The organism is Rhizobium sp. BK650 (genome assembly GCF_014195325.1).
In the GTDB taxonomy this organism is placed as follows: Bacteria; Pseudomonadota; Alphaproteobacteria; order Rhizobiales; family Rhizobiaceae; genus Rhizobium.
Map to the genome: position 1 here is coordinate 730554 of NZ_JACIBK010000001.1, position 55588 is coordinate 786141.

Here is a 55588-nt window from a genome sequence, read left to right on the forward strand (position 1 = left end):
GCGAGGCGTTGAAGAAGCTCGATGCCTATCTCTGCGATCTCAAGGAAATGCAGATCCGTGACGGGCTGCATGTGTTCGGGGTGTCGCCCGGGGGGCGGTTGCTGACGGATCTCACCGTGGCGCTGGCGCGGGTGCCGCGTGGGTTGGGTGAGGGTGGGGATGCCAGTTTGCAGCGGGCGATTGCGGGGGATGCGTTGAAAAACCCCTCCCCAACCCCTCCCCACAAGGGGGAGGGACTTAGCCTCGCACTCGCGGCAAGTTCAGTGGTCTTAGACGAGGTGGAGGCGGTGCGTCCAGCAAGCCCCTCCCACCTGTGGGGAGGGGTTGGGGAGGGGGCTTCTTTCGACCCTCTCGACTGCGATACAGCCGCCATCTGGACTGGCCTCAAACCACCAATCCTCGCCGATGTCACCGACGCCCCCTGGCGCACCAACGGCGACACGGTCGAGCGCATCGAGCTGCTCGCCGCCAAGCTCGTTTCCGGCGAAATGAACTGCCCACCCTTCTGGTCGCAAACCAGAGTCGTGCTCGACGAAATCAAATCCCGCCTGAAGCCCTCCATCCTCGCCTGCGGTCCCGCCGAAATCGCCAGCCTGCTGCGCGGCCTCGATGGCCGTTTTGTGCCTCCCGGGCCATCCGGCGCACCGACGCGCGGGCGGCCGGATGTGCTGCCGACGGGGCGGAATTTCTACTCGGTGGATAGCCGGGCGGTGCCGACACCGGCCGCCTACGAGCTCGGCAAGAAATCGGCCGAACTGCTGATCCGCCGCTACGCGCAGGATCACGGCGACTGGCCCGTCTGCTTCGGGCTGACGGCCTGGGGCACCTCCAATATGCGCACCGGCGGCGATGATATCGCTCAGGCGTTGGCGCTGATCGGCGTCAAGCCGGTCTGGGACATGGCTTCGCGGCGCGTCACCGGCTACGAAATCATTCCGCCGGCCATGCTGCGGCGGCCGCGGGTGGATGTGACGTTGCGCATCTCCGGCTTCTTCCGCGACGCCTTTCCAGAGCAGATCGCGCTTTTCGACAAGGCGATCCGTGCGGTTGGGGCGCTGGAAGAAGATGCCGCCGATAATCCGATTGCCGAGCGCATGCGGGGCGAGGCGGCGCGGCTGACGGCTGCCGGGCTCGATGAGAAGGCGGCGGCGAAGCGGGCAGGGTATCGCATCTTTGGCTCGAAGCCGGGCGCCTACGGTGCCGGGCTGCAGGCGCTGATCGACGAGAAGGGCTGGGAGAGGAGGGCGGATCTCGCCGAAGCCTATCTCGTCTGGGGCAGCTATGCCTATGGTGCGGGTGACGAAGGCAAGGCCGAGCGCGGCGTCTTCGAGGAGCGGCTGCGGTCCATCCAGGCTGTCGTGCAGAACCAGGACAATCGGGAGCACGACCTGCTCGACAGCGACGATTACTACCAGTTCGAAGGCGGCATGGCGGCGGCGGCCGAGGCGTTGGGCGGGGCGCGGCCAGCGATCTATCACAATGACCATTCGCGGCCGGAGAAGCCGGTCATCCGCTCGCTGGAAGAAGAGATCGGGCGGGTGGTGCGCGGGCGCGTCGTCAATCCGAAATGGATCGAGGGCGTCATGCGCCACGGCTATAAGGGCGCTTTCGAGATTGCGGCGACGGTCGATTATCTCTTCGCCTTTGCGGCGACGACGGGCGCCGTCGGCAACCATCATTTCGAGGCTGTCTATCAGGCCTTCGTCGCCGATCCTAAGGTGCGCGATTTCATGGCCGAGAAGAACCCGGCTGCGCTTTCCGAGATGAAGGAGCGGCTCATGGAGGCGATCGAGCGCAAGCTCTGGACGCCGCGCAGCAACTCGGCGCGATTCGATCTCACAGACATCAACGAAACTAAGAAGAAAGCAGGCAGCCATCATGAGCGAAGAGCCAGTCGTACCAGCCGAAAAGGACGATGCCCGTCACGCCGAGAAAATGGCAAAGAAGAAGGCCGCCCGCGACAAGATCATGGCGACCAAGACGGATGAGAAAGGCCTGATCATCGTTCATACCGGCAAGGGCAAGGGCAAGTCGTCGGCCGCCTTCGGTATGATCTTCCGCCATATCGCCCACGGCAAGCCTTCGGCGGTCGTGCAGTTCATCAAGGGCGCGATGTGGACGGGCGAGCGCGACCTGATCGAGAAGCATTTTTCCGATCTCTGCCAGTTCCATACGATGGGCGAGGGTTTTACATGGGAAACGCAGGACCGGGCGCGCGATGTGGCGGCTGCCCGTGCTGCCTGGGAAAAGGCCAAGGAGCTGATCCGCGACGAGCGCAATTCCATGGTGCTGCTCGACGAGATCAATATCGCGCTGCGCTACGACTATCTCGATATCAACGAGGTGGTGGAATTCCTGAAGAACGAGAAGCCTTACATGACGCATGTCGTGCTGACGGGGCGCAATGCCAAGGAGGAACTGATCGAGATCGCCGATCTCGTGACCGAGATGGAACTCGTCAAACATCCCTTCCGCTCCGGCATCAAGGGGCAACCGGGCGTCGAATTTTGATCCTTAATTGGCGAGATGGCCACGCAGGATCGCGGCCGTTTCCTCATCGGCCGGGAAGAGGGTTTCGATCGCCAGTTCCGACAGCGTGATATCGACAGGCGTGCCGAAGACGGTCGTTGTCGAGATGAAGGAGAGCAGGCCGGCTTTGGTCGAAAGCTGTAAGGGCACAGCGATGCCTGCGAGGTCGGCATGGGCTTCGCCGGTGGCTTCCGGAGCGGGGTAGCACAGAAGCTCTCTCAACAGCCTTTCCAGAACGGGATCGCCCGAGACCGGTATCTGCTGGCGCAGGCGGTCGAGAAGGTGGGCGCGCCATTCGGAGAGATTTGCGATCCGGGGCGCGAGGCCAGCCGGATGCAGGCTGAGCCGCAGAATGTTGACGGGCGGTTCCAGCAAGGATCGATCGGCGACGGCTTCGAGCAGCGGTGCGATTGCGGCGTTACCGGCAACGAGCGTCCAATGGCGGTCGATGGCTATCGCCGGGAAGGGTTCGTGACCTTTCAGAACCATGTCGATTGCCCTGCGGGCCGGTTCAAGGGCGGGATCATCCAGCTTGCGTTCGGCGAAAACAGGGGCGAAACCCGCGGCGAGGAGCAGCGGATTCCGGTCGCGCAGCGGCACGCCCAGGCGTTCGGCCAGATGCAGCAGCATCTCACGGCTCGGGGTCGAGCGCCCGCTCTCGATAAAGCTCAGATGCCGTTGGGAAATATCGGCCTCCAGCGCGAGGTCCAGCTGGCTCATACGGCGGCGCCGGCGCCATTCGCGCAGCTGGTCTCCAAGAGAGCGGGCGGTCGGCGTCATCAAGCGGCTTCCGGCAATTGATCAATGAAGCCGCGGACGGATTTCAGCTTGCCGCCTTCGAGTTCGGCAAAATCCGTGCCCTTGATCATCGCTTCGCCATTTTCCGGGCCGAGGCCCCAGGAGAAGCGCAAGACATCGCCATAGCCGTCGGGCGAGCCGATCAGCTCGAAGCGGAAGCCGGGGAAGCGGCTCTGCACGGCCTCGACAAGCGAGTTAATCTGCTCATGGCCTTCGCCACGCATCAGCGGATCGACATAGGTTGCGGAATCCGCCCAGCTCTCGGCGATGAGAGCGCGGCGGCGGGTGGCATCCGTCTCGTTCCAGATGGCGAGGTAGCGCTGGGCGTTGGTGGTTGCGTCGTTCATCGGGTCATCTCCTTTTGATCGCCCGTCAATTCCAGGCAGGGCGATCATCAGCGAAGCGGTGCACCCTATCAATTACGCGGGAGGTAAAGGAAGCGGGATTAGCGCGAGGTCGCGGTGCTGAATACGGCCGCCTATGCGGGCCAGAAAGGCATCAACATCATCTTTCCGGTCGACGGCATCTCATCGACCGATCCCTACGCCGAGCAATATGTCGCCTGGCACTTTGCGCGCCAGGTGTTTCGGCCAAGACGGTGCTGACGACCATTGACGAGATCAAATTCTAGACGCCAAGCCAGACGCGCAACGGGTTTGCAGGGTTGGAGAGCAGCTTCATCGCAAAGGCGATGCAGACGATAACGAGCAGCGGCTTGATGAGCTTTGCGCCGATGCGCATGGCAAGCCGCGAGCCGAGCTGCGCGCCGAGGAACTGGCAGACGCCCATCAGCAGGCCGATCTTCCAGAGAGTTGCGCCGAAGCTTGCGAAGATAACGAGAGCGCCGAAATTCGAGCCGAGATTGAGAAGCTTGGTATGGGCGGTCGCCTTCAGCATACCGAAGCCGGCAAGGGTTACGAATGCCAGCATGAAGAAGGAGCCGGTGCCGGGGCCGAAGACGCCATCGTAGAAGCCGATCACGGGCACCAGCGTCAGGCCGAAGAGGAAGGGCGTCATTCGGCGGTGCGTGTCTGAATCGTTGAGGTTCGGCTTGACGGCGAAGAAGATGGCGATCGCGACCAGCAGCACCGGCATGATCGCCTGCAGCACCTGGCCGGGAACGAGTGTGGCAAGGGCTGCGCCCAGCGATCCTCCCATGACGGCCATCAGCGCCATGGGCAATTGGTCCGAGAGCTGCACATGGCCCTTGCGGGCATAGGCAATGGTGGCCGAGGCTGCGCCGAAAAGCGACTGCACCTTGTTGGTGCCGAGCGTCTGCAGCGGCGGGATGCCTGCGATCAGCATGGCGGGAACGGTGATGAGGCCGCCGCCGCCGGCAATGGAATCGACGAAACCGGCAAAGAAGGCAGCCGCGCAGAGCAGCAGAAGCAGATGGAAGGCAATGTCAGGCAACAGGGTATTCCGGGAAGGGCATTCGGAGCGGGAGCTTTCGGGCCAGCCTTGTTGCATTTCCGGCCCCAAGCTGCAATGGCTCCTGTGACACAGCAGGGCGTAATCGGCTGATGGGAATAAGCGACATCACCATTGATGAGACGAAGCGGCATGTGCTTGGCCTAGGTTGCGAGCGCGGGACGCCTGATAGCGAGGTGATGGCGCTTGCCGTCGAGGCGTTGAAGGCAGTCGGTATCAGCGGGGCGGAGCTTGCGGCTGTTGCCTCGATCGACAGCCGGAGCAAAGAGGCGGCGATCCTTGCCGTTGCCGCGCATTTTTCCGTGCCTGCCGCGTACTTCGATGCGGCGCGGCTGGAAGAGGAGACGCCGCGGCTCAAAAATCCCTCCACGGTCGTCTTTGCCCGTGTCGGCTGCCACGGGGTGGCGGAAGCGGCAGCGCTCGCGGCTCTAGGCGCGGATGCGGAGCTGCTGCTCGGCAAGATCAAATCTCGACATGCGACAGCGGCCGTCGCCCGCATCGGGTTGCAGAAAGCCTGACGGGCGTTATGGTGGCGCATCTCGCGGCGCCTTCCGGCTGCCGGCGATTCGAATCCGGAGCATTTTCGTTTCTTGAATCACGAATATGCTCTATCCCTTTGTTTTCACGCAATTCCTGGCGCTGTGCGGTTGCGTGCTTTTGCCGGAATTGCTCTGGAGGATACATATGCACAAGGTCATTTATGACACCGACCCGGGCGTCGATGACGCGATGGCGCTGCTTTTCCTGCACCGCCATCCGGAGATCGATCTTATCGGCATCACCACCGTCTTCGGCAATGCGTCGGTCGAGACGACGACGCGCAACGCGCTGTTCCTGAAGCGGGAATGGGATATTGCGGCTCCGGTCGCCAAGGGCGCCAGTGTCACCGTCGATCCCAACCGCCACGAACGTCCGTGGCCGACCATGGTGCATGGCGAAAACGGTCTCGGCGATATGCCGGTGCCCGATCTTATCGACCTGCCGCTCGATCCGCGTCCGGCGCATCGCTTCATCATCGAGACGGTGCGCGCCAATCCTGGCGAGGTGACGTTAGTCGCCGTCGGGCGCATGACGAACCTGGCGCTGGTGCTGAAGGAAGATCCCGAAATAGCTGGTCTCGTGAAGGGCGTCGTCATCATGGGCGGCAATTTCTACGTTCCGGGCAATGTCTCGCCGGTGGCCGAAGCCAATATTCATGGCGATCCGGAAGCGGCCGATATCGTGCTGACCGCGCCGTGGAAGGTCGTCGTCATCGGTCTCGATGTCACCGCGGTCACCACGATGAGCCGTACTTATTTGCGCGGAATGGCGGACAAGGGCGACAAGGCAGTCAAGCAGCTCGACGAGCTCTCGCAGTCCTATATCGACTTCTACAAGCACGCTGTTGAAGACGGCATGATGGTGCATGACAGCTGCGCCGCCGTCTATGTCGTGGCCCCCGAATTGTTCACCACGATCACGGGTGCGGTGCGCGTCGTCTGCGGTGGCATCGCGGACGGCCAGACGATCGTCAAGCCGGATGGCCGCCGCTTCCCGGCCGGTGACTGGGATGGGTTGCCGAGCCAGGTCGTTGCCACGGGCATCGAGTCGGAAAAGGTGATCAATCTGATCCGCGATACGCTTCTGCGCGCCTGATTGTGTGAAACGGGCCGGCCGCATGATTTGCGGTCGGCCTGTCTTTCATTTTGGAATTAAATCAATCTGTTAAATACTTTTCCTTTGAATTAGATTCCGCTTCTTTCGGAGTTGATTCAGCTCCGTTTCGTCAACTTGCAGTGCGCGACTGTTGACGCCGTTGACCTCGTCATCTGGCGGGCCTAGATCAGCGGGATGATCGATCACGCATTCTCACATCTGCCGGCGCTGGAGCCGGGCAGCGTTTGGCTCGTTGGAGCGGGTCCCGGCGATCCCGGCCTGCTGACGCTCTTGGCTGCCAAGGGGCTCGCGGAAGCCGATGTGATCGTCCATGATGCGCTGGTCAACGAGGACTGTCTGAAGCTCGCGCACTCCGGCGCGGAGCTCGAATATGCCGGGAAACGCGGCGGCAAGCCATCCGCAAAGCAGCGGGATATTTCGCTCCGGCTGGTAGAGCTGGCGCGGGCGGGCAAACGCGTGCTGCGGCTGAAGGGAGGCGATCCCTTCGTCTTCGGGCGGGGCGGGGAAGAGGCACTGACGCTGGTCGAGCACAATATTCCCTTCCGCATCGTGCCGGGCATTACCGCCGGGATCGGCGGGCTTGCCTATGCCGGCATTCCGGTGACGCATCGCGAGATCAATCATGCCGTGACTTTCCTGACCGGCCATGATTCCTCCGGCATCGTGCCCGATGCGATCAACTGGGAAGCGATCGGCAAAGGGTCGCCGGTGATCGTCATGTATATGGCGATGAAACATATCGCCCAGATCAGCGCCAATCTCATCGCGTCGGGCCGTTCGGCATCCGAACCAGTGGCCTTCGTCTGCAATGCGGCGACCGGCGCGCAGCAGGTGCTGGAGACGACGCTTGGCGAGGCGACCGAAGCCGTTGCGGCTTCCGGGCTGGAGCCGCCGGCGATCGTCGTGGTCGGCGAGGTGGTGCGGCTGCGCGCCTCCCTCGATTGGTTGGGGGCGCTTGGCGGGCGGCGGCTGCAGCCCGATCCTTTCAGGCATGCCAATGGCCAAAGGAAGGAGACGGCATGAGCGGGTTGCTGATCGCTGCACCATCCTCCGGCTCCGGCAAGACGACGGTCACACTCGGGCTGTTGAGGGCGCTGCGCCGGCGCGGCGTAGCCGTTGCACCCGGAAAGGCCGGCCCTGACTATATCGACCCCGCTTTCCATGCGGCGGCAAGCGGTACTCTCTGCCTCAATTTCGATCCCTGGGGCATGCGGCCGGAGCTTATTTCGGCCAACGCAACCCTGCACCGCTCGGGCGACCGTGTCCTGCTGATCGAGGGCATGATGGGCCTGTTCGACGGGGCGGCGGACGGGCGCGGCACGGCGGCGGAACTCGCCGCCCAACTCGGGCTTTCCGTCGTGCTCGTCGTCGATGCCTCGCGCTTGTCGCAATCGGTCGCCCCGCTCGTCAGCGGTTTTGCCGGTTTTCGAGCCGATGTGCGCATTGCCGGCGTGATCCTGAACAAGGTCGGCAGCGATCGGCATGAGGCGATGTTGCGCCAGGCGCTGGAGGCGATCCGCATGCCTGTCGTCGCCGTCATCCGCAAGGATGCGATGCTAGCGCTGCCGGAGCGGCATCTCGGCCTTGTGCAGGCGGGCGAACATGCAGCACTCGAGGAGTTCATCGATTATGCCGCGGATGCCGTTTCCGAAGAGTGCAATTTCGAATTCCTGATGCGCATCGCGCGGCAGGGCATGAACCGGCCGTCCGCCGCCAATATCGCCCGGCTGATGCCCTTCGGCAGCCGCATTGCCGTTGCCCGCGATATCGCCTTTGCCTTCTGCTACGAGCATATGCTGCTCGGCTGGCGGCGGCGCGGGGCGGAGATTTCGTTCTTTTCGCCGCTGGCGGATGAAGCGCCGGCAGCGGACGCCGATGCAATCTATATGCCGGGCGGTTATCCCGAGCTCCATGCCGGCAGGCTTTCGGCCGCGCAGAATTTTGCTGCAGCGATGAAGGCTGCGGCGGCACGCGGCGCGCGCATCTATGGCGAATGCGGCGGCTATATGGTGCTCGGCGACGGGCTGATCGACGGGGGAGGCGTGCGCCATGAAATGCTCGGCCTGCTGCCGGTCGTCACCAGCTACCAGGTGCGGGAGCGGCATCTCGGCTATCGCCGTGTGACGCCGCTCGAAGGTGCCTTCTTCGACAAGGTAATGACCGCGCATGAATTTCACTATTCCACCATCGTTTCCGAGGGGGAGGCCGACCGGCTTTTCGCCACGCAGGATGCACTTGGAATTGATCTCGGCCCCGCGGGTCTGCGGCGCGGGCAGGTGGCAGGCTCCTACATGCACCTGATCGACCTTGCGGGGACAGCATCGTGAATGCGCCGATCGTTCATGGCGGCGGCATTACTGCCGCGGCGGCCGCTTTCGGCGGGCGCGTGGAAGATTGGCTCGACCTTTCCACAGGTATCAATCCCAACCCGGTTCCGCTGCCGGAAATCCCCGCAGCGGTCTGGCATCGGCTGCCGGACCGGCACCTTGTCGAGACGGCGCGATATGCTGCGCGTGATCATTACTGCAGCGCGCCAATCCTGCCGCTTCCGGTTCCCGGTACGCAATCGGTGATCCAGCTTCTGCCGCGGCTCCTGCAACCGGGCAAGCGGGTGGCGATCCTGTCGCCCACCTATGGGGAATATGCGCGGGCTTTCAGCCTTGCCGGTTTTGTCGTCGACGCGGTCAGCGATATCGATGATATCAGCGCGGAGCATGGGCTGGCAGTTGTCGTCAATCCGAACAACCCTGATGGCCGCGTTTATAACCCCGACAGGCTGGAGGCGCTGCATGAGCGTCTCAAGGAAAGTGGCAGCTTTCTTGTCGTGGACGAGGCTTTCGGCGATACCAGCCCGGAAACGAGCCTTGTGCCGCGAGCGGCCGGGCTTTCGAACCTCATCATCTTCCGCTCCTTCGGCAAATTCTTCGGCCTTGCTGGGCTGAGGCTCGGCTTTGCCATTGCCCGCAGCGATATTCTCGCGCGCTTCGACGACTGGCTCGGCCCCTGGGCGGTGTCCGGGCCGGCGCTTTTTCTGGCCGGTTCGCTGCTCATTACGGATATCTCGGGCATTGTCAGCTCGATTGCGGAAAGGCAGGCGGCGCTTCATGCCGTGCTTGCCGGCGCGGGGCTCGATATCGCCGGCGGGACGGCACTTTTCACGCTCGTTGCCGACGCCAGAGCCGGCGATATTTACACTGACCTTTGCCGCCATCATATTCTCGTCCGCCGGTTCGATTACGCGCCGGACTGGCTGCGCTTCGGACTTGCGCCTGGCGCTGCCGACGATGCGAGACTGGCTGCAGCCCTGCGGAGCTTTGACCGATGAGTTTGGACGAACATTTTCTCGTGCTGGTTCTGGCACTGCTGCTCGATCGCATCATCGGCGATCCGCAATGGCTGTGGGTGCGCGTGCCGCATCCGGTTGCGATTTTCGGTCGGGCGATCGGCTATTTCGATCAGCATTTCAACCGCGAGAGCCTGAGCAAGGCGCAGCGCAAACAGAATGGCGTGGTAGCAATCCTGGCGCTGTCGGTGCTCGCCATCATCACCGGGCTGGTGCTGCACTGGTTTTTCAAGCTCCTGGGGCCTGTCGGCATCCTGCTCGAAGTTTTCTGCGTGGCGATCTTCCTGGCACAGAAGAGCCTGTCGGATCATGTCGCGGCGGTTGCCACGGCGCTGCGGGCCGAAGGTCTCGTCGGTGGCCGCAAGGCAGTCTCGCGCATCGTCGGGCGCGATCCGGAAACGCTGGATGAGCCGGGTGTATGCCGCGCGGCAATCGAGAGCCTCGCCGAGAATTTCTCCGATGGCGTCGTCGCACCGGCGCTCTGGTATGCGATCTTCGGGCTGCCGGGCCTGTTCTTCTATAAGATGCTGAATACGGCGGATTCGATGATCGGGCACCGGTCCGATAAATATGTCGATTTCGGCTGGGCCTCGGCCCGGCTCGACGATATCGCCAACTGGCCGGCCGCACGCCTGTCGATCCTACTGATCGCCGTCGGCGCCGGCATCCGCCGCGGCACGTCGGCCTTCAGCGATTCCTTCCGTGTGGGCCTGCGCGACGGCAAGCTGCACCGCTCGCCGAATTCCGGCCGTCCGGAAGCAGCCATGGCCGGCGCGCTCGATCTTCAGCTGGCCGGCCCACGCGTCTATTCGGGTGTGGTCGTGCGCGAACCGATGATCAACGGCACCGGCCGGGATGTGGCGACGGCGGGCGATGTCGAGGACGGGATTTCGGTTTTCCAGGCAAGCTGCATGTCGCTGACGCTGCTCGCTTTCGTGGCTTTCGTCTGCCTGTTGTGACGATGTCCTATCCGGAAGAAAAACTGTGGGACAAGATCAATCACGGCTGGACGCGCATGTCTTTCCGGCAGCGGCGTTTCTGGGATGTGATCCGGCGGCCGCCCGAGGAATGGGAATTGCGCGGCTATGATCGATGCTGGGTCGTGGCACTGATCGGCTCGACGGTGATCTATTACAATCAATTCGAATATGGCTTCAATCGATCGGCATGGACGCAATATGGTGTGATCGATCACTTCCAATCCCTGCAGGATGAACTGGATGAAGCCGTTCAGCGGCAACTCGACGTTCTGGATACCGGAAATGATGTGGGTCCCTGGGCGAGTCCGCCGATATCAGGCGAATATTCCAAGGACTAGCCCAGAGGATCATCATGTGGGGAGATAAGAAACTGTGATCGTCGGAAGCAGCAGCGTTTTCGCCCTTGAAAGCGAGATCACGCAAGCGGTGCCGAATACAGGGCAACGCGCGCTAGGTTTCTTCCTAATTCACATCGCGAGCCGGGCTTTTGGCGTCAAAGAACCCGACGCAGCGATGTTGGGATGCTCGTTCGGAGAGGTCAATAACCGTTTGCAGCGCCGCGGCACGCATTCTTTCGCCGTTGCGGACTATGCTGATGCCGCCCAGATTGCTCAAGCCTATCTAGATGCCATTTATCGCGATACGTCGCGAACCGATTATTTTGGGCTTTCGCAGCAGGGATTTGTCGATGCGTTTCATTCCAGCGCCGTAAGATGGGCGCCGGATGGCGACGAGGCATTTGATGATGGGAGCCATGTTCTGCAGTTTGATGTAGGCAACAGAGTTCGGCTTATCGGCTTCATCAATACGGACTCTCCCGAGGACGTATCTGCCACCATCAAGGAGATATGGCTGGACGCCGATATCTTCTACGATGTTCTGTCACGCTGGAAAGATCTGTTTGCCTCAGCGTGGGAAAATCGGTTGCTGGCATAGTGCTTATCCGCACGTCATCTCTTCACCATCAACACCACCACCAGTGCACCGCTCAGCAGGCCAAGCGATAGTGGCAGGCCGTGGTGCCCGATGATCTGCATCGCCATGCCCGTCGCCGGCGAGCCAAGGATCCCGCCGAGGCCCCAGACGAGGGCGAAGGCGGCGTTGCCGGCGATGAGGGACGAGCCTGTGAAGCGTTCGCCGAGCTGGATCAGCGACAGGGTGTACAGGCCGAAGGAGACTCCGCCCCAGAGGAAGACGAGTGGCCAGATCAGCCATGTGTCGAAGCTTGGCGAAAGCAGCAGGCAGGCAGCGAGGCAGATGAGGACGCAGAAGAGCAGGGTTCGTCGCGAGCCGAACCGTTCGGCCAGACGCCCGAGCAGGATCTGCAGGACGGCATTCCCTGTGATGAAACAGGTAATGAGGGAGGCGATCCGCTGTTCATCGCTGCCGAATGCTGTGCCATATACCGCAAACAGCGAGAGCAGGACCTGCTCGAAGGCGGCAGCGGTAAAGACCGCAAACAGGAGAAGCGGCGCAAGCGCGAAGAAGCTGGCGACCGAGATGGCTTCACCCTCTTGCGGCATGGCGGGCAGACGCGCGACGACTGCGTGCACGATCAGGCCGCAGAGGAGGAAGGCGGCGATGCCGATCAGGAAGGGCGGCAAGCCTTCAGTACCGGCGAGGCCGAGAGACAGCGGGCCGAGCGCGAAGCCTCCCGAAACGATCGAGGAATAGAGGCCCATGATGCGGCCCCGGTACGACGCTGGCGTGAGCGAGACCAACCAGGTTTCGCTGATCACGTAAAGCGGATTGGCGAAGAAGCCGAGCAGGAAGCGCAGCGGCATCCAGGCCCAGACATTCTGCATCGAGGCGATGGCGGCAAGGGTGAGGGCGGCAAGCACAGAGCAGAGGATCGCCAGCCGCTCTGCGGGGATGCGCCGCGAGAGTGCGGGAACGAGGGGCGCCGAGACGATGAAGCCGAGCGGTGTCATCGCCGCCGACAGGCCGATGAGGCCCGATGTCGTGTCCTGCCGTTCAAGGATGAAGCTCAGCAGCGGATAGGTCAGCCCCTGCGCCACGGCAAAAACGGTAACGGTCGCGATGATGCCCGCCATAGCGGCCCAAGGGATGGAGGCGTCTCTTAGCGATGTCGCGCTATTGCGTTCTTTGGCTGCGAGGGGAAGCGGGTGATCGTCGGTCATTGCTTCGTCTATCCTCACACGTGCCAGAAGAAGCTGGTGGCCTTTGTCCCAACCTCGTGTTCTGCCGGGCCGAGATCATCGATCAGGACATGGCTGATCTTCGACCTTTGCTTCCGCTCCCGACGGATGCGGATGCGCCAGTACCAGCGCGCGATCATGCTTCTCAGAGCGATGAGACTATGATGTCGGTGCGACGGTCTGCGATGCGAAGCAGATGCACGGGTGCAGCAATCGCTCATGATGACCTCCATTGAGATTGAAGGTTTAGAACCTTCGACTTCGAGCAAGCTCGGAGTCTGGAGGATGTGTCGAGCGCGGTACTTAAGCGCTTCCAAAAAGTTCTCAACAATTTCCAAAAGTGGACAAAAGGTATCTATTTGGCTACCTATATTGACGTCGAAGTCCTTCTGTGATCAGGTAGCCATATGGCTACCTATGAACCAAACCTGGCACGCATCTTTGGCGCCCTCTCTGATCCGACGCGGCTTGCGGTCGTCGAAAGACTTGTGAAGGGGCCCGCATCAGTCTCCGAGTTGTCCGAGCCCTTCGATCTGGCACGTCCTTCTTTTCTCAAGCACCTGCGGGTTCTCGAAGAGGCCGAGCTTGCAACATCGATCAAATCGGGCAGGGTTCGAACCGTCAGTCTCGCGCCGGATGCGCTGCGTTGGGTCGAGTTATGGGTGCACAAGCATCGCCAGGCCCTGGAAGGCAACCTCGATCGCCTGGCCACGTTTCTTAATCAGGAGCAATGAGATGACAAATCCGAGGCAAGTTCACGAAACGATCGTGATCGAACGCATCCTGCCGAATTGCCGCGACCATGTGTGGTCTGCCTGGGCGCTGATGGAAAAGAAGAAGGCGTGGCTCGGCCATGGCATGACCAAACTGGAGTTCTGGCCGGGCGGGGCCGAGCATCTCACGCATGTCTCGGATATGGGCACGCATACCAACGAAACCCGATATTTTGAGATCAAGGACCGTGAACGGATCGTCTTCGCCTATTCGATGGCGCTGAACGGGAGAGTTCACTCGGTATCGCTCGCCACCGTCGTCTTTGCGGATCACGGCGGCGGCACCCGACTGACCTATACCGAACAAATGTGCGTCATTCCCCCAAGTGACGGCGCCGAAGGCCGCAAACACGGATGGACGGCATTGCTAAAGGCGCTGGAGGATTTTCTGGCTATGGATACAAGCGTATCGGCGTGAGTGATCAGGGCAAAAGAACATGACCGGTTCATCTTCCTTTCTCAGCCTTCCCGATCGCCTCGCCGATGGCCGCAGGCCGCAAGCGGTAATCTTCTCCGCCGCCCACGGCAGCACCTATCCCGGCAAGGACAGCAGCGGCTATGCGCTCGCCGGGAATGCCATTCGTGCTGCGAGCCAGGAGGATGCCGGTCTCATCGAGCACTGGGATTTCGATCTCGGCGGCCCGCTTTTTGCCGGCGACCCGGTTTCCTGCGTCGACGCCGGTGAAATCGAGACCACCATGCATGACAATGAAGGCAACCGGGTGCGGATCGAAGCGAAGACGCGCGAGATCCTGGCACTATCGGCCGTGCCGATCCTGCTCGGTGGCGATGATTCCGTGCCCATTCCTTTTCTTGCCGGCTTTGCGGATCATGGACCGGTCTGGGTCCTGCAGGTCGATGCCCATATCGACTGGCGCGATGAACTTCACGGCGAGCGTTACGGCTATTCGAACCCGATGCGACGGGTCAGCGAGATGCCGCATGTGGCCGGCATCGTGCAGGTCGGTATGCGCGGCGTCGGCAGCGCGCGCCTGAGCGAGATCGAAGCGGCGTTGCGCTATGGCAGCCACCTCGTTACCGCCCGCGAAATCCATGCCGCCGGCGTCGAGGCCGCCTTGCTGCATATTCCCGAGGGCGCGCGGGTGGTTATCACTCTCGACTGCGATGGCCTTGATCCTAGCATCATGCCGGGGGTCGCAGCGCGCGTGCCGGGCGGGCTTACCTACACGCAGGTCATCGACCTGATTGCTGGCCTCGGCAGGCGGGCGCGCATCGCCGGCTTCGACCTGGTGGAGCTTTACCCACCAGCCGACATTGATGGCCTGTCGGCGCTGACAGCATCGCGCCTGCTCGTCAATGCGATCGGCGCCATCGTCCGGCAGTGAAGCCGGGCGTTCTCTCGCGGCAGATGGTGGCGATCAAGGGCTGCTTTGCCCGAGGCGCGGCTCCGTCCCTGACAACAGTCGTCTAATATTGGCACGGTGACGAAGGATAACGTACATGCCGCCAGCGATGACTAGCAGCCGATAAGGCAGCGGTTGCTCCAGCCCGCAGATGATGGCGATGGCCGTCAATGCCGCAAGCATCGAACTCAAGGAAACGATCCTTGAGATGCTGAGCGCAACGCCGAAAACCGCGACAGCGCCGACGCCGACGGGCCACGACATCGCCAGCAACACGCCGAGCCCTGTCGCGGCCGACTTGCCGCCGGTAAAATCCAGCCAGATCGAACGGCCGTGCCCCAGCAACGCGGCAAGCCCGGCTAGGCAAACAGCCCAGGCTTCGGAGCTTGGCAGATCAAGCGCCTGCGGCGCGAGCGGCGGCTGTGTCGAGATCCAGAGGTAAAACCAGCGGGCGAAAGCGACGGCGCCGACGCCTTTCAGCACATCGACCAGAAGAACGGCCAAAGCCGGCCATTTGCCGAGCGTTCTGAGCACGTTGGTTGCCCCGGTGGATCGGGAGCCATGCTGCCGGATATCGATCCCCTTGAGCAATTTGCCCGCCAGATAGCCTGACGGTATGGAGCCGAGGAGATAAGCGATCACCAGTCCAGCCAAACCTGCTATCCAGAGAATCATGGGAGTCACTGCCTCCCTCCAGCGGATTTACACTGGTCGCGAACGCGATGCCATGCGGGATGCGCAGGAAACGGGCAGGCTATTGCGGCATTATCGCCGACAAGGTTTCAACCGAACCTGAAAATCTCTAGGATGCGCGCCATGCAGGGAGCGCGCTTCGCCTTTGGTCCGTTTGTGCTTGATCTGGAGGCGGGGACGCTGCTTCGGGATGATAATCCCATTGGCGTTGGCCATCGCGGGATAAAGCTGCTCGCCGCACTCGTTGCGCGCCCCGGCGAAATCCTCGGCAAGGCCGAGTTGATGGATGCGGCCTGGCCGAGGATGGCGGTGGAGGAGGGCAATCTCACCGTCCAGATCGCGCAGCTGCGCAAGCTGCTGGGGGCGGCCGAGGATGGCGGGGAGTGGATCTCCACGTTTCCGCGTATCGGCTATCGCTTTAGGGGGACAGTCAGGCAGCTTGCCGGTGCGAAGCGAAAATCGCTGCCGCTGCCGGACAAGCCATCGATTGCGGTGCTACCCTTCATTGGCAGCGATCCAGAGCAGGATTTCTTTGCCGATGGCCTGACTGAGGATCTGATCACCGATCTTTCGCGCGTATCGGGCCTGTTCGTCATCGCTCGCAATTCGGCCTTTGCCTATAAGGGCAAGGCGGTGGATGTGCGCGATATCGCCGAGGAACTTGGCGTGCGCTACCTGCTCGACGGCAGCGCCAGGCGGGCGGGCGGGCGCGTGCGCATCAATGCCCGGCTGGTCGATGCGCTGACCGGCGAGCATCTCTGGGCGGAGCGTTATGATCGCAGCCTGGACGATATATTTGCGGTTCAGGACGAGGTGACAGGCAGAATCGTCGAGGCGCTGCTTGGCCGACTGCGTCCGCCGCCGCCACGCAATCGGCCGAAGAACTTCGAAGCCTATGATCTTTGCGTGCGGGCGCGTACGCTGATGGACGATGCGCCTCAAAGTGCCAAAGAAACGCAGTTGATGCTGACGCGGGCCATTGCCCTCGATCCCGATTATGCCGAGCCTTATCGCTGGCTTGCGCTCAACTACTGGATGGGCTGGGTGCATAGCGGCGGGCCATCGGAGGCGGATCGCGACAGGGCGCTGGAATTGGCGCGCAAGGCTGTGGCGCTCGATCCCAACGCTGCGGGCTGCCGCTGGGTTCTGGCTTATCTGCTCGCCTACGCGCGCCATTTCGCCGAGGCCGATGCGGAATTTGAAAAAGCCATCGAACTCGACCCGAACGAGGCCGATACCTGGGCGGCTATGTCTGATATCGCCGTGCTCGCCGGTCGGATTGACGAAGGTCTTCAGCATATCGGCAAAGGCTTCCGGCTGAACCCGTTTCCGGCCAGCTGGTATTATCTGACACTTGGCCAGGCGCAATATGCTGCCCGTGACTATAAGGCCGTCATCGAGACGCTGCATCGGGAGGAAACTTATCGTACGAGCTCACGCCGCTTCCTGGCGGCCGGTCTTGCGCAGCTCGGCCGGTTTGACGAGGCACGCGCGGAGGCCGAGCTGTTCCTTGTCGCCAATCCGCAATTTTCGATCAGCCATTGGGCCGAAACGGAGCCGTTTCGTGACGCTGCAACACTTGCGCATTTCGTCGATGGTTACCGCAAAGCCGGGTTTCCGGAGTGACTTCGCGTGCCGCAACCAGCCTGTTCTCGTTAAAAATGTGATTACCATTCGAGTTAAAGCAAAATACGCAGTATTGCCGTAGTCTCTTCTCCTGTTGGGCGAAAAAGCCTTTAGAGTTCCACCGAGGGGATACTATGAAGACGTTGTTTGCGGCTGCGACCGCGGTATTGTTGCTGCAGTTTTCTCCCGACGCAGCCAGGGCAGCTACGCTTGTCGCCAATATCAGCCTCAGCAAGCAGACGATGACCGTTACAGAGAACGGCTGGGTGAAATATCGCTGGAAGGTCTCGACGGCGCGCAAGGGTTACTTTACGCCGACCGGTTCGTGGAGCGCCAAATGGCTGTCGCGCGATCATCGCTCGAAGAAATACGACAATGCGCCAATGCCGTACGCCGTGTTTTTCAACGGGGGTTATGCCGTGCACGCAACGTTCGAACGCAAGCGGCTGGGTACGCCGGCCTCGCATGGCTGCGTACGGCTCGACCCGGCCAATGCCGCTGAATTCTTCTCGATGACCCAAGAAAACGGTCTCGCCAATACGCGCGTCGTCATCACGCGGTGACCCCATCACGCGGTGACCAGGCGCTCCAGCTCATCCATATCCGGAACCGTAATGTGACGGCTGTTCTCGATCCGGATGACACCCTGCTTGCGCAGCTTGGTCATCTGGCGGCTGACGGTTTCGATCGTCAGCCCCAGGAAATCGGCGATCTCGGCGCGTGAGAGCGGCAGGTCGAAAGCCGTGCTGCAGGTCGTTTCCGGCTCGGTATGCGTTGCGATGAGATGAAGAAGGCTGGCGACCTTTTCCTGGGCCGTGCGGCGGCCGAGCGTCAGCATCCACTCCCGTGCCCCATCAAGCTCCTTGAGCGCCTGGACATGCAGGTTATGCTGCAGTTCCGGCGTCTCCGCTATCATCCGGTCGAGCAGGCGGCGCGGGAAGACGCAGATTTCCGTCGGCGTGGCCGCTTCGGCTGACAGTGTGCTCTCGGGCACGAAGGGGCGACCGATGAAATCGGGGGCGAATTGGAGGCCGACGATCTGCTGGCGTCCATCCGGCATCACCTTGCAGAGCTTCACCACGCCATTCATGATGTTGGAATAGGAGGAGACATCTTCGCCCTGAGCAACGATCTCGCAGCCGGCGTCGAGCTTGCGGCGCGTCGAACGCCTGCAGAGTTCGCGCAGTTGCGCTGATGTCAGTGCGCTGCAAACAACGCCATGACGCGCCTCGCACACGCGGCAGGTTGCCGGAATGGTAACGTCAGGATCTTCATTGCGCGCGATATCCATATTCGATGCCCCAATCCGACGATATGGCCTGCATGCGTCTTACGCCTCGGCTCTGTCGTCATCTATCCCTATTTCTTGCGTTGCGTCTTGATCTTTATCAATTTCGACGCGATGCCAATTTGATCCAGATCAAACTCGCTGCCGATATCGAAGACGCGCGACATTGGAGTCCAGGGGGAGGACGGTCTCAACGCCGTCGAGGGGGGACCTTGCCGTCGCCGAAGCCGGAAAAGCTCTTAGCCGGGTGATCGCCTGGCGCTTCGATGCCTATCTGTGGCGGGCCAAAAGGCGCCATTCCATTGCTGTTTAAGCAACACTTTCCCGCCAAATTGGCTTGCAACCGGGACGAAAGCATTGGCTTTTGAAATGGATTTGCCTATGAGGGGGAGAATCTTCATTTCCAAGAGGTAGAGCGAGTGACCGCTACATTCGATAAAGTTGCCGATATCATTGCTGAAACCAGCGAGATCGACCGCGCAACGATCACGCCGGAAAGCCACACGATCGACGACCTCGGTATCGACAGCCTCGACTTCCTCGATATCGTTTTCGCCATCGACAAGGAATTCGGCATCAAGATTCCGCTCGAGAAGTGGACGCAGGAAGTCAACGAGGGCAAGGTTTCCACCGAGGAATATTTCGTGCTGAAGAACCTCTGCGCCAAGATCGACGAGTTGCGCGCAGCAAAGGCTTGAAGCAACATAACCGTGTTTTTTTCACGCCCTGCCGCCGTTGATATGGCGGCCGGGCGATTTTGTTCCTAAGTAGGCCTTCCGATGGGCTTTTGCCCGTCGCGCCGGAGAAGACTGATGCTGCTGGAATATTTCCAGATGATTGACCGCGTCGAGGCGGTGGACCTTGAGAAGCGCACGCTTACTGCGCGCTCGGTCGTGCCGGCCAAGAGCCCCGTTTTCGAAGGGCATTTCCCGGGCATGCCGCTCGTCCCCGGCGTGCTTCTCATCGAAACCATGGCGCAGGCCTCCGGCATGCTCGTGCTCGCCGCTACCGATTTTACCTCCATGCCCTTTCTGATGTCGGTCGATGGCGCCAAGATGCGCACTTTTGTCGAGCCGGAAGCGGTGCTCGACATCGAGGCCTTCCTCGAACATGACGGTTCCGGTTTTGCCGTCACCAAGGCAAAGATCACCAGCGGCGGCAAGAAGGTTTGCGACGCGCAGCTCAAATTGCGCACTATGCCTTTCAGCGAGATTCCGCTTGGCGATATAGTTAGGAAACGTGCTGAAGAGGTGGGCCTGATGGCTGCCGTCGCTCAGCAGGGGGCCAAGCCCCAGGGGAGTGAGTAGATGAGCAAGGCCGCCAATGACGTCGTGATTACCGGTGTCGGCATCGTGACCTGTCAGGGTGTCGGCAAGGATGCGCATATCGCGCTCCTGACCGCGGATGCCACGCCGAAGCCTGTCGTTGAGACGGACAAATTCAAACCCTATCCGGTTCATCCGCTGCCGGAGATCGACTGGTCGCAGCAGATCGCCAAGCGCGGCGATCAGCGCCAGATGGAAAACTGGCAGCGCATCGGTGTGTTCGCCGCCGGTCTGGCGCTCGACGATGCCGGTTTCAAGGATAATCTCGAAGCTTGCGGCACGATGGACATGATCGTGGCGGCCGGCGGCGGCGAGCGCGACATCAATGTCGATACGCTGATCGTCGACGAGGGCCTGAAGCGCAACGATCGCGAGCTGCTGCTCAACGAGAAGCTGACGACCGAGCTGCGCCCCACGTTGTTCCTGGCGCAGCTTTCCAACCTGCTTGCCGGCAATATCTCCATCGTTCACAAGGTGACCGGCTCCTCGCGCACCTTCATGGGCGAGGAAGCGTCCGGCGTTTCGGCCGTCGAGACTGCTTTCTGGCGCATCAAATCAGGTGAATCCACCCATGCACTCGTCGGCGGCGCCTTTGCCGCCGAGCGTCCTGACATGATCCTGCTGACGGAAGCAATCGGCGCGCATACGCGCGGCGAGTGGGCGCCGCTCTGGTCTCGCTCCGGGCTTGAAGGCGGCGGCATGATCACCGGTTCAGCCGGCGCCTTCCTGGTGCTGGAATCGCGCAACCATGCCGAAGCGCGCGGCGCGCATATCTATGCGACAATCGCTGCCGTCGAAGGCGACCGCGGCAATCGGGGTGCCGGCAATTTTGAAAAACGCATGGAGCGGCTTCTGAAGCCTGCCGCCGACCTCGCGGCAGAAACCACCGCGATCTTTTCCGGTTCGACCGGCATGCATGAGCTTGCGGCCCGTGAAAAGGCGGTGCTGGAGCATCAGCTTCCCGGTGCTGCGATCCGGGGCTTCGGCGGCGTTTCCGGCCATACGATCGAGGCGCAGTTCACGCTTGGCCTCGCATTCGCAGCCCTTGCCGTCGATACGAAGGCCAAGGTTCCGCCTTTCGATGCCGCGCATGAAGCGCCGATGAAGGCGGGCACTAAGGCCGCCGTCGTAACGACCGTCGGACATCAGCGCGGCGAAGGTGTCGCCGTTCTCTCGGCAGAAGCGTGAGGAGTGACTGAAATGACAGCGTCCGCTTACAGGGATCATCTCGGCCGGCCGATCGTTGCGGTCACAGGCATGGGCATCATCACCTCGCTCGGTCAGGGTTTGAAGGACAATTGGGCGGCTCTTTCGTCCGGCACATCAGGCATCCACGAGATCAGCCGTTTCCCGACCGAGGGGCTTTCGACGCGCATTGCCGGCACAGTCGACTTCATCGACATCCCTGTGCCGAACGCTGTCGAGCGCTCCTATGCGTTTGCCCGCGAGACGACCATCGAAGCGCTTGCCGATGCCGATATATCGGGTGATTTTAACGGCCCGCTGTTTCTGGCAGCCCCGCCGATCGAGCCGGAATGGAGCGCCCGTTTCGAGCTTGCCGACCGTTCGCCGGGCGCCGACCATCCGGGCGATGCCTACGAGCGGTTTTTAGCTGCCATGCGGCAGCGCCCCGATCCGGCCTTCCATGAAGCCGCACTCTTCGGCGCGATCTCCGAACGTCTCTCCGATCGTTTCGGGACGCGCGGCCTGCCGGTGACACTCTCGACCGCCTGTGCATCGGGTGTGACAGCGATCCAGCTCGGCATCGAGGCGATCCGCCAAGGCCGCACCGAGCGGGCGCTGACGGTTGCGACTGATGGTTCGCTGAGTGCGGAAGCGTTGATCCGCTTCTCCCTGCTGTCGGCGCTTTCGACGCAGAACGATTCTCCGACCAAGGCTTCTAAGCCCTTCAGCAAGGATCGCGATGGTTTCGTCATTGCCGAGGGTGCTGCGACCTTGGTGCTGGAATCTCTGGAATCGGCAATTGCCCGCGGTGCCAAGGTGCTCGGCATCATGAAGGGCGCGGGCGACAAGGCCGACAGCTTCCACCGCACGCGCTCGTCGCCCGACGGCGGCCCGGCGATCGCGACGATCCGCGCAGCCCTTGCCGATGCCGGCATGGGCGAGGACGATATCGGCTATATCAACGCCCACGGCACCTCGACGCCCGAAAACGACAAGATGGAATATGGCTCCATGTCTGCGGTTTTCGGCGAAAAGCTGGTCGGCATTCCGGTCTCCTCCAACAAGTCGATGATCGGCCACACGCTGACGGCAGCCGGTGCCGTCGAGGCGGTCTTCTCGCTGCAGACGATGCTGACTGGCACGCTGCCGCCGACGATCAACTACAACAACCCGGATCCGTCGATCGTTCTCGATGTCGTGCCGAACAGGAAGCGGGAAGCCCAGGTTTCGGCCGTGCTTTCCAACTCCTTCGGTTTCGGCGGACAGAACGCCAGCCTTGTCATGGCGCTCGAACCGGCTTAGAGACCCTCCTTGATTTTGGGACGAAGTGGTTTTTGACGTTATCCTCGGGCTTGTCCCGAGGATCTACCTGCGTCACCGGATGACCGCTGGCAGATGCTCGGGACAATGCCCAAGCATGACGACCATCCACGTAGAAGAAAGAACTATACATCATGCGCGCGCTGCAACTGATCGATGACCGCAAGCTTGAGATCACCGACCTGCCGGAACCGGATGCACCGGCCGCCGGCGAAGTGACGCTGCGCGTCAAGGCGGTTGCGCTGAATCATATCGATGTCTGGGGCTGGCGCGGCATGGCTTTCGCCAAGCGCAAGATGCCGCTCGTCATCGGTGCGGAAGCCTCCGGCGTGGTCGAAGCGATCGGCCCGGGCGTGGCCAACGTGCTGCCCGGTCAGCTTGTGTCGATCTATGGCGCGCGCACCTGCGGCCTCTGCCGTCCCTGCCGCGAAGGCCGTGACAATCTCTGTGAACATGTCTCCGGCGTGCACGGCTTCCATCTCGACGGTTTTGCGCAGGAGAAGGTGAACCTGCCGGCGCGCCTGTTGGTTCCGGCTCCTCCCGGTGTCGATGCGATCGGCGCAGCACTTGCGCCCGTCACGTTCGGCACAGTCGAGCATATGCTCTTCGACAATGCCAAGCTCGAGCCCGGCGAAACGATCCTCGTGCATGCCGGAGGTTCCGGCATCGGTACGGCGGCAATCCAGCTTGCCAAGAAGATCGGCTGCACCGTAATTACCACGGTCGGTTCCGACGACAAGATCGAGAAGGCCAAGGCGCTCGGCGCTGATCACGTCATCAACTACCGCACCGACCGTTTCGAAGGCGTGGTGCGTAAGCTCACCAAGAAGAAGGGCGTCGATGTCGTCTTCGAACATGTGGGCAAGGATACCTGGGCCGGCTCCATGCTCTCCATGAAGCGCGGCGGGCGTCTCGTCACCTGCGGCTCGACCTCGGGTGTCTCGACCGAGATGAACCTGATGATGCTCTTCCAACAGCAGCTGAAGCTGCTGGGTTCCTTCGGCTGCCGCATGGAGAACATGGCCGACGCCATGCAGAAGATGGGCCGCGGCCTCGTTCATCCCGTCATCGATACCGAAGTCGGGTTTGACGACATCGACCGCGCACTGGAGCGCATGGAAGGCCGCCAGATCTTCGGCAAGATCATCCTGAAGATGGACTGATCGGGTTGAAGCTTTTCGTCACCAGGATCGTTCTGGCGCTCAGGCATTTCCAGCAATGGCTGGCGGCGCAGCTGATGTTCGGCTTCCTGAACTTCCTGAAACTCTTTCCTGCCGATGGCGCTATGCGCTTTGCCGACTGGATGACGCGCCAGATTGGCCGGCGGCTGAAGCGCCATAAGCTGATGCTCTACAATCTGCGCCGGGCTTTCCCGGAAAAGAGCGAAGCGGAGCTGCAAGAGATTGCGCTCGAGAGCTGGGGCAATATGGGCCGGCTTGCGGCCGAGTATGTCTTCCTGGACCAGCTTTTCGATTTCGATCCCGAGAGCGACAAGCCGGGCAGGGTGGAAGTATCCGGTATTCCGATCTTCCTGGAGCTGCGCGACAATCCACGCCCTTTCATCGTCTTCACCGGTCATACGGGCAATTTCGAGCTGCTGCCAGTTGCCGGTAATGCCTTCGGCCTCAGCGTCACCGTGCTCTTCCGCCCGCCGAACAATCCGTATGTGGCGCAGAAAGTCTTCGATTTCCGCAGCGGCCGCATGGGCAAGCTGGTGCCTTCGCATGCCGGCTCCTCCTTTGCGCTGGCGCGCCAGCTCGAAGCCGGGCAGGGGGTCGGAGTGCTGGTCGACCAGAAGTTCGGCCGCGGGTTAAAGACGACGTTCTTCGGCATCGAGACCAAGACCAATCCGCTGTTGCCGAAGCTGGTGCGCCAGTTCAATTGCGAGGTCTATCCTGCTCGCTGCATCCGTCTTCCCGGCAATCGCTACCGGCTGGAGATCGAACCGAAGCTGGAGATGCCGCGCGACGAAAAGGGCAATCTTGATCTTCCCGCCACGGCGCAGATGATGAACGACAAGGTGGAGAGCTGGGTACGCCAATACCCCGCCCAGTGGTTGTGGTATCATGACCGCTGGGATATTAAACGTTCCGTCAGCCTATAAACTTCTGCCTGTAAGATTTTGCTCCTGATTTGTAATCGGTGAAAAGCGACAGGTACGCTTTGGTTGAAAATGAGCAGAGTTCATGTTATGCGTCTCTACTAGAGCGCGCAAAGTGCCTACCGTAAGGCGTAATCTTTCATTAAGCATAGGCCTTCGACCGGTTTCGGAACGTTTCTCAGGAAATGGATATGGAGGTATCTTGCTTGAGTTGTTCAGGGCCTTTTCCTTGCGCTGCGTGCAGATCGAGGAAGCGATAAGGCTAGGGGATGATGAGCGTGTGGAGGCGCTCGACCGCGATATTCAGCCGCTGGTCGAGGCAATCCTCGCCTGTAGGGCGTCCAGTCTCATCGAAGTCTATATGCAGCTTCAATTTATAAGCTATCTCATCGGCCAGGATGCCGATGACGGTGCTTTCGTGACGCAATATGCCGCTGTACTCTCCTATTTGCTCGACCGATATTTCGGCGCTCATGGGCCGGACTGGCGCGGGCCGCTGACGGCAGACATGAAGCTCAGGCAGCCGCCCGCCTATATTCCCGATACCGATAATGGGCAATTCCTCAATGCGGCGATCCTGCAGACGTTGCCGGACCGTGTGGCGGTGCTGACGAAGGATTACCGCTACCTGTATTCCAATTCCGCCAATTGCGCCCATCTCGGCAAGACTGCCATGCAGCTGATCGGCCGCCACATCGTCGAATTCATCGGGGAAGACCGCTTTGCCCACGGGGTGAAGGAAAAGCTCGATGCCTGTTTCGGCGGTATGTCGGTGGACTACGTATACGAGCGGGATGAACGCCATAATCGCTGCCGCATGGTGCCGCTCCGCGACGCAGCGAAGAAGGTGATGGGTGCGCTCATCACGATCCAGGGTCTCGGCCAGAATCTCGGCGCCGCGGCAACGGCAGACGCCGGCGCTTGACCTCAGTCTTTGCTCCAGACGGCTAGCTCGTAGCCGTCCTTGTCGAGAAAATGGAAGCGCCGGCCGCCGGGGAAGGGCGTGATCGGCTTTGCTATGGTGCCGCCGGCCTTTTCGACGCCGGCAAGCGCGTCTTCCAGCCTTTCGGCATAGAGGATGACGAGCGGGCCGCCTGATGAGCGTACGGGGCCGAGAGTGGTGAAGCCGCCCTTCAGCCTTCCGTCGTTGAACTCGCAGTAGTCCTCGCCATAATCGGTGAAGCTCCAGCCGAAAGCTGTGCCGTAAAAGGCTTTGGCCGCGCCGATATCGGTCACGTTGAACTCGACATAGTCGATGCGGCGGTCATTTTGAGCGTCGTTGCTGGACATTTTATTTCTCCATCATGGATTTCAGAGCTGCCAAATCCTTCTGGACATGGGCGGCGTCGGCGGCGAATTGTTCGTCGGTCATGCCCGGCAGGCGCAGCAGCGTGAACATTACCTCGCAGCCATCGCCATTCGGCACGATGCGCAGCGCGTTGTAGACGCGAAGACCCGATTCAATCGTGACGGTATGGTCGATAACGCCGAATTCGTTCGGCGGCACGAAACTTACCCGGACGCTGCCGAGCGGGCCGTGGGCGATCCAGTCCTCGCCATCAGGCTCCAGGCCGCTCGCAAGGCCGGAGGCCCAGAGTGGCATGTTCTCCGGCCTGCCGGCGAAATCATAAACATCGCGCCAGTCTCTTTTGATCGTCATGTGGACGATGCGGGCGGGCATTGTTTTCATCGGTCTGTCCTTTTTGCGCGAGACTAGCAGGCCTGCTTCCTGCGTCTTGAACGAAACGGTCAGCGGCCGCTCAATTGGTCGACGATGGCGGATGGCGTCAACGTCGTCAGGTCGCCGATCTCGCGGGTCATGTGCGCCTGGTCGGAAAAGCCGGATTCGAGGGCGAGGGCGGCCAGCGGCAGGGTCGCATCGGCCTGGCAGAGCGCCATGAAACGCTGCAGGCGGCGCACGCGCTCCAGTGTCTTGATACCGTAGCCAAAATGATGGTGGGCTCGGCGGCGCAACTGCCTCTCGCCGATATCGAGCTTCTGCTGCAGATCCCGTATGCGGTCCGTTCCGCTGTCGGCAGCGGCAAAAATCAGGCAGGCTTCGGGGTCAGCTTCCCTTTCATACCTTGCCAGCTCTGTCAGCAGGCTGGCGAAGAGCGAGAATTTCCCGTCTCGATCCGTAGAATCGGACAGGCGGGGTTCAAGGAGGGCGGCCTTTTTGGGCGCAAGGTCACGGAGAGGAACAGAAAGGCCGATGATTTCCGAGAGCGGGATCTTCAGCCAGCTGGCGCCGGCGCCGGGCGCAAACCGCGCACCGAGAATGCGCATCCCTGGCGTTACGGGCGGAAAGGCGGCCGTGCGGTCTGGACCGGCTACGAAGAGGCTGTCGTCGACGAGGAGCAGGTCGCAACAGCCGTCCGGTACGATGGCGAGAGGGCCTGCCGTCCTCAGCTCATGCGACCAGAGACAGCGGAAATGCGGGGCAAGTGCCGGCGGCGGCGTATATTCGCGATAGCGCCCGGCTGTGTTTGCGAGCAGCGGCTTGATATCGCTTTGCATGGCAGCGCTGACTGTCATTTCGGCCTCCCGAACCCCATTATATGGTGCTTGCCGCTCCATTCGAAAAGCCTGTTCCGCCTGCCTTTTTTCGACCCGAATTGACGTTGGCGACCTTGCCGTTTGGCCGAGAGAGTGCCACAACATCGCACCATTTCACTCATCGGAGGTTTGTCGTGGAAAAGGCAGAAATCGGACTGATCGGCCTTGCCGTCATGGGTTCCAACCTGGCGCTCAACATTGCGGAAAAAGGCAACAAGATCGCGGTTTTCAACCGCACGCCTGAAAAAACGGATGAATTCTACGAGAGCGCCGGCGATCTGAAGAAGCAGATTATTCCCTGCAAGACGATCGAGGAATTCGTCGAGGCGATCCGCCCGCCGCGCCCGATCATCATCATGATCAAGGCCGGCGAGCCGGTCGACCAGCAGATGGAGGCTTTGCGCCCGCATCTCGAAAAGAACGACATCATGATCGATGCCGGCAATGCCAATTTCCGCGATACGGTCGCCCGCTTTGACCGCCTCAAGGATACGGGTCTGACCTTCATCGGCATGGGTGTTTCCGGTGGTGAGGAAGGTGCCCGCCACGGCCCGTCGATCATGGTCGGCGGCACGGAGGATTCCTGGAAGCGGGTCGAAAAGGTGCTGACCTCGATTGCCGCCAAATACAATGGCGATCCGTGCGTCGCCTGGCTCGGCAATGACGGCGCCGGCCACTTCGTCAAGACGATCCACAACGGCATCGAATATGCCGATATGCAGATGATCGCCGAGATCTACGGCATCCTGCGTGATGGTCTCGGCAAGAGCGCGGCAGAAATTTCCGGCATTTTCGGCGAGTGGAACAAAGGCCGCCTGAACTCGTACCTGATCGAGATTTCCGAGAAAGTGCTTGCCGCCACCGACCCGATCTCCAAGACGCCGATGGTCGACATGATCCTCGACAAGGCAGGCCAGAAGGGGACCGGCAAGTGGTCGGCGATCGAAGCGCAGAACATGGGTATTCCGGCGACCGGCATCGAAGCTGCGGTCGCCGCCCGCAGCCTCTCCTCAATGAAGGAACAGCGCGAAGCCGCGCAGAAGATCTTCGGCGATCTCGGCGCTGCCTTCCCAGTCGCTTACGGCCCTGAGTTCAACAAGGATCTGGAGCTGGCGCTGTTTGCCGGCAAGATCGGCGCCTATGCGCAGGGCTTTGCCGTCATGGCCGAGGCCTCCAAGGAGTTCAACTGGTCGCTGCCGATGCCAACCATCGCCAAGATCTGGCGTGCCGGCTGCATTATCCGCTCGCAATTCCTCGACGAGATTACCAAGGCCTTTACCGATGCGCCTGACGCGGCAAACCTCATCGTCACTCCGGCCTTCTCGGCCATGGTCAAGGAATCGATCCCGGCGCTTCGCCGTGTCGTGACCGCCGCAATGACAGCCGGCCTGCCGGTTCCGGCGCTGGCTTCGGCACTGACCTATTTCGACGCCTACCGCCAGGGTCGCGGCACTGCCAACCTCATCCAGGCGCAGCGCGACTTCTTCGGCGCCCATGGCTTCGACCGCCTCGACGGCAAGGACTTCCACCACGGCCCCTGGGGCAGCGGTGCGTCGACCTTCTGAGGTGCGGATAGAGATGAAGAGCCCGGCCGTTGCGCCGGGCTTTGTTATCGCGCCTTTACACGGCTGATTGCAACTGGGAAGTCTGTGACATGCTTCATCATGCATCCTTCGGCGTGGTTGATATCGAACATTCGGCCAGATTCTACGACGCCGCGCTCGGCGCGCTCGGCTATGTCCGAGTCTGGGAGGATATTCGCCCCGGCGAGGAGGAGCAGGCTGTCGGCTACGGCGTACCCGGCGGTGGCGACAAGCTGGCTATCAAATCGGTCGAGGCGAGGCAGGCTGCGCCGGGTGCGGGCTTTCATCTCGCCTTTGCGGCACCGGATCGGCAGTCGGTCATCGATTTTCATGCGGCGGCACTTGCACATGGCGGTGTCGACAATGGCGCGCCGGGGCTGAGGCAGCATTATGGGCCGAACTACTTCGCGGCCTTTGTTGTCGATCCGGATGGGTATCGTATCGAAGCGGTGTTTAATCAGGCGGGGTGAGGGCTTGCAGGCCTGATTGGAATAGAGGGGCGCTGACGTATATCCGGTGTTTGCGCGGGGGATCTGGAGAATGCGCTGTAGTTGTACTGCGGGGGTCGGCCATGCGAAGACGAAGAGCGGAAGGCCGCTTTCGTTGACGGTGCGTGTCATGACGATGTGATGGGGCGTTGATGAGCCTCACCGCGAAAGGCGTGCGACAAGCTCTTCCTTTTTCTTGAAAGCGTCGGGGATGCTGCCGTTTGCAAGCGAGGCGTTGCAGTCGTCCAGCGCCTTCTGCAGTTCGCCAAGTTCCATATAGGCATAGCAGCGGTTGTTGTAGCTCACCGCGACACTGTCCTTGGCGGTGACGTCCGTATCGTAGAGGTAGGGATATCTGTTGAGAACGTCGAGTGCGCCTTTGTTGTCCTTTCGGTTGAAATAGATCATCGAAAGCTCGATCGCTGCCTGCGCGCGCCTGTCGTCCTGCGAGTTCGCAACTTCGGTCAGGTCTTCAATGGCCTTTTCATCGTTCTTCATGGCCTGATACACGAGCCCACGCCAGTAGCGCGCTTCGACGGCACTCTGCGGATCGACCGTAATCTGCGAGCACTCCTCGAGTGCCGCATCATATTGCTTGATCTGATAATTGCCGAAACACAGATAGATACGGTTGGCGGCCTTGCCGTCGAGTGCCAGCGCAGCCTTTGCCGAAGCGATCATCTCGGTCGGCCGTTCATACCGTGAATAGATCCAGGCCAGGCTTTCATGGATATCGGCGACGGCAATGTCTTTCTGCTCCGGCGTCGGGAACGGAGCGGCTTCCATATTCGACAGGGCTTCCTTGTATTTGGTGATCGCGTTGTCATAAAATCTCTTGTTGAGCCAGGATCCCGCGACAAGCTTGTCGATGATGAAGTTGTGCTTGCCGCCGTCCGTCTCCACCAAGCGCGGATCGGCCCCATAGCTATCGGCTGCAATCTGCAGCAATCGACCGGAATAGGATTCTCCGCCCGATTGCGCAATCATCGCCGACAGGATGTCGCTGACGGCCGCGTTCGTTTCATACTCATTCATCTGGCCGAACTGCCGGAGTGCCTTTGCCACCTCTGCATCCAGACCCGGCCGAAGGGTCTGCTTCATGGAATCCTGAAAGCAGGACGCATAGGCGTCGCCGTGCTGGCCGTAACAGGTCGTTCCGGCCGTTTCGAGCAGGTACTGATAGAGCTGCAGCGGCAGCAATTTGAGCGGTGAGCCATCCGGTGCGTTTGCACTATGTCGCTCGACGAACTCGTACATCATGTTGATATCGCCGCCCCATTTGGGCTGCAGGGTTGAGAGGACGATCTTGTATAGCGGCAGGTAGGACGGATAGACCGCTATCGCCTGGTCGAGAGCGTCGCTCAGCTGTGATGTCGCGCCATAACCACGGAGCATGTTTACCTGCAAATACAGGCCGTAGGCCGAGGTCGGGTCGAGCTTCAGAACCTGGCTGACATCGGCGATGCCCTTTTTCAGGATGCTCGCAAAGGCTGCTTGTGACTGTTTGTCCGTTTGCGTGCTGAATCTGTCGCCGCGCTTATACCATGCGAGATCGTAGTAATATTGCGCGCGGACAAGGCGCGGAAGCGGATCGAGGGGGCCATGGTCCACCCACGCCGAAAGGTCGCGTTCGAACGAGGGGTCGCTGAGGTCGGAAACGGTTTTGATGAAGTCATCGAAAGGATAGAAGGTCCATATCTTGGCCCGGCTGGCCGCAAGGGTATCGCTCGATATCCTCGTCGCAGTGGCAAAATCACCCCGCTTGATGGCATCCTGCACAAGTTTGGCGCGGATGGAGGGCAAGTTGTCTCTTCGACCCGCCGGAGCTGCGGCGCGGTCTGATACGTCCCGGCTACTGTCGGTCCCGCCTCGCAGGGACCAGTCCGATGTCTTCAGCTTCGAGAAGGCAGAAGAAGGCATGAACCGTTCTCCAACCCATATGCCAGTTACAAGAATACTCACCCCGGCAACGGCCAGCAGGAAAAGCATCAATGGATTTCGTCCTGCGTTGATCGTCGCCATGTCGTCCAGCCCAACGTATCGACAGACTTATTGAGTTCTGAAACCGAGTGTGTTTCGCAAGTCTACGTTGTATCAAGCCGGATGTTGCTACAAGGGTTCGGTGGAGGTTCCTACGGCTATTGTTGCCGATTAAGCAAACAGTTCGTTTACGCCGGCCTTTGAACTAAAGGGGATAGGCCACGCCGTTTCCACATTCGCAAAGGTGTGGCGCGCGCGTCTTCTCGGCTCTCGGAGAGGGGGACCCGGTACTGATCCTGTTTATCGGCCGGGCGGCCATTCCGGCTTGCTGATGCTCTGAAGCAGTTTCGCATCCACGCCGTCGATCCGTGCGATCACCTGCTTGGCCATCTCCCGGCCGGCATGGCGCACGTCCTCATTCGCCGTGATGATCTCGGGGCGGATCCAGTTGAGGATCGGGGCGGATTGTTTGGAGACGAGGTCGACATCGTGGCCGAGGCGTTTGCCGGCCGCTTCGATGCCGGCGTTGACGGCGATGGTGGCGCTGCCGGCGGACGAGACGATGCCGTCGGGGGCGCCGGACGAGCGCATCAGCTGTTCCACGGCATCGCGGATTTCGGCGAGCGGCGCGTCGATGTTGACGCGCAGCGGCACTTCCTCGGCGCCATAGTCGTGCAGGCCGGTCTGAAAGCCGATGCGGGTATGGGTGTAATAGGTAAGCTTGCTTGGCGGCTGGAGGAGCGCGATGCGCTTGCGGCCGCGGTTGACGAGCTTTTTGACCGCCTGATGGGCGTAAGCCTCGTTATCGAAATCATGGTAGGAATGCACGAGACCCGCATCGGTGCGGCCGTGGGTGGTGAAAGGCATGCCGCTCTCGGCGAGCAGCCGCACGCGCGGATCGTCCGGCTCGACGCGCGAGATGATGACGCCATCTGCGGAGCCGGTGTCGAGGATATAGCGCACCGGCAACATCGGGTCCTTGCTGTGCGAATGCGGGGTGACGACGATATGGTAGGGCGTGCCGGTCAGCACTTCGGAAATGCCGAAGACCATCTGGCTGGAAAAGCCCATGATCTCCTCGTCGATGCTGAGGACGAGCGCTATGACGTTTGTCTTGCCGGTTCTGAGGCGCACGCCGGCCCTGTTCGGCTGGTAGCCGAGCTGGCGGGCGACCATGCGCACCCGTTCCTTTGTTTCAGCGCCGATATCCGGCGCATCTTTCAGCGCCCGCGATACGGTGGTCACGCCAAGGCCCGTCATGAAGGCGATCGTCTTCAGTGTCGGGCGCTCACGCTGAATGGAACCGGACGCCGCTCCTCCGAAATTTCCGTTACTTTCCATCCCTCTAGGCCTGCCTCGCGCGATTTGCTTCGCCTTATAGAGGCTTTTTGGCAGGCTGTAAGTACGCCCGCACTCAAAAAGCTCTCCTCCCGGAGCGAAGTAATCTGTAACGATACAGTAGAAATGTCGAGCCCTTTTTCCTATCAGCGTTGCAGAGCGGTTCTCTCTGGTTGAATCGCCCTTTTGCGCCTCGCTTTTTGCGACCGCGAAGCGTGGAAATGTCGAAATTACCGGGCGAATGAAAAATTATCTTATCAAAACAATCGATTGTATTGATGCTGCACATGCGAAATCACTTACTTATGCTTTTCTCATACAGCCAAGCCGGAGCGGGTGACTGCTCTCATAAGATGTAATGCCGGCCTTCGTAGAAAATTTTGCGAGCGGACGGTTGCGCCGATAAATCGATTGCTCTAAGTTTTTCCGGCAACGTTTCAGTGAGGGAGGAGAACTCATGAATTCCCGTTTGTTGGCGGCCGTTCTTGCCGCTTCCGTAGCCATTCCGTTTGGTGCCGCAAATGCGACCGATCTCGAAGTCACCCATTGGTGGACGTCGGGCGGTGAATCCGCGGCTGTCGCCGAGCTTGCAAAAGCATTCGACGCCACCGGCAACCACTGGGTAGACGGCGCCATCGCCGGTTCCGGCGGTACTGCCCGTCCGATCATGATCAGCCGCATCACCGGTGGCGACCCGATGGGCGCGACCCAGTTCAATCACGGCCGCCAGGCCGAGGAGCTGGTTCAGGCCGGCTTGATGCGCGACTTGACCGATGTGGCGACCGCCGAGCACTGGAAGGACATCATTCGTCCGTCGAGCCTGCTCGATTCCTGCACGATCGACGGAAAGATCTACTGCGCTCCCGTCAACATCCATTCCTGGCAGTGGCTGTGGCTTTCGAATGCCGCCTTCAAGAAGGCCGGCGTAGCAGTTCCGAAGAACTGGGATGAATTCGTCGCTGCCGCTCCGGCTCTCGAAAAGGCCGGTATCATTCCGCTCGCCGTCGGCGGCCAGCCGTGGCAGGCTGCAGGCGCCTTCGACGTGCTAATGGTCGCGATTGCCGGCAAGGATACGTTCAACAAGGTGTTCAAGGACAAGGACGCCGAAGCTGCTGCCGGTCCCGAGATCGCCAAGGTCTTCAAGGCCGCCGACGATGCCCGCCGCATGTCCAAGGGCAGCAACGTCCAGGACTGGAACCAGGCGACCAACCTCGTCATCACGGGCAAGGCCGGCGGCCAGATCATGGGTGACTGGGCGCAGGGCGAATTCGCGCTTGCCGGCCAGAAGGCTGGCACCGACTATACCTGCTTGCCGGGCCTCGGCGTCAACGAGATCATCTCGACCGGCGGCGACGCTTTCTACTTCCCGCTTCTGAAGGACGCCGAAAAGACCAAGGCGCAGGCGGTGCTCGCCAAGACCCTGCTCGATCCCAAGACCCAGGTTGCCTTCAACCTGAAGAAGGGTTCTCTGCCGGTCCGTGCCGACGTCGATCTCGCCGCCGCCAACGACTGCATGAAGAAGGGTCTCGACATCCTGGCGAAGGGCAACGTGATCCAGGGTACCGACCAGCTGCTTTCGGCAGACAGCCAGAAACAGAAGGAAGACCTCTTCTCCGAATTCTTCGCCAATCCGTCGATGACGCCGGAAGCTGCGCAGAAGCGTTTCGCCGAGATCATCGCTTCGGCTGATTGATCGATAGATACGCTGCCTTCGCGGTCCGGCTTCGCAAGAGCCGGATCGCTTTCGGACAAATGTCCTGATGGCGGCGTCTCGGTAATCCGGGGCAGGGATGGCGGAGGGCGCAATGCCGTTCTGCCACGGGTCGCGGTTGCGATTTGAGGAGAAGAATTCATGACGGGGCAAGCGCAAGCAGGCCGGCCAATTAAATTACTGCGCAATCTCAATGCCAAGATTGCATCCATACCAATGATCCTGACAGCGCTGGTGATCTTTGTCGGCGGCACGTTGTGGACGGTCGTTTATTCCTTCACCAATTCCAAGCTGCTTCCACGATTGAGTTTCGTCGGCCTCGACCAGTATCACCGTCTCTGGGCGGCGCCCCGCTGGGTGACGGCGATCGAGAACCTGGCCGTTTACGGCATTCTCTCCCTGATCTTCAGCCTGGTCATCGGTTTCGTGCTCGCTGCGCTGATGGACCAGAAGATCCGTTTCGAAAATACCTTCCGCACCATCTTCCTCTACCCCTTCGCACTGTCCTTCATCGTGACGGGTCTCGTCTGGCAGTGGGTTCTGAACCCGGATTTCGGCATTCAGTCGGTGGTGCGCTCGCTCGGCTGGACGAGCTTTACCTTCAATCCGCTCTATACGCCCGAAATCGTCATTTACGGCATTCTCATCGCGGCGCTGTGGCAAGGAACGGGGCTCGTGATGTGCCTGATGCTTGCCGGCCTGCGCGGCATCGACGAGGATATCTGGAAGGCTGCACGCGTCGACGGAATCCCGATGTGGAAGACCTATCTTCTTGTCGTCATTCCGATGATGCGGCCGGTTTTCATCACGACGATCGTCATCATCGCTTCCGGTATCGTAAAGGTCTACGACCTCGTCGTGGCGCAGACATCGGGCGGTCCCGGTATCTCGTCGGAAGTGCCTGCAAAATACGTCTACGACTACATGTTCCAGGCGCAGAACCTGGGTCAAGGCTTCGCCGCATCGACAATGATGCTCGTTACGGTCGCGATCATCGTCGTACCCTGGGCCTATCTGGAATTCGGAGGAGGGCGCAAGCGTGGCTAATATAGGAACTCTCAACACCACTGCCGCCGGTATCGATGCGGTCTCGTCTAGGCTCGGCGATGGGCCGAGCGGCCCGAAGCCGCGCCCGGCGCTGTCGCCACGCAACATCATGCTCTACGGTACGCTGATCGTTGCGGCGCTCTACTATTTGCTTCCGCTCTATGTGATGGTCGTGACGTCGCTGAAGGGCATGCCCGAGATCCGTCTCGGCAACATTTTCTCGCCGCCAATGGAGATCACCTTCCAGCCCTGGGTGAAAGCCTGGGCCGAAGCCTGCACCGGCCTCAACTGCGATGGCCTGTCGCGCGGATTCTGGAATTCGGTGCGCATTACCGTGCCGTCGGTCATCATCTCGATCGCCATCGCCTCGGTGAACGGCTATGCGCTTGCAAACTGGCGCTTCAAGGGATCGGAACTCTTCTTCTCGATCCTCATCATCGGGGCGTTCATTCCCTATCAGGTGATGATCTATCCGATCGTCATCATCCTGCGCGAAATCGGCATCTATGGCACGCTGACCGGCCTCGTCATCGTCCATTCGATCTTCGGCATGCCGATCCTGACACTGCTTTTCCGTAACTATTTCGTCTCGCTGCCGGAAGAACTGTTCAAGGCGGCACGCGTCGACGGGGCGGGCTTCTGGCAGATCTTCCTGAAGATTATGCTGCCCATGTCTCTGCCGATCTTCGTCGTCGCAATGATCCTGCAGGTGACCGGCATCTGGAACGACTTCCTGTTCGGCGTGGTCTTCACTCGGCCCGACACCTATCCGATGACCGTGCAGCTCAACAACATCGTCAATTCCGTCCAAGGCGTAAAGGAATACAACGTCAACATGGCAGCAACGATCCTCACCGGCCTGGTGCCGCTGATCGTCTATTTCGTCTCCGGGCGGCTTTTCGTCCGCGGTATTGCCGCCGGCGCAGTGAAGGGCTGATCACATGAACATGAATTCTACTGTCTCCAATTCGAGTGTCTCCATCAAGGATCTGTCGCTGAACTTCGGATCGGTGAGCGTGCTCAAGGATCTCAACCTCGACATCAACGACGGGGAATTTCTGGTGCTGCTCGGCTCTTCCGGCTGCGGCAAGTCGACCTTGCTGAATTGCATCGCCGGTCTGCTCGACGCGTCGGAAGGCCAGATATTCATCAAGGGCAAGAACGTTACCTGGGAAGAGCCGAAGGACCGCGGCATCGGCATGGTCTTCCAGTCCTATGCGCTCTATCCGCAGATGACCGTTGAGAAGAACCTTTCCTTTGGTCTTCGCGTCGCCAAGGTGCCGCAGGCCGAAATCGACAAGCGCGTGGCGCGCGCCGCTGAGATCCTGCAGATCCAGCCGCTCCTGAAGCGCAAGCCGGCCGAGCTTTCAGGCGGTCAGCGCCAGCGTGTGGCGATTGGCCGGGCTCTGGTTCGCGATGTCGATGTCTTCCTGTTCGACGAACCGCTTTCCAACCTCGACGCCAAGCTGCGCTCGGAGCTGCGCGTCGAGATCAAGCGCCTGCACCAGTCGCTGCAGAACACGATGATCTACGTCACGCACGACCAGATCGAGGCGCTGACGCTGGCCGATCGCATCGCCATCATGAAAAGCGGCATCATTCAGCAGCTTGACGATCCAACGACGATCTACAACCGGCCGCGCAACCTCTTCGTCGCCGGCTTCATCGGCTCGCCGTCGATGAATTTCCTGCGTGGCGAACTGGTCAGCACGGGCGATGGGATGGCCTTTACGGCCAACGGCGTCAACTTCTCGCTTGCCGGCTACGACGCCGGTGAAACGCTACAGCCCGGCCGCAAGGTAGTGCTCGGCGTTCGTCCCGAGCACATCAAGGTCAACGAGAATACGGGTGGCGAAGAACATGATGCCACGGTCGATATCGAAGAACCCATGGGCGCGGATAATCTGCTCTGGCTGAAACATGCCGGCCACACGATGTCCGTCCGCGTCAACGGCGCGCGCCGCTTCAATGTCGGAGCCAAGGTGAAGCTCAATTTCGACATGTCGCTGGCTTCACTTTTCGACGCGACAACGGAAGACCGCATTTGAGGCCTTGACCCAAGGCAGGCGAAGGCGAGGGTGGTGACACTTTCGCCTGAGCCCGCCAGCGCCAGCCGGTCAGGCGGCAAACCAAAACGAAAGACCATCCTCTCCCCACCGGCCTGTCCGGCTCACGGGGAGGGGCAGGGTGCAGGCTCTGCCGGCACCGGCGGGGACATCCCCTGTCCCAGCTCAATCATCAGGAGGGCGCCGTCCCTCGTCCAAGATCGAGATCAAGCAATGACCCAGTCCACGACCTCCATTGACCTAGCTGGCTCCTGGCAACTCTCTTCCGGCGACGGCGAAGCGAAATGCGCGATTACGCTCCCCGGCGACGTGCATACGGCGCTGCACCGGGCCGATCTCATTCCCGATCCGTATTTCGGGCGCAATGAGGAGGTGGTGCAATGGGTGGCGCGGCGCGAATGGACTGTCGAGCGCAGCTTCGAGGTTTCCGATGCCGAGGGCGACTGGTATCTCGATATCGACTATCTCGACACGGTCGCCAGTGTGTACGTCAACGGTTTCCTGGCGCTCGAAGCCGATAACAGCTTCCGTCGCTACCGGCCCGATGTGTCGAGCATGCTGAAATCCGGCGACAATTCTATACGCATCGTCTTTGCGTCCAACGTCGCTGTCGGTGCTGCGCGGCAGAAGCAGCAGCCGTTCTACATTCCTTACAGCACAGGCAACTCGCCGATTCCCGACGGCAACATGCTGCGCAAGCCGCAATGCCATTTCGGCTGGGACTGGAATATCGCCATTGCCCCGCTCGGCCTCTACGGCACGATCGCGCTGAAGAAGCTGGAGACGGCGCGCATCGAACATGTGCTGACGCGGCAGACACATAATGCCGACGGCTCTGTCGAACTGCAGGTTACGGCGCAGCTCTTTGCCAAAGATCCCGGCATCGCCGAGCTGCATTTCGATCTCGACGGCGAGCGTGTGCGGCTCGATGTCGGCGTCAATGCCGGCGAGACGAACGTCTATCACGTCTTTCAGATCGACGATCCACGCCTTTGGTGGCCTTCGGGCAGTGGCGAGCAGGCGCTCTATAGGCTGACCGTCGAGCTGCCGTCCGACAGCGTGACGAAGCAGATCGGCATCAGGACCATCGAGCTCATCACCACGCCTGACGCCGCCGGCAGCCGTTTCGCCTTCAAGGTCAACGGCCGCGAAATCTTCTGCCGCGGCGCCAACTGGATCCCGGCGGATGCGCTCTTCTCGCTCTCCTCGCAGGAGAAGACCGAGGATCTCTTGCAGTCGGCCAAGGCTGCCAATATGAACATGATCCGTGTCTGGGGCGGCGGCTTCTACGAGCACGACTGGTTCTACGATATCTGCGACCGGCTCGGCCTGATGGTCTGGCAGGATTTCATGTTCGCCTGTAACCTGTATCCTTCGACCGAGGACTTCCTCGAGAATGTTGCCGTCGAAGTGGACTATCAGGTTCGCCGGCTTTCCTCGCATGCCTCGATCGCGCTCTGGTGCGGGGACAACGAACTCGTCGGCGCGCTGACCTGGTTCGAGGAGTCCCGCAAGGATCGCGACCGCTATCTCGTTTCCTACGACCGCCTGAACCGCACTATCGAGGTGGCGGTGAAGAAGGCGTTGCCGGGCGCGCTCTGGTGGCCGTCGAGCCCGGCCTCCGGCTATCTCGATTACGGCGATGCCTGGCATGCCGATGGTTCCGGCGACATGCATTACTGGTCGGTCTGGCACGAGAACAAGTCGTTCGACAATTACCGCTCGGTCAGGCCGCGCTTCTGCTCGGAATTCGGCTTCCAGTCCTATACGTCGCTGCCGGTCATCAAGACCTATGCCGACGCCAAGGACATGAACGTGGCATCGCCCGTCATGGAACTGCATCAGAAGAATGCCGGCGGCAACGAACGCATTGCCGGCACGATGTTCCGCTACTTCCGTTTTCCGAAGGATTTCCCGAATTTCGTCTATCTCTCTCAGATCCAGCAGGGTCTGGCGATCAAGACGGCTGTGGAATATTGGCGCTCGCTGAAACCCCACTGCATGGGCACGATCTATTGGCAGCTTAACGATACCTGGCCGGTTGCCTCCTGGTCGAGCCTCGATTACGGCGGGCGTTGGAAGGCGATGCATTATCTCGTAAAGCGCTTCTTCCAGCCGGTGGCAGTGGCGGCCATTCCGTCCGACGACGGCAAGTCGATCCGCCTCTCGCTGGTCAACGATACGCTTGAAGATGTCAGCGTCGATCTCGCAATCTCCATCCTGACGATGAAGGGCGAGCGCAAGCATCTGAAGAACGTGCAGGCCATGTGCGCGCCGGACGCAGCCTGTACCGCCGCAACGCTCGACATATCAGAGATACCCGGCGGTACGCTGCTTGCTTGGCACTTCACCGCGTCCAACGGCATGGGGGGCGAGGGGCACTATGTCAACGGCACCTACAAGGCGCTGGAACTGGAGCCGGCGGGCCTGACGGTCACGCATGAATTTGTCGAGGAGAATGGTTCGGTCGACATCAATATCACCACCAAGGGACTGGCGCTTTTCGTGATGATCGAGACGGACACGGACGGCAAATATTCCGACAATGCGTTCGACCTTGCCGCCGGCGAAAGCCGCCGCATCACCTTTACCCCAGCAAAGCCGCTCGCGGAGGGCAAATTGCCGGAATTCCGCTTCTACGACCTGCATTCCTGCCAGTCGGCAGATTGATCTTACGTTAGAACGGGCACGAGGCCCGAGGAGGATGACATGACCAAGCTCAGCTATCAGCTCTATAGCGCCCGCAATTTCCCGCCGCTTTCGGCGATCTTCGAAAAGCTCGGCAAGGCCGGCTATGGCGAAGTCGAAGGCTTCGGCGGCATCTATGCGGAACTCGACGAAGCCGGCCTCAAGAGCCTGCGCGCCGATCTCGACAAGAATGGCCTCGTGATGGCAACAGGCCATTTCAGCCCCGATTTCCTCGACGGCAATGTCGAGAAGTCGCTGCAGATCGCCAAGATCCTCGGCATGGATTCCATCTATGCGCCGCACCTGATGCCCGACCAGCGCCCGACGGATGCGGCCGGCTGGCTGGCCTTCGGCAAGCGCCTGCAGGAAATGAGCAAGCCCTACAAAGATGCGGGGTATGAATTCGGCTGGCACAATCACGACTTCGAATTCGTGAAGCTTTCGGATGGTTCGCTGCCGATCGAGCGCATTTTCGAAGGCGCGCCGGGCATCACCTGGGAAGCGGATATCGCCTGGGTCGTCCGCGGCGGTGCCGATCCCTACGCCTGGGTCGAGAAGCTCGGCGATCGCATCAGCGCGGTGCACGTCAAGGATATCGCTCCGGCTGGCGAAGCCACCGACGAAGGCGGCTGGGCCGATGTCGGCCACGGCACGATCGGCTGGGCGAAGCTGCTTCCGGTCGTCAAGGCAAAGACCAAGGCCAAACATTTCGTCGTCGAGCACGACAATCCCAATGACATCGACCGCAACATCACGCGCTCGATCGCTTCCTTCAAGAGCTACTGAGGCAGATCATGACCAAGGAACTTGGCGTCGGCATCATCGGATGCGGCAATATCTCCACCACTTATTTTTCGCTGGCACCGCTCTTCAAGGGGCTGAAGGTGCTGGCCTGCGCCGATATCAACTCGCAGGCAGCGAAGCAGCGCGCCGATGAATATGGCGTGACGGCGCAGACAATCGAAGAGCTTCTCGCCAATGACGAGATCGACGTTGTCGTCAACCTGACGATCCCGGATGCGCATTATCCCGTGTCAAAGGCAGCCCTTGAAGCCGGCAAGCACGTCTATTCGGAAAAGCCGCTCGTGCTTTCGCTCGAGCAGGGCGAAGAGCTTCGCCGCATTGCCAAGGAAAAGGGCCTCGCCGTCGGCTGCGCGCCCGACACGTTCCTCGGCGGCGCGCATCAGCTTGCTCGCAAATTCGTCGATGACGGCGGCATCGGCCGCATCACCTCGGGCGCCTGCTATGTCATGGGGCCGGGCATGGAAATGTGGCACCCGAACCCGGACTTCTTCTTCCTGCCGGGCGGCGGTCCGATCCTCGACATGGGTCCCTACTATCTCGCCAACCTGATCAACCTGATCGGGCCCGTGAAGCGCGTCGGCGCCATGACCTCGATGGCATCGGAAACCCGCACCATTACTAGCCAGCCGCGCAACGGCGAGATCATTCCGGTTAAGACGCCGACGACGATCCAGGCCCTACTCGAATTCGTCTCCGGCGCCACCGTAACGCTGACGGCGAGCTGGGATGTCTGGTCGCATCGCCATGCCAACATGGAGCTCTACGGCACTGACGGTTCGCTCTACGTGCCCGACCCGAACTTCTTCGGCGGCGTCGTGGAAGCCAGCGGCCGCGACAAGGATATCAAGCCCCTGGAAGCTTGGGATCATCCCTTCGGGAAAATCAATCAGGAAAGCCCCAACGGCTCGCGCGCCAATTACCGCACGGCCGGCCTTGCCGACATGGCTATGGCGCTGATCGAGGGCCGTGATGCGCGCTGCTCGCTCGACCGCACGCTGCACGGCGTCGATATCATGACTTCGATCCTGAAGTCGGGTGCGGAGAACCGGTTCGTGGATTTGACCACGACCTGCACGCAGCCGGCGGCGCTGGGTATCGAAGAAGCGCAGGCGCTGTTGAAGTAGGGTGAGGGCGTTTTCCGGGGCCTTGTTGGGCCCCGGACAGCTGTCAGGAGGCTGCGTTTCAGTCGTCATCCTCGGGTTGGTCCCGAGGATCTACTGACGGGGCGGCAGATCCTCGGGACAAGCCCGAGGATGACGGCCGTCTAGGGGTCGGCAAAGCGAGAAGGACGGTAGATGCGTGGTTTCAAGAAAGCCCATCGCCGTGAAGTCATAGAGAACACGCGCCACGCGCTTGCCGTACCGGCATGCTTGATCCAATAGTGCGGTCGCGCCCGACCTGACATGAGGGCGCGATTTCAGCTTCCGACCGCTAGCCGTGCGGATACGGAAGAGAAGCACTTTTACAGGTTGAGGAGACCTCAGATGAGCTGGCAACCGGCCGAAGACCGTTATTCGAAGATGAAATATAACCGCACGGGCCGTTCCGGCCTGAAGCTGCCGGCCGTTTCCCTCGGCCTGTGGCACAATTTCGGTGGGGACACCCCGCATGACCGCAAGGTCGACATGTGCCGCACGGCCTTCGATCTCGGCATCACCCATTTCGACCTCGCCAACAATTATGGTCCGCCTCCCGGTAGCGCCGAGACCGCGTTCGGCGAGATCCTCCGCACCGATTTCGCCGGCCTGCGCGACGAACTGATCATCTCTTCCAAGGCCGGCTACGACATGTGGCCGGGTCCTTACGGCGAGTGGGGGAGCCGCAAGTATCTCGTCGCTTCCTGCGACCAGAGCCTTCAGCGCATGGGCCTCGACTATGTCGATATTTTCTATTCGCACCGTTTCGACCCGGAAACGCCGCTCGAAGAAACCTGCGGCGCTCTGGATTATATCGTGCGGTCCGGCCGCGCGCTCTATGTCGGCATTTCCTCCTATAACTCGCAGCGCACCCGCGAGGCGGCCGCGATCTTAAGGGATCTGGGCACGCCGTGCCTCATCCACCAGCCGAGCTATTCCATGCTCAACCGCTGGGTCGAGGACGACAAGCTGCTCGATACGCTCGATGAGGTCGGCATGGGCTCGATCGTCTTTTCGCCGCTTGCCCAGGGCATGCTGACGACGAAATATCTCGGCGGTATTCCCGCCGACAGCCGCGCGGCGCAGAACCACTTCCTCAAGAAGGATTTCATCCGCCCCGCAATTATCGACAATATCAGGAAGCTCAACAAGATCGCTGAAAGGCGCGGCCAGACGCTGGCGCAGATGGCGATCGCCTGGGTGCTGCGCGGCCGACGCGTGACCTCGGCTCTGATTGGCGCCAGCCGGTCGTCGCAGATCGTCGATTGCGTTACCGCGCTCGACAATATCGAGTTTACAGCCGAAGAGCTCAAGGAGATCGATATCTATGCCAAGGAGGCGGATATCAATCTCTGGGCCAAGTCGGCTGAGCTGGAATAAGATTGAACGCCCGGGCAAAACCCCGGGCGTTTTTCTGGTATAATTTGACGTACGTATAGCAAGAACCTTGCTCAACGGAGGAGCCGCCATGATCCGCAATCCCATCCTGCCTGGATTCAATCCTGACCCGTCCATTTGTCGTGTCGGCGACGATTATTACATCGCGACCTCGACCTTCGAATGGTATCCGGGCGTGCAGATCCATCATTCGCGCGATCTGGTGAACTGGAAGCTGGTGCGCCGGCCGCTGGAGCGTGCCTCGCAGCTCGACATGCGCGGCAACCCCGACAGCTGCGGCATCTGGGCGCCGTGTCTTTCCTATGCCGACGGCCAGTTCTGGCTCGTCTATACCGACGTCAAGCGCTTCGACGGCAACTTCAAGGACGCGCATAATTACATCGTGACCTCGCCCACCATCGAGGGCGAATGGTCCGAACCCGTGTACGTCAATTCCTCCGGCTTCGACCCATCGCTCTTCCATGACGAGGACGGGCGCAAGTGGTTCGTCAACATGCAGTGGAACCATCGTACCGAGAGCTATGGTGGCTCACCGAAATCGCCGGCTTTCGACGGGATCCTGCTACAGGAATGGGACCCGCAGACGAAGGCGCTGAAAGGCCCGATCAAGAACATCTTCGCCGGCAGCCCGCTCGGCCTGGTCGAGGGACCGCATCTCTTCCGCAAGAACGGCTGGTACTACCTGACGACGGCAGAAGGCGGCACGGGTTACGACCATGCCGTGACGATGGCGCGCTCGCGCAATATCGACGGTCCCTATGAGTTGCACCCGAACCGCCACCTGATCACCTCGAAGGACAATCCGGAAGCGGTGCTGCAGCGGGCAGGACACGGGCAATATGTCGAAACGCCTGACGGGCAGGTCTATCACACGCATCTCTGCGGCCGGCCCTTGCCGCCGAAACGCCGCTGCACGCTTGGGCGCGAGACGGCGCTGCAGAAATGCGTCTGGCGCGAGGATGACTGGCTCTATCTCGAAAACGGCACTGTTGTTCCAGATGTCGAGGTGCCGGGCCTTGGCGGTGCGACGCGAGCCGAAAAGCCGGTTCGGAGCGAATATTCCTTCGACGGCGGCGTGTTGCCGGCCGATTTCCAGTGGCTGCGAACGCCGCAGCCGGAGCGCATTTTCAACCTCACGGATCGTCCGGGCCATCTGCGCCTGATCGGCCGCGAAAGCATCGGCTCGTGGTTCGAGCAGGCGCTCGTCGCACGCCGGCAGGAGCACCACAGTTTCCGCGCCGAGACGGTAGTGGAATTCAATCCTGACACTTATCAGCAGGTGGCCGGGCTGACCCACTACTATAATCGCCACAAGTTCCACGCCGTCGTGGTCACGCTGCATGAAAAGCTTGGTCGTTGCGTCACGATCTTCTCCTGTGACGGTGACTATCCGAACGGGCGCATGAGCTTCCCGGCGGACGCGGGTGTTGCGATCCCGGCCGCCGGCCGCGTGCAGCTTTGCATGGAGATCCGCGACAACGACCTGCAATTCTTCTGGCAGACGGAAGGCAAGGGGGCCTGGCAGCCGATTGGCCCCGTTCTCGACGCCGGCGTAGTCTCGGACGAGGGCGGACGCGGCGAGCACGGCTCCTTTACCGGGGCCTTTGCCGGCATCTTCGCCTTCGATACATCAGGCCGGGCAAAGACGGCCGATTTCGACTGGTTCAACTACGAGGAACTGTGAGCGCGATGGCAGGAATCCGCATCGAGCGAATGACCGCCGATCATATCGAGGACTTTTACCGGGCTCTCGATACCGTGGCCCGCGAGCGGAGATATCTGACCCTGCTCGAAGCCCCCGCCGATTGAAGAGACGCGCAAATTCGCGCTGTCGTCGATCGCCGAAGGCAATGTGCATCTCGTCGCTCTCGATGGCGGCGAGCTGGTGGGCTGGTGCGATATAAGACGGCACTTCTTTCTATCGCGCGCTCATTGCGGCGCGCTCGGCATGGGGCTGCTGCCGGGCTATCGCGGGCGGGGGCTCGACCGGCGCCTGATCGAGGCGGCGATCGAGGCGGCGCGTGAAGCGGGTATGATCCGCATCGAATTGGGCGTGCATGCGGACAATGCGCGGGCGATCCGCTTTACGAGGCGGTGGGTTTCATGCGCGAGGGCGTGAGCCGCGACGCGTTTTGCTCCGATGATGAGTACACCGACGTCATCAACATGGCGATGATTTTCAGATAGTTGCGATCGGCATCGGCGCCCTTTGGGCGTGCCGGTCTCAGTCCTTGTCCGTACGTCCCGGCGGCACGACCGCTTCGATGCGCTTGCCGTTTGCGTTCTCGACCGCGATGTACAGGCTGATTTTGCGACGCATGCTTGCCTGGACATCTGTGATCCCGGCACTGCCGCACTACTCGACGTGCCGGCATCATGGACCACCTGTCGACAGTCCATGATCGCCCCAATTCACCGGCCGGCGGCTAGCGCTGGAAGGTTATGTGGATGATGCCGCTCGGTGCCGTCTCCGACTTGACCGTGTAGCCAGCTTCCAGGCCGCGCAGATCGTCCCACAGGCATATGCCACGCCCGAGCAGGATCGGCGTAATCGCCACATGAAGGCGATCGACGAGACCTGCTTTCAGAAAGTCGCGGACGACCGTCGGGCCGCCGCCAACCCGCACATCTTTGGCATCAGCTGCTCTGACAGCTTGCTGGAGCGCATCGGCCGGGGTGGTGTTGAGGAAATGGAACGTCGTGCCACCAGCCATCTCGATGGAGGGCCGAGCCTTGTGGGTGAGAACGAAGACCGGAACCCGGAAGGGCGGCTCGTCGCCCCACCAGCCGCGCCAGTTCGGATCGTCGGGGAATCTGTGGAGACCAAACATGCCGGCGCCCATGATCTCAGAACCCACATTATCGAAATACTCCTTCGCGTAATCGTCATCGAGACCGGTGGTGCCGATCCCGCTGGTATCGTGGAGCACACGCTCACGGAAGGTCCGCGTTGCAGCATAGGCGCCGACGAGTCGCGGCCAATCCTCGCCGAACGGGACTTCGGGCGTCTGGTCCGTCGTTGTCGCGAAACCATCGAGCGAGATCATGAGGTCAACACGTACTGCCACTGGAACTCTCCTTGCGAGTGGTTGATCTGCCTCAATACTAAGGCAAGTGCCTTTATATACGGTTTCAACACTAAGGCAATCGCCTTATTGTCCTTGACCTGCGCCCGAACAGGTTTTAATAAGTCGCATGCCTTACCATTCGACTCCGCTCGACCTTGCCTTTCATGCTCTTAGCGATCCGACCCGCCGCGCGGTGATTTCGCGGCTGGCTGAGGGCGAGGTGCCCGTCACCGTGCTCGCCGAGCCCTTCGACATGGCGCTGCCCTCCTTTGCCCAGCATCTCAAGGTGCTGGAGGATTGCGGGCTGATCGCCAGCGAGAAGCGCGGACGCAGCCGTTGGTGCCGGCTGGTGCAGGCGCGGTTCGACGAGGCGGCGGACTGGATGGTCGCGGAGCGCCGGCGCTGGACCGAACGGCTGGATCGGCTGGAAACCTACCTGGACAAGACGCAAGAGGATGATGAAGGACATGGCAAACCCGTTTGACACCTGGTCGCTCGATCGCGAAATCGTTCTGGTCAAGGTGCTGAATCACCCGCGCGAGAAGGTCTTCGCCGCCTGGATGGACCCCAAGGCACTGGCCGAATGGTACGGCCCCGCCGGCCTTAGAATCGAGAGCCATGAAGCCGATATCCGCGAGGGTGGGGTCTGGCGCTTCGACATGGTGGGCGTGTTCGAGGGCAAGGAGCAGCGCTTCCCGAACCTCATGCGCTTTCTGGAGATCGTGCCGAACGAGCGGATCGTGATGGATTATGGCACGCCCGATTTCAACGACCCCGACCGTTTCCGCGCTACGGTGACCTTCGATGAGCAGACCGACGGCAAGACGGTGCTGACCATGCGCCAACTCCACCCCACTCCCGAGCGTCGCCGGTTCGTTATCGGCTTCGGCGCGGTCGAATACGGACTACAGACGTTGGATGGCCTAGCGGCCTGGCTGGACGGCTGAGGGTTTGGCCAACCGGCCGCGCACCGTGGCGATGGCCAATGCGGCGGGGATTCCCTCGCCGACATCTCAGTCAACGCAATGTTGCGTAAATCAGGCGTTTGGCGGCAGTCGGAGAGGACTCGGACAGTCGCGAAACGATGGATTGTCGCTGTGTGAGGCGCTAACGTTTGACCATGAAGATACTTGCGATTTCCGGCAGTGCGCGCCAGTCGTCTACCAACACGGCCTTGTTGAGGGCTATGCGAACCGTCGCGCCTAACGACATCACCATCGATGTTTTCGACGGTATAGGCGATCTGCCCGTGTTCTCGCCTGATCTGGAGGGGCCCGACCTGCCGGACAGCGTTCGCGCATTCATGCGAATGATCTTCGACAGTGACGGACTGCTCATATCCAGCCCCGAATATGTTCGCAGCATTCCCGGCGGCTTGAAAAACGCGATCGACTGGCTCGTGTCAGGAGATCAGGTCGTCGGCAAGCCGATAGCGCTTGCCCACGCCTCCCACAGGGGAGACGATATGCTGACAATTCTGCGAACCGTGCTTTCAACCATAAGCGCCAGCTTCAACGAAAACCTGTTCTTCCGACTTCCGCTCATGAACGAGACGCCGGAATCGATCCAGGAGATTCTCAAGCGCCCCGCCAACCGCCAGGTCGCGGAGCAGTTCCTCCGGGATTTCGCTTCCTTCTGTCGAACCCAGGGTCATGACAGGCCGGACTCCATCATCCTCTAGGCTCATATTATGCGTCTGGTTCGTCTTTCCGCATCCGGCCGTTTGATAGGAAGAAGTTTTCAGTTCATGCGACGATTTTGAATACTTCGACGGTTGCGGTCATTCTCCAATTTGGAATAATAGACGAGCTCGTTCATCAAGCGAGATCGATGTGGATCTGTCTTCATTGGAAATTTTCCTCGCCGTTGCCGAAGAGGGCAGCGTCACCCGTGCGGCCAAGAGGCTTTCGCGCGCGCCGTCGAATGTCACGACCCGTATTCAGGCTCTCGAGGGACAGATGGACGCCACGCTCTTCAGCCGCGATGGCAAACGCATGACGTTGACACCGGAAGGGCAGCTCTTCGTCTCCTATGCACGGCGACTGACGGCACTGGCCGGGGAGGCGGAGCTCGCGCTGAAGGGCGCCCGCCCGCAGCCGACCCTACGCCTCGGCACAATGGAAAGCACGGCGGCGAGCCGGCTGCCGCCCGTGCTTGCTCGCTTCAACGACCGGAATCCGGATATCGCCCTGAAGCTGACGCTCGGCGCCACGCGGGAGCTGACGAAGGCGGTTCTATCCGGCGAGCTCGATTGCGCGCTGATCGCCACGCCGCAGGGTGAGCCCGGCTGGCTGTCGTCCTCCGGCGTCGATCCGGATGATCTGCATCAGGTGCGGGTCTACGAAGAAGACCTGCTGCTCGTGCTTCCGCCGCAGCATGCCGCGGTCTCGACTCCTCAGGATATTCGCCTTCCGGCGCTCGCAGCCCTGGAGCCGGGCTGCACCTATCGCCAGCTCGCCGAGCGGTGGGTCCGCGCCAACGGCAGGCTGCCGACGGTGGAGATGACCTCCTATCATGCGATCCTTGCCCAGGTTATTGCCGGCAACGCCGTCGGCGTCATGCCGCGGTCGGTGCTCGACATGCTGCCCTGGAGGGCCGAGGTCGCCGTCCACCGGCTCGGTCCCGTCGATACGCTGCTGATTTCGAAGCGCGAGCAGCGGTCCGACCCGCTGCAGGCCTTCGAGCAGATCATGCTCATGTCGGCCGAGCCACCACCCGCCATGCTGCAATAGCAGCGCCTACCATCCAGTCCCGAGCCTAAGTCAAAGAGTTCTACATGCGCATGCCAAATCCCGACGAGAGATCCCGCCGGTTTTCCATCTCGCGGCTGTTTCATCCCATTCTCGCCGGTGCGACGCTGCGCGACCGGCTGCTCGCCTGTCTCGGGGCGCTGGTTTCCATTGCACTGACGGGCCTGCTCTGCGGCGCGCTGTTTGGCGAAGGTTCACATCTGCCGCTGATCGTGGCCCCGATGGGGGCGTCTGCCGTGCTGCTCTTTGCCGTGCCGGCCAGTCCGCTCGCTCAGCCCTGGTCGATCATCGGCGGCAATACGATATCGGCGATCATGGGGGTTGCGGCGGCAAGCGCGATCCATGATCCGATCATAGCGACCGGGGTGGGTGTGTCGCTGGCGATTGCCGCCATGTCCTTTACCCGCTGCCTGCACCCGCCGGGCGGAGCGGCGGCGCTGACGGCGGTGCTCGGCGGTCCTGTCGTCGCCAGCTGGGGCATGCTCTTTCCGTTTGTGCCTGTCGCGCTGAATTCCTGCCTGCTGGTGGCGCTCGGCCTCGTCTTTCACAAGCTGTCACGGCACAATTACCCGCATGTGGTGGCCGCACCCGTCAACACGCACCTGACGGCCGACCGGCCACCGGTGGAACGCGCCGGCTTCCAGGAAGAGGATATCGATGCGGCACTCGCCAAACTCAACGAGACCTTCGATATCGACCGCGCCGATCTCGCCCGGCTGCTGCGTCAGGTCGAATTCGAGGCCGTCGCGCGTTCGAATGCGGACATCAAATGCGCCGATATCATGTCGCGCGACGTCATCGCGGTCGATGCCGATGCGACGGTGGAGCAGGCGCGCTGGCTGCTGCTCAATCACAATATAAGGACTTTGCCGGTGCGCGATGAGGCCGGGAAATTGATCGGCACCGTCGGCCTTCGGGAGCTTGCGCTCGCCTCGGGTTCGGTGGAGCGGCTGGTCTCGCCGGCGACAACCGCGCGTGCCGACGCCGTGGCGATGGGGCTGCTGCCGGATCTGACGGATGGGCGCACCCATGCGGTCATTATCGTCGATGAGGAAAAACGTATCATAGGGCTGATTTCGCAGACGGATCTGCTGAGCGCCGTTGCGCGAGCATTGCCGAAGGGCGGCAGGACCACGGCTGACGCGGCTTAACGCCGATCAGCGCATGCCGAGATAGGCGAGCAGGCAGGCCGCCGCTGCAGTGACGGCGAGTTTCGGCCATCTGTCGTCGAAGACGAAGGCAAGCAACGCGCCCCCGGCAAGGGTGACGCCAGCGCTCCAGAAACTTTTGTCGGCGCAGGTCAGCGCGAGGGCGGCGAGGAAAACAGCGCTTGCCACCATCGTCACCGGAGCCGAGGCCCTGACGATGTCATCCTCCACTACATAGGGGAGGATGAAGCGCCGCAGGCTGAGGGCGAGGGTGGCTGCGAGCAGAAGGTCGGTCAGGAAAGGCATGGCGCGTCCGGTGGTTTCCACCGAAACGCGTGCAAGTGATGTGCCAGTCGCGGGGAGTTTCAGCCGATCCTTGTGTTTGCGCGTGAATCGGGTCGGCGAGCGACCGGGCTTCGGCTCTTTATGCCCATTTATTGAATTGAGGATGATCAAAAAAGGATCAGAAGATCGATCTGCGCAAAAAGTCATCCCTGGAGCTGCCTGTCGGACTCGGGCTTCTGTCCCGGCAGGCATACAGCGGCAGGCTATTCGATGCCCCCATCCTGCGGCCGCGAGGGCATTACCAGCTCGGCGATGACACCAAGAATCCGCTTCGGTTTCCGTGCTTCGTTTGCGGTTTCACCGCCATACGTCAGCGGATGCGGGTCCTCGATCGGTGGCAGCGGCTGGCATTCGATGCAGAGGCAGCGGTAGGGTTTGATCGCCGCGGTCTTCATGCTGCCCGCCGGCTCCAGCTTGCAAATGGATCGGGCAGGTTGCGCCAGCGCTCAGGCGTGAAGGCGTCGCTGTCAACCAGGCAGGCGTCGAGCTCCCGCCTGATCCAGGCCTCATCCATGGGGTCGGCGCCGATGAAGACGATTTCCTGGCGGCGGTCGCCCCAGATGGGGTCGAGATAGGGGCTGATGGTGCGCAGGAAGGCGGGCTCCTGCGGCCACTGTTCACGCGGAACGGCCGCCCACCAGAGACCCATCTTGCCGGTGCGGACGAGCGCGCCGGCCTGGCTGATCTCGCCAGCATGGTGCGGGCGGGTCGCGAGCCAGAAGAAGCCTTTGGCCCGGACGACACCAGGCCAGCTTCTGTCGAGAAAAACCTGCAGCTTGGCGGGATGGAAGGGACGCCTTTCGCGATAGACGAAGGAACGGATGCCGTATTCTTCGGTTTCCGGCACATGGTTCTTGAACCCGTGCAGTTCCTTGTACCAGAGCGGGTGGGTCTCGGCTTTGTCGATATCGAAGCGGCCGGTGCCCAGCACATCCTTCAATGCCACCTTGCCGAAATCCGTCTCGATGATACGGGCATCCGGATTGAGGCCGGCGATGATCTTGCGGGCCACATCGCGCTGGTCTCCGGTCGCGGTGCCAATCTTGTTCAGCACGACGACATCGGCAAATTCGATCTGTTCGACGAGCAGGTCGACGATCGTCCTGTTGTCGCCATCGCCCGCGGTTTCGCCGCGGTCGGCGAGGAAATCGGACGAGGCGTAGTCGGCAAGCAAGTTGGCGGCGTCGACGACGGTGACCATCGTATCGAGGCGGGCGACATCGGAGAGGCTTGCCCCATTCTCGTCGCGGAATTCGAAGGTGGTGGCGATGGGCAGGGGTTCGGCAATGCCTGTGGATTCGATCAGCAGGTAATCGAAGCGGCTTTGGTCTGCGAGCTGGCGGACTTCCTTCAGGAGATCGTCGCGCAGCGTGCAGCAGATGCAGCCATTGGTCATTTCGACGAGCTGCTCTTCCGTGCGCGAGAGATTGGCGCCGCCATCGCGCACAAGCGCGGCATCGATATTCACCTCGCTCATGTCATTGACAATGACGGCGACGCGCAGGCCTTCGCGGTTGGAGAGGACATGATTGAGCAGCGTCGTCTTGCCGGCGCCGAGGAAGCCGGAGAGGACAGTAACGGGAAGTCGTTTATCCATGATGTCACCGTATTATGTTATAACGTTACATATGTGCTCAACAAAAAAAGGCGGAACGGGGTGTCGCCGCCTTCTTTCGCCGCAGCGCTCGCGGGGGGCGGGGGCTGCAAGTTCGGCTGGATGCGCCAGCGGCGCTCCGTCAATGTTCATCTGACGCATGGCCGAGTTAAACCCGGCTTGCGTTCAGGTCATGCGCTGGCGAGGCAGCTTCTCATGCTATCGGCGATGCCGCGCATGAGGGTGAAATAGAGATCGGGGCCGGCAGGCAGCGTAGCGGCTTCCGGGTCCAGCACGCCCGACTTAGCGTTTGTGCCCTCGATGACGATATTGACGAGGCGCGGTTCGAATTGCGGCTCGGCGAAGACGCAGGTCGCGCCGAGATCGCCGACCTTCTTGTGGATTTCCGAGACGCGCTCGGCCCCAGGAATGGTCTCGGGGCTAACGGTGATCGAGCCAGCGACACGGATATGGTAGCGGTGCTCGAAATATTGATAGGCATCGTGGAAGACGATGAAGGGCTTGTCCTTCACAGGTGACACGATGGCGGTGATTTCCTTGTCGAGCGCGTCGAGCCTGTCATCCAGCGCCTTGGCATTGGCCTCATAGGTCAGTGCATTCTCGGGGTCGGCTGCGACCAGCGTGGTGGTGATCTCGGTCGCCATCGCCTTGGCATTCATGGGGTCGAGCCAGAGATGGGTGTCGAAGGCGCCATGGTCATGATCGGCGTCGGCATGTTCATGCTCCGCGGCGGGAGCGCCATCGTGCTCGTCGCCATCGTCATGCGCCTCAAAGGCGCCGCCTTCGCGGAAGGGCAGCTTCACTAGGCCCGGCGCATCGTCGAGCCGAGCGACGATCGCGTCGGAGCCCAGCGATTGCAGCGGCTTTTCGAGGAAGGCTTCGAGGCCGGGGCCGACCCAGAAGATCACCTTGGCTTCCTGAAGAGCGCGGGCGTTGGAGGGTTTCAGATTATAGGTATGCGGGGAGGCGGCGCCGTCGACGATCAGTTCCGGCTTGCCGACGCCCTGCATGATGGCTGCAACCAGCGAATGGATCGGCTTGATCGAGGTGACCACGACAGGGGCATCGGCGGCCTGGGGAGACCCGGCGAAAAGAAGAGCCAGGATTGCGAGGGAAAGGCCCATCGCCAGTTTCATCAGCATGCTCCGCTTGAATTGCAATTGTTATGTTATTACATCAATTGCGTTATGCTATAACGTGTGCAATAGCAGGATGCAACAGCACTTTCGGAAAATTTGATGCTTTCTCCCGCAAATAGTCCCGACAGGATCAGGGCCGAAACGCTGGTTTCGCTCGAAAATGTCGGCGTTCGCCGCGGCGGTCGCTGGCTGGTGCGCGGCGTGGATTTCTCCGTTTCGCGCGGCGAGATCGTCACGCTGATCGGCCCCAACGGCTCCGGCAAATCGACAAGCGCCAAGGCGGCGATCGGCGTGTTGAAGCCCGATGAGGGCAGGGTCATGAAGAAAGCCGGCCTCAAGGTCGGTTATGTGCCGCAGAAGCTCGCGATCGATTGGACATTACCGCTTTCCGTACGCCGGCTGATGACGCTGACCGGGCCGCTGCCCGAGGCCGATATCATGGCGGCACTGGAAGCATCCGGCATGGCGCATATGCTGGATGCGCAGGTGCAGCACCTCTCGGGTGGCGAATTCCAGCGGGCGCTGATGGCGCGCGCCATTGCCCGCAAGCCGGATCTTCTCGTGCTCGACGAGCCAGTGCAGGGCGTGGATTTCGCCGGTGAGATCGCGCTTTACGACCTCATCAAATCGATCCGCAATACGACCGGCTGCGGTATTCTGCTGATCTCGCACGATCTGCACGTCGTCATGGCGGAGACCGATACAGTGATCTGCCTCAACGGCCATGTCTGCTGCCGCGGCACGCCGCAGACGGTCAGCCAGAGCCCGGAATATGTGCGCCTATTCGGCAGCCGTGCGGCGCAGACGCTTGCCGTCTACAGCCACCATCACGACCATACGCATCTGCCCGACGGGCGCGTGCTGCATGAAGACGGTTCGGTGACCGATCATTGTTATCCCGAGGATGGGCATCACCATGATCATGACGATGGGCTCGGGCATGGACGTGATCACGGGCACGAGCATTCGCACGATCATGCCGAGGCTTATGCTCACGCTCATGCCGATGGAGATCAGTCGCACGGGCATGCGCATGCAGAAGCGCACGCCCATACCCACACGCATTTCCAGAGCGGAGCCAAAAGCGGGGAGGACCGACATGCTTGACGATTTCTTCGTGCGCGCAGTCCTTGCCGGCGTCGGGCTGGCGCTGACGACCGGGCCGCTGGGCTGTTTCATCATCTGGCGGCGCATGGCCTATTTCGGCGATACGATCGCCCATTCGGCGCTGCTGGGCGTCGCGCTCTCGTTGCTCTTCGAACTCAACCTGACGCTGGCCGTCTTCGTGGTGGCTGCCGTTGTCTCGATCCTGCTGCTCTTGCTGCAGAAGCGTCAGGCGCTGTCGGCCGATGCGCTGCTCGGCATCCTCTCGCATGCGACGCTGGCTATCGGCCTCGTCATGGTAGCCTTCATGACCTGGGTGCGCATCGATCTTATCGCCTTCCTGTTCGGCGATATCCTGGCGGTGTCGACCAGCGATATCGCGCTGATCTGGGGTGGCGGCATTCTTGTGCTCGCGGCGATCGCCTGGCTGTGGCGTCCGCTCTTGGCAGCCACCGTCAATCCGGAACTGGCAGAGGCCGAAGGCCTGCGGCCGGAGCGGGCGCGGCTGTTCTTCATGCTCTTGATGGCCGTCGTCATCGCCATTGCCATGAAGATCGTCGGCATCATGCTGATCACCTCGCTGCTGATCATTCCGGCGGCAACGGCGCGGCGCTTCTCATCGACGCCGGAACTGATGGCCGTGCTCGCCTCGCTGATCGGCGCGGTCGCCGTCGTCGGCGGGCTCTTCGGCTCGCTGACCTATGACACGCCGTCCGGCCCGTCGATCGTCGTCGCCGCCCTCATTCTTTTCATTCTGAGCCTGCTTCCCGCCTGGCGCGGGCGCAGGGACCTGCAAGGACAAGGCTCATGAACGCACCGCAAATGACCCGCAACCAGATGCTCGTCTTCGACGTGCTCGAAAAGGCAGAGGGACCGCTCAGCGCCTATACGATCCTCGACAAGCTGCGCGACCAGGGTTTTCGCGCGCCGCTGCAGGTCTATCGCGCGCTGGAAAAGCTGCTCGAATATGGCGTCGTGCACCGGCTCGAAAGCATCAATTCCTTCGTCGCCTGCGCCCATCCGGGCGAAGACTGCCACAGCCACGGCATCGTC

General features: G+C 61.2%; 59 protein-coding genes and 1 pseudogene (2 of these 60 only partly in view). 43 read left to right on the plus strand and 17 right to left on the minus strand.

Going from position 1 to position 55588, the window contains the following annotated elements; genetic code table 11:
* Positions 1-1988, plus strand: partial view of a cobaltochelatase subunit CobN gene (gene cobN / locus FHX15_RS03505; protein WP_246778856.1) — the 3' end only. It extends 2161 nt beyond the left edge of the window; 1988 of the gene's 4149 nt are visible here — the last part of the coding sequence; its start codon lies beyond the left edge, outside the window; the stop codon is at positions 1986-1988.
* Positions 1879-2511: a cob(I)yrinic acid a,c-diamide adenosyltransferase gene (gene cobO, locus FHX15_RS03510; protein WP_184393708.1), complete on the plus strand. Its 633-nt coding sequence runs from the start codon at positions 1879-1881 to the stop codon at positions 2509-2511. The genes cobN and cobO overlap by 110 nt, the downstream gene beginning before the upstream one ends.
* Before the next feature lie 3 nt (positions 2512-2514).
* On the opposite strand, the gene FHX15_RS03515 is transcribed toward cobO, so the two are convergent.
* Entirely contained in the window at positions 2515-3309 is a 795-nt protein-coding gene (locus tag FHX15_RS03515) for a helix-turn-helix domain-containing protein (protein WP_184393709.1), read from the minus strand.
* Positions 3309-3674, minus strand: coding sequence for a nuclear transport factor 2 family protein (locus FHX15_RS03520; RefSeq protein ID WP_246778857.1), 366 nt, complete (start codon positions 3672-3674; stop codon positions 3309-3311). Before FHX15_RS03520 ends, FHX15_RS03515 begins: the two co-directional genes overlap by 1 nt.
* Before the next feature lie 114 nt (positions 3675-3788).
* Here FHX15_RS03520 and FHX15_RS03525 point away from each other — a divergent pair, with 114 nt between their 5' ends.
* Complete coding sequence (locus FHX15_RS03525) at positions 3789-3932, plus strand: hypothetical protein (protein ID WP_246778858.1); 144 nt, start codon at positions 3789-3791, stop codon at positions 3930-3932.
* Positions 3933-3954: 22 nt separating this feature from the next.
* Here the strand turns inward: FHX15_RS03525 and FHX15_RS03530 are convergent, their stop codons facing one another.
* Positions 3955-4740 (minus strand): TSUP family transporter, encoded by a 786-nt coding sequence (locus FHX15_RS03530; protein WP_184393711.1) that lies wholly within the window; start codon positions 4738-4740, stop codon positions 3955-3957.
* A 116-nt stretch (positions 4741-4856) separates the two neighbouring features.
* On the opposite strand from FHX15_RS03530, the gene FHX15_RS03535 reads away from it, so the two are divergent.
* The 8 genes from FHX15_RS03535 (at position 4857) to FHX15_RS03570 (ending at position 11673) form a co-directional block, all read left to right on the plus strand.
* Complete coding sequence (locus tag FHX15_RS03535; RefSeq protein WP_184394021.1) at positions 4857-5276, plus strand: cobalamin biosynthesis protein; 420 nt, start codon at positions 4857-4859, stop codon at positions 5274-5276.
* Positions 5277-5442: 166 nt separating this feature from the next.
* Positions 5443-6393, plus strand: coding sequence for a nucleoside hydrolase (locus FHX15_RS03540; RefSeq protein ID WP_184393713.1), 951 nt, complete (start codon positions 5443-5445; stop codon positions 6391-6393).
* A 195-nt stretch (positions 6394-6588) separates the two neighbouring features.
* Positions 6589-7437 (plus strand): uroporphyrinogen-III C-methyltransferase, encoded by an 849-nt coding sequence (cobA, locus tag FHX15_RS03545; RefSeq protein ID WP_184393715.1) that lies wholly within the window; start codon positions 6589-6591, stop codon positions 7435-7437.
* Complete coding sequence (locus FHX15_RS03550) at positions 7434-8741, plus strand: cobyrinate a,c-diamide synthase (protein WP_184393717.1); 1308 nt, start codon at positions 7434-7436, stop codon at positions 8739-8741. The genes cobA and FHX15_RS03550 overlap by 4 nt, the downstream gene beginning before the upstream one ends.
* The gene (gene cobD / locus FHX15_RS03555; RefSeq protein ID WP_184393719.1) at positions 8738-9739 is read left to right on the plus strand and encodes a threonine-phosphate decarboxylase CobD; all 1002 of its coding nucleotides are present in this window, start codon (positions 8738-8740) and stop codon (positions 9737-9739) included. The genes FHX15_RS03550 and cobD overlap by 4 nt, the downstream gene beginning before the upstream one ends.
* Positions 9736-10716, plus strand: coding sequence for an adenosylcobinamide-phosphate synthase CbiB (cbiB, locus tag FHX15_RS03560; RefSeq protein ID WP_184393721.1), 981 nt, complete (start codon positions 9736-9738; stop codon positions 10714-10716). The genes cobD and cbiB overlap by 4 nt, the downstream gene beginning before the upstream one ends.
* A 2-nt stretch (positions 10717-10718) precedes the next feature.
* Entirely contained in the window at positions 10719-11075 is a 357-nt protein-coding gene (locus FHX15_RS03565; RefSeq protein WP_184393723.1) for a hypothetical protein, read from the plus strand.
* Between the two features lie 34 nt (positions 11076-11109).
* Complete coding sequence (locus FHX15_RS03570) at positions 11110-11673, plus strand: Imm42 family immunity protein (RefSeq protein ID WP_184393725.1); 564 nt, start codon at positions 11110-11112, stop codon at positions 11671-11673.
* A gap of 14 nt (positions 11674-11687) precedes the next feature.
* Here the strand turns inward: FHX15_RS03570 and FHX15_RS03575 are convergent, their stop codons facing one another.
* Together FHX15_RS03575 and FHX15_RS30875 are read right to left on the minus strand one after the other, a co-directional pair.
* On the minus strand, positions 11688-12878 hold the full coding sequence (locus tag FHX15_RS03575; RefSeq protein WP_184393727.1) for an MFS transporter: 1191 nt from the start codon (positions 12876-12878) through the stop codon (positions 11688-11690).
* Positions 12879-12892: 14 nt separating this feature from the next.
* Positions 12893-13036 carry a hypothetical protein gene (locus tag FHX15_RS30875; RefSeq protein WP_246778859.1) on the minus strand — a complete coding sequence of 48 codons (144 nt, stop codon included), beginning with the start codon at positions 13034-13036 and terminating at the stop codon, positions 12893-12895.
* Positions 13037-13303: 267 nt separating this feature from the next.
* Between FHX15_RS30875 and FHX15_RS03585 the strand changes: the two genes are divergently transcribed.
* The 3 genes from FHX15_RS03585 to FHX15_RS03595 are packed head-to-tail and all read left to right on the plus strand — an operon-like array spanning position 13304 to position 15015.
* Complete coding sequence (locus FHX15_RS03585) at positions 13304-13630, plus strand: ArsR/SmtB family transcription factor (protein WP_184393729.1); 327 nt, start codon at positions 13304-13306, stop codon at positions 13628-13630.
* Between the two features lies 1 nt (position 13631).
* Positions 13632-14087: an SRPBCC domain-containing protein gene (locus FHX15_RS03590; RefSeq protein WP_184393731.1), complete on the plus strand. Its 456-nt coding sequence runs from the start codon at positions 13632-13634 to the stop codon at positions 14085-14087.
* A 19-nt stretch (positions 14088-14106) separates the two neighbouring features.
* Complete coding sequence (locus tag FHX15_RS03595; RefSeq protein WP_184393733.1) at positions 14107-15015, plus strand: agmatinase; 909 nt, start codon at positions 14107-14109, stop codon at positions 15013-15015.
* Positions 15016-15048: 33 nt separating this feature from the next.
* Here the strand turns inward: FHX15_RS03595 and plsY are convergent, their stop codons facing one another.
* Positions 15049-15708, minus strand: a complete 660-nt coding sequence (gene plsY / locus FHX15_RS03600; protein WP_184394024.1) for a glycerol-3-phosphate 1-O-acyltransferase PlsY — start codon at positions 15706-15708, stop codon at positions 15049-15051.
* A gap of 141 nt (positions 15709-15849) precedes the next feature.
* Here plsY and FHX15_RS03605 point away from each other — a divergent pair, with 141 nt between their 5' ends.
* Together FHX15_RS03605 and FHX15_RS03610 are read left to right on the plus strand one after the other, a co-directional pair.
* Positions 15850-17352 carry a winged helix-turn-helix domain-containing tetratricopeptide repeat protein gene (locus FHX15_RS03605; protein WP_184393735.1) on the plus strand — a complete coding sequence of 501 codons (1503 nt, stop codon included), beginning with the start codon at positions 15850-15852 and terminating at the stop codon, positions 17350-17352.
* Positions 17353-17486: 134 nt separating this feature from the next.
* A complete protein-coding gene (locus FHX15_RS03610) occupies positions 17487-17915 on the plus strand; it encodes a L,D-transpeptidase (protein WP_184393737.1) in 429 nt (142 codons plus the stop codon).
* Between the two features lie 5 nt (positions 17916-17920).
* Here the strand turns inward: FHX15_RS03610 and FHX15_RS03615 are convergent, their stop codons facing one another.
* On the minus strand, positions 17921-18643 hold the full coding sequence (locus FHX15_RS03615; protein ID WP_184393739.1) for a Crp/Fnr family transcriptional regulator: 723 nt from the start codon (positions 18641-18643) through the stop codon (positions 17921-17923).
* A gap of 416 nt (positions 18644-19059) precedes the next feature.
* Between FHX15_RS03615 and FHX15_RS03620 the strand changes: the two genes are divergently transcribed.
* The 7 genes from FHX15_RS03620 (at position 19060) to FHX15_RS03650 (ending at position 25496) form a co-directional block, all read left to right on the plus strand.
* A complete protein-coding gene (locus FHX15_RS03620; protein ID WP_007814022.1) occupies positions 19060-19338 on the plus strand; it encodes an acyl carrier protein in 279 nt (92 codons plus the stop codon).
* Between the two features lie 114 nt (positions 19339-19452).
* Positions 19453-19947, plus strand: coding sequence for a 3-hydroxyacyl-ACP dehydratase FabZ family protein (locus tag FHX15_RS03625; protein ID WP_184393741.1), 495 nt, complete (start codon positions 19453-19455; stop codon positions 19945-19947).
* On the plus strand, positions 19948-21153 hold the full coding sequence (locus tag FHX15_RS03630) for a beta-ketoacyl-ACP synthase (RefSeq protein WP_184393743.1): 1206 nt from the start codon (positions 19948-19950) through the stop codon (positions 21151-21153).
* A gap of 12 nt (positions 21154-21165) precedes the next feature.
* On the plus strand, positions 21166-22452 hold the full coding sequence (locus FHX15_RS03635) for a beta-ketoacyl-ACP synthase (RefSeq protein WP_184393745.1): 1287 nt from the start codon (positions 21166-21168) through the stop codon (positions 22450-22452).
* Between the two features lie 152 nt (positions 22453-22604).
* Complete coding sequence (locus FHX15_RS03640; RefSeq protein ID WP_184393746.1) at positions 22605-23633, plus strand: zinc-binding dehydrogenase; 1029 nt, start codon at positions 22605-22607, stop codon at positions 23631-23633.
* A 5-nt stretch (positions 23634-23638) separates the two neighbouring features.
* Positions 23639-24574 carry a lipid A biosynthesis lauroyl acyltransferase gene (locus FHX15_RS03645; RefSeq protein WP_184393747.1) on the plus strand — a complete coding sequence of 312 codons (936 nt, stop codon included), beginning with the start codon at positions 23639-23641 and terminating at the stop codon, positions 24572-24574.
* A 199-nt stretch (positions 24575-24773) separates the two neighbouring features.
* Complete coding sequence (locus FHX15_RS03650) at positions 24774-25496, plus strand: PAS domain-containing protein (protein ID WP_184393748.1); 723 nt, start codon at positions 24774-24776, stop codon at positions 25494-25496.
* A 2-nt stretch (positions 25497-25498) separates the two neighbouring features.
* On the opposite strand, the gene FHX15_RS03655 is transcribed toward FHX15_RS03650, so the two are convergent.
* Genes FHX15_RS03655 through FHX15_RS03665 form a run of 3 tightly spaced genes read right to left on the minus strand, consistent with a single transcriptional unit; the run spans position 25499 to position 27106 of the window.
* On the minus strand, positions 25499-25861 hold the full coding sequence (locus FHX15_RS03655; protein WP_184393749.1) for a VOC family protein: 363 nt from the start codon (positions 25859-25861) through the stop codon (positions 25499-25501).
* Between the two features lies 1 nt (position 25862).
* Positions 25863-26261, minus strand: coding sequence for an SRPBCC family protein (locus tag FHX15_RS03660; RefSeq protein WP_184393750.1), 399 nt, complete (start codon positions 26259-26261; stop codon positions 25863-25865).
* Positions 26262-26320: 59 nt separating this feature from the next.
* A complete protein-coding gene (locus FHX15_RS03665; protein WP_184393751.1) occupies positions 26321-27106 on the minus strand; it encodes a DUF6597 domain-containing transcriptional factor in 786 nt (261 codons plus the stop codon).
* Between the two features lie 155 nt (positions 27107-27261).
* Between FHX15_RS03665 and gndA the strand changes: the two genes are divergently transcribed.
* Complete coding sequence (gene gndA, locus FHX15_RS03670) at positions 27262-28692, plus strand: NADP-dependent phosphogluconate dehydrogenase (RefSeq protein ID WP_184393752.1); 1431 nt, start codon at positions 27262-27264, stop codon at positions 28690-28692.
* Positions 28693-28781: 89 nt separating this feature from the next.
* Positions 28782-29180, plus strand: coding sequence for a VOC family protein (locus FHX15_RS03675; protein ID WP_184393753.1), 399 nt, complete (start codon positions 28782-28784; stop codon positions 29178-29180).
* A gap of 177 nt (positions 29181-29357) precedes the next feature.
* Here the strand turns inward: FHX15_RS03675 and FHX15_RS03680 are convergent, their stop codons facing one another.
* Together FHX15_RS03680 and FHX15_RS03685 are read right to left on the minus strand one after the other, a co-directional pair.
* Positions 29358-31118 carry a tetratricopeptide repeat protein gene (locus FHX15_RS03680; protein WP_184393755.1) on the minus strand — a complete coding sequence of 587 codons (1761 nt, stop codon included), beginning with the start codon at positions 31116-31118 and terminating at the stop codon, positions 29358-29360.
* A gap of 360 nt (positions 31119-31478) precedes the next feature.
* Positions 31479-32519 (minus strand): LacI family transcriptional regulator, encoded by a 1041-nt coding sequence (locus FHX15_RS03685; RefSeq protein ID WP_184393757.1) that lies wholly within the window; start codon positions 32517-32519, stop codon positions 31479-31481.
* Between the two features lie 454 nt (positions 32520-32973).
* Here FHX15_RS03685 and FHX15_RS03690 point away from each other — a divergent pair, with 454 nt between their 5' ends.
* The 10 genes and pseudogenes from FHX15_RS03690 (at position 32974) to FHX15_RS03735 (ending at position 45553) form a co-directional block, all read left to right on the plus strand.
* Positions 32974-34209, plus strand: a complete 1236-nt coding sequence (locus tag FHX15_RS03690) for an ABC transporter substrate-binding protein (protein WP_184393759.1) — start codon at positions 32974-32976, stop codon at positions 34207-34209.
* A 159-nt stretch (positions 34210-34368) separates the two neighbouring features.
* A complete protein-coding gene (locus tag FHX15_RS03695) occupies positions 34369-35274 on the plus strand; it encodes a carbohydrate ABC transporter permease (RefSeq protein ID WP_183740311.1) in 906 nt (301 codons plus the stop codon).
* Positions 35267-36211: a carbohydrate ABC transporter permease gene (locus tag FHX15_RS03700; RefSeq protein ID WP_183824965.1), complete on the plus strand. Its 945-nt coding sequence runs from the start codon at positions 35267-35269 to the stop codon at positions 36209-36211. The genes FHX15_RS03695 and FHX15_RS03700 overlap by 8 nt, the downstream gene beginning before the upstream one ends.
* Positions 36212-36215: 4 nt before the next feature.
* The gene (locus tag FHX15_RS03705; protein ID WP_184393761.1) at positions 36216-37322 is read left to right on the plus strand and encodes an ABC transporter ATP-binding protein; all 1107 of its coding nucleotides are present in this window, start codon (positions 36216-36218) and stop codon (positions 37320-37322) included.
* Between the two features lie 231 nt (positions 37323-37553).
* Entirely contained in the window at positions 37554-40010 is a 2457-nt protein-coding gene (locus FHX15_RS03710; RefSeq protein ID WP_184393763.1) for a beta-mannosidase, read from the plus strand.
* 39 nt (positions 40011-40049) lie between these two features.
* Positions 40050-40814: a sugar phosphate isomerase/epimerase family protein gene (locus FHX15_RS03715; RefSeq protein ID WP_007814065.1), complete on the plus strand. Its 765-nt coding sequence runs from the start codon at positions 40050-40052 to the stop codon at positions 40812-40814.
* Positions 40815-40822: 8 nt separating this feature from the next.
* Positions 40823-41956, plus strand: coding sequence for a Gfo/Idh/MocA family protein (locus FHX15_RS03720; RefSeq protein ID WP_184393765.1), 1134 nt, complete (start codon positions 40823-40825; stop codon positions 41954-41956).
* A gap of 360 nt (positions 41957-42316) precedes the next feature.
* Positions 42317-43348, plus strand: a complete 1032-nt coding sequence (gene mgrA / locus FHX15_RS03725; RefSeq protein WP_184393767.1) for an L-glyceraldehyde 3-phosphate reductase — start codon at positions 42317-42319, stop codon at positions 43346-43348.
* An 88-nt stretch (positions 43349-43436) separates the two neighbouring features.
* Positions 43437-45050, plus strand: coding sequence for a glycoside hydrolase family 43 protein (locus FHX15_RS03730; RefSeq protein ID WP_184393769.1), 1614 nt, complete (start codon positions 43437-43439; stop codon positions 45048-45050).
* A 5-nt stretch (positions 45051-45055) separates the two neighbouring features.
* Positions 45056-45553: pseudogene (locus tag FHX15_RS03735) on the plus strand (GNAT family N-acetyltransferase).
* A 239-nt stretch (positions 45554-45792) separates the two neighbouring features.
* Here the strand turns inward: FHX15_RS03735 and FHX15_RS03740 are convergent.
* Positions 45793-46434: a dihydrofolate reductase family protein gene (locus FHX15_RS03740; protein ID WP_184393771.1), complete on the minus strand. Its 642-nt coding sequence runs from the start codon at positions 46432-46434 to the stop codon at positions 45793-45795.
* A gap of 127 nt (positions 46435-46561) precedes the next feature.
* Between FHX15_RS03740 and FHX15_RS03745 the strand changes: the two genes are divergently transcribed.
* From FHX15_RS03745 to FHX15_RS03765, 5 genes are all read left to right on the plus strand, one after another.
* The gene (locus FHX15_RS03745) at positions 46562-46918 is read left to right on the plus strand and encodes an ArsR/SmtB family transcription factor (RefSeq protein WP_184393773.1); all 357 of its coding nucleotides are present in this window, start codon (positions 46562-46564) and stop codon (positions 46916-46918) included.
* Positions 46893-47381: an SRPBCC family protein gene (locus FHX15_RS03750; protein ID WP_184394026.1), complete on the plus strand. Its 489-nt coding sequence runs from the start codon at positions 46893-46895 to the stop codon at positions 47379-47381. Before FHX15_RS03745 ends, FHX15_RS03750 begins: the two co-directional genes overlap by 26 nt.
* 173 nt (positions 47382-47554) lie before the next feature.
* Complete coding sequence (locus FHX15_RS03755) at positions 47555-48115, plus strand: NADPH-dependent FMN reductase (protein WP_184394028.1); 561 nt, start codon at positions 47555-47557, stop codon at positions 48113-48115.
* Positions 48116-48266: 151 nt separating this feature from the next.
* The gene (locus FHX15_RS03760) at positions 48267-49166 is read left to right on the plus strand and encodes a LysR substrate-binding domain-containing protein (protein WP_184393775.1); all 900 of its coding nucleotides are present in this window, start codon (positions 48267-48269) and stop codon (positions 49164-49166) included.
* Between the two features lie 44 nt (positions 49167-49210).
* Positions 49211-50335, plus strand: a complete 1125-nt coding sequence (locus tag FHX15_RS03765; RefSeq protein ID WP_184393776.1) for an HPP family protein — start codon at positions 49211-49213, stop codon at positions 50333-50335.
* A 6-nt stretch (positions 50336-50341) separates the two neighbouring features.
* Here the strand turns inward: FHX15_RS03765 and FHX15_RS03770 are convergent, their stop codons facing one another.
* From FHX15_RS03770 to FHX15_RS03785, 4 genes are all read right to left on the minus strand, one after another.
* The gene (locus FHX15_RS03770) at positions 50342-50638 is read right to left on the minus strand and encodes a hypothetical protein (RefSeq protein WP_184393777.1); all 297 of its coding nucleotides are present in this window, start codon (positions 50636-50638) and stop codon (positions 50342-50344) included.
* A 242-nt stretch (positions 50639-50880) separates the two neighbouring features.
* The gene (locus tag FHX15_RS03775) at positions 50881-51072 is read right to left on the minus strand and encodes a hypothetical protein (protein WP_184393778.1); all 192 of its coding nucleotides are present in this window, start codon (positions 51070-51072) and stop codon (positions 50881-50883) included.
* A complete protein-coding gene (zigA, locus tag FHX15_RS03780) occupies positions 51069-52274 on the minus strand; it encodes a zinc metallochaperone GTPase ZigA (RefSeq protein ID WP_184393779.1) in 1206 nt (401 codons plus the stop codon). Before zigA ends, FHX15_RS03775 begins: the two co-directional genes overlap by 4 nt.
* A gap of 188 nt (positions 52275-52462) precedes the next feature.
* Positions 52463-53428: a zinc ABC transporter substrate-binding protein gene (locus tag FHX15_RS03785; protein WP_184393780.1), complete on the minus strand. Its 966-nt coding sequence runs from the start codon at positions 53426-53428 to the stop codon at positions 52463-52465.
* Between the two features lie 102 nt (positions 53429-53530).
* On the opposite strand from FHX15_RS03785, the gene znuC reads away from it, so the two are divergent.
* The 3 genes in view from znuC to FHX15_RS03800 are tightly spaced (each overlapping or abutting the next) and all read left to right on the plus strand, a layout consistent with a single transcriptional unit that may run on beyond the window.
* Entirely contained in the window at positions 53531-54538 is a 1008-nt protein-coding gene (gene znuC / locus FHX15_RS03790) for a zinc ABC transporter ATP-binding protein ZnuC (protein ID WP_184393781.1), read from the plus strand.
* Entirely contained in the window at positions 54531-55346 is an 816-nt protein-coding gene (znuB, locus tag FHX15_RS03795) for a zinc ABC transporter permease subunit ZnuB (RefSeq protein ID WP_184393782.1), read from the plus strand. Before znuC ends, znuB begins: the two co-directional genes overlap by 8 nt.
* Positions 55343-55588, plus strand: the 5' portion of a protein-coding gene (locus FHX15_RS03800; protein ID WP_184393783.1) for a Fur family transcriptional regulator. 153 nt of this gene lie beyond the right edge of the window; only the first 246 of its 399 coding nucleotides appear in the window; the start codon lies at positions 55343-55345; the stop codon falls past the right edge of the window. Before znuB ends, FHX15_RS03800 begins: the two co-directional genes overlap by 4 nt.

Coding starts and splice junctions, on each gene's coding strand:
- FHX15_RS03675 (WP_184393753.1), top strand. CDS start 28,782: ATGCTTCATCATGCATCCTTCGGCGTGGTTGATATCGAACATTCGGCC.
- FHX15_RS03660 (WP_184393750.1), bottom strand. CDS start 26,261: ATGAAAACAATGCCCGCCCGCATCGTCCACATGACGATCAAAAGAGAC.
- FHX15_RS03745 (WP_184393773.1), top strand. CDS start 46,562: ATGCCTTACCATTCGACTCCGCTCGACCTTGCCTTTCATGCTCTTAGC.
- FHX15_RS03540 (WP_184393713.1), top strand. CDS start 5,443: ATGCACAAGGTCATTTATGACACCGACCCGGGCGTCGATGACGCGATG.
- FHX15_RS03590 (WP_184393731.1), top strand. CDS start 13,632: ATGACAAATCCGAGGCAAGTTCACGAAACGATCGTGATCGAACGCATC.
- FHX15_RS03695 (WP_183740311.1), top strand. CDS start 34,369: ATGACGGGGCAAGCGCAAGCAGGCCGGCCAATTAAATTACTGCGCAAT.
- FHX15_RS03665 (WP_184393751.1), bottom strand. CDS start 27,106: ATGACAGTCAGCGCTGCCATGCAAAGCGATATCAAGCCGCTGCTCGCA.
- FHX15_RS03685 (WP_184393757.1), bottom strand. CDS start 32,519: ATGGAAAGTAACGGAAATTTCGGAGGAGCGGCGTCCGGTTCCATTCAG.
- FHX15_RS03605 (WP_184393735.1), top strand. CDS start 15,850: ATGCAGGGAGCGCGCTTCGCCTTTGGTCCGTTTGTGCTTGATCTGGAG.
- FHX15_RS03520 (WP_246778857.1), bottom strand. CDS start 3,674: ATGAACGACGCAACCACCAACGCCCAGCGCTACCTCGCCATCTGGAAC.
- mgrA (WP_184393767.1), top strand. CDS start 42,317: ATGAGCTGGCAACCGGCCGAAGACCGTTATTCGAAGATGAAATATAAC.
- FHX15_RS03575 (WP_184393727.1), bottom strand. CDS start 12,878: ATGACCGACGATCACCCGCTTCCCCTCGCAGCCAAAGAACGCAATAGC.
- FHX15_RS30875 (WP_246778859.1), bottom strand. CDS start 13,036: ATGATCGCGCGCTGGTACTGGCGCATCCGCATCCGTCGGGAGCGGAAG.
- FHX15_RS03640 (WP_184393746.1), top strand. CDS start 22,605: ATGCGCGCGCTGCAACTGATCGATGACCGCAAGCTTGAGATCACCGAC.
- FHX15_RS03595 (WP_184393733.1), top strand. CDS start 14,107: ATGACCGGTTCATCTTCCTTTCTCAGCCTTCCCGATCGCCTCGCCGAT.
- FHX15_RS03690 (WP_184393759.1), top strand. CDS start 32,974: ATGAATTCCCGTTTGTTGGCGGCCGTTCTTGCCGCTTCCGTAGCCATT.
- FHX15_RS03720 (WP_184393765.1), top strand. CDS start 40,823: ATGACCAAGGAACTTGGCGTCGGCATCATCGGATGCGGCAATATCTCC.
- cobO (WP_184393708.1), top strand. CDS start 1,879: ATGAGCGAAGAGCCAGTCGTACCAGCCGAAAAGGACGATGCCCGTCAC.
- FHX15_RS03630 (WP_184393743.1), top strand. CDS start 19,948: ATGAGCAAGGCCGCCAATGACGTCGTGATTACCGGTGTCGGCATCGTG.
- FHX15_RS03550 (WP_184393717.1), top strand. CDS start 7,434: ATGAGCGGGTTGCTGATCGCTGCACCATCCTCCGGCTCCGGCAAGACG.
- FHX15_RS03625 (WP_184393741.1), top strand. CDS start 19,453: ATGCTGCTGGAATATTTCCAGATGATTGACCGCGTCGAGGCGGTGGAC.
- FHX15_RS03515 (WP_184393709.1), bottom strand. CDS start 3,309: ATGACGCCGACCGCCCGCTCTCTTGGAGACCAGCTGCGCGAATGGCGC.
- znuB (WP_184393782.1), top strand. CDS start 54,531: ATGCTTGACGATTTCTTCGTGCGCGCAGTCCTTGCCGGCGTCGGGCTG.
- FHX15_RS03585 (WP_184393729.1), top strand. CDS start 13,304: ATGGCTACCTATGAACCAAACCTGGCACGCATCTTTGGCGCCCTCTCT.
- FHX15_RS03705 (WP_184393761.1), top strand. CDS start 36,216: ATGAACATGAATTCTACTGTCTCCAATTCGAGTGTCTCCATCAAGGAT.
- plsY (WP_184394024.1), bottom strand. CDS start 15,708: ATGATTCTCTGGATAGCAGGTTTGGCTGGACTGGTGATCGCTTATCTC.
- FHX15_RS03615 (WP_184393739.1), bottom strand. CDS start 18,643: ATGGATATCGCGCGCAATGAAGATCCTGACGTTACCATTCCGGCAACC.
- FHX15_RS03730 (WP_184393769.1), top strand. CDS start 43,437: ATGATCCGCAATCCCATCCTGCCTGGATTCAATCCTGACCCGTCCATT.
- FHX15_RS03655 (WP_184393749.1), bottom strand. CDS start 25,861: ATGTCCAGCAACGACGCTCAAAATGACCGCCGCATCGACTATGTCGAG.
- FHX15_RS03610 (WP_184393737.1), top strand. CDS start 17,487: ATGAAGACGTTGTTTGCGGCTGCGACCGCGGTATTGTTGCTGCAGTTT.
- FHX15_RS03755 (WP_184394028.1), top strand. CDS start 47,555: ATGAAGATACTTGCGATTTCCGGCAGTGCGCGCCAGTCGTCTACCAAC.
- FHX15_RS03785 (WP_184393780.1), bottom strand. CDS start 53,428: ATGAAACTGGCGATGGGCCTTTCCCTCGCAATCCTGGCTCTTCTTTTC.
- FHX15_RS03565 (WP_184393723.1), top strand. CDS start 10,719: ATGTCCTATCCGGAAGAAAAACTGTGGGACAAGATCAATCACGGCTGG.
- FHX15_RS03680 (WP_184393755.1), bottom strand. CDS start 31,118: ATGCCTTCTTCTGCCTTCTCGAAGCTGAAGACATCGGACTGGTCCCTG.
- FHX15_RS03775 (WP_184393778.1), bottom strand. CDS start 51,072: ATGAAGACCGCGGCGATCAAACCCTACCGCTGCCTCTGCATCGAATGC.
- FHX15_RS03635 (WP_184393745.1), top strand. CDS start 21,166: ATGACAGCGTCCGCTTACAGGGATCATCTCGGCCGGCCGATCGTTGCG.
- FHX15_RS03765 (WP_184393776.1), top strand. CDS start 49,211: ATGCGCATGCCAAATCCCGACGAGAGATCCCGCCGGTTTTCCATCTCG.
- zigA (WP_184393779.1), bottom strand. CDS start 52,274: ATGGATAAACGACTTCCCGTTACTGTCCTCTCCGGCTTCCTCGGCGCC.
- cbiB (WP_184393721.1), top strand. CDS start 9,736: ATGAGTTTGGACGAACATTTTCTCGTGCTGGTTCTGGCACTGCTGCTC.
- FHX15_RS03715 (WP_007814065.1), top strand. CDS start 40,050: ATGACCAAGCTCAGCTATCAGCTCTATAGCGCCCGCAATTTCCCGCCG.
- FHX15_RS03750 (WP_184394026.1), top strand. CDS start 46,893: ATGAAGGACATGGCAAACCCGTTTGACACCTGGTCGCTCGATCGCGAA.
- FHX15_RS03770 (WP_184393777.1), bottom strand. CDS start 50,638: ATGCCTTTCCTGACCGACCTTCTGCTCGCAGCCACCCTCGCCCTCAGC.
- cobA (WP_184393715.1), top strand. CDS start 6,589: ATGATCGATCACGCATTCTCACATCTGCCGGCGCTGGAGCCGGGCAGC.
- FHX15_RS03710 (WP_184393763.1), top strand. CDS start 37,554: ATGACCCAGTCCACGACCTCCATTGACCTAGCTGGCTCCTGGCAACTC.
- znuC (WP_184393781.1), top strand. CDS start 53,531: ATGCTTTCTCCCGCAAATAGTCCCGACAGGATCAGGGCCGAAACGCTG.